The sequence below is a fragment of the Oscillospiraceae bacterium genome (assembly GCA_035380125.1).
In the GTDB taxonomy this organism is placed as follows: domain Bacteria; phylum Bacillota; class Clostridia; order Oscillospirales; family JAKOTC01; genus DAOPZJ01.
Window position 1 is genome coordinate 40,755 of the sequence record DAOSWV010000010.1, and the last position, 57,671, is coordinate 98,425.

The window sequence follows — 57,671 nt, forward strand, 5'->3', positions numbered from 1 at the left end:
GTGTTCCCAGCAGCACCCCGAGCAGCAGTGAGGAAAGCAGTGTTCCCAGCAGCACTCCGAGCAGCAGCGAGGAAAGCAGTGTTCCCAGCAGCACCCCGAGCAGCAGTGAGGAAAGCAGTGTTCCCAGCAGCACCCCGAGCAGTGTTCCGAGTATTGTAATTTCCAGCAGCGTTCCCAATACAATGAGCAGTACTCCGAGCCGTGCCTCGAGCACACCTTCGGTCGTCAGCATCGAAGACAATGATCCCCCGTTGGATATCCCGAACACCGGATTTGATTTTCTGGATATCGCGCCCGTTTTAGCGGTAGCAAGCATGCTTGGTATTCTGGCGATTGTGATCTTCTCCAAGAAGGAAAATGCATAAAATATTTTAAAGCAAAAGGCCTCCGCTTCGGCGGAGGTCTTTTTAAATTACTACAGAAACAGCCGAGATGTAAGCGGAATATGAATGTAACAAAAACTAATAAAATAACATGTGAGACTATCATTTCATTCCGATTTATAAATATGTAACCTTGATGTAACCGGTTGATGTTATAATAAAAGTGTCAATCGTTTAAAGCGCTTTTTAATTATCGCAAAAGGAGATAACCGGAAACATGACGAAAACACTCGGTAAAACAAAATTTTTAGCTTTGACAGCCATTCTTTTTATAGGCGCCGTTATTTTTTTAAACGCACCGTTTTCAAATGAAAAAGCCGAGAATTCCGTTAATATCGGAAATACCGTCAGTACGACCGCGCAAGAGAATACAGTCACGATCAATGATGAAGGTGCAGCGATGGGGATCCCCGGTGAATCAAAAACAGGCGGACTCAACTGGACCGTAATCGGAATAGCGGCCACCGTTTTCAGTCTGATCGGTGCCATCGCAGTGATCTTTCTGACGCACGAAGAACATAATTAAGTTGTTTTGGTGATATTAGAGAATAAATGTTATGATTTTTGTTTTTAAATGAGAAAAAATATGGAAAATGTAACCGAAATGTAACTGACTTGCGTTATAATAAACTAGTAAACCGCAAGCAACGGTTTTAGAAATTTAGAAGGTGATGATGCGGCATGAGAGATCATATGAAATTCAGACTCTTTTTGGTCGTGATATTTGTTTTAATCAGCGCTGTGATTTTTTTGAGCGATCCGCTTGCAAATAAGACCGCTGTGGCTCCCGGTGATGAGACGACTGGCAACACCGTAAGTGCGGTTGCGGACGAAACCGTCGCAATCCAAGACGAGGAGGTTGCCATGGGCGTTCCCGGTACTTCCAACATCAGCAGCCGTTGGGTGTTCCTTGCCGTCGGTATAACCATCGTGAATTTGGCCGGTGCCATCGGGATCGTCTTTATAACCAGCAGGGACACGTCACCGGTTTAAAAGAGAAAAAAACAGACCCCGCCGCGGCGGAGTTTTCTATTTATTTGGAAAAGATGACGCATAATTTATTGCATATAGTATTCAATTAAATACTTCTTTTTGTTTTGGCTTAATCGTTCCAAATCAAAATCATCAGGCATCTTTTTTGCGCATTTTTCCGCGTATTCTTCAGTTGAACAAATTTTTCTCGCAGGGACGCCTGCGACCACAGTGTTGTCGGGGATTGATTTTGTGACGATGCTTCCGGCGCCGATCACACAGTTTTGTCCAATTTCTACGCCCGGCATAATAACAGAACAAGCGCCGATAAAACTATATTCGCCGATGATAATTGTCCCAAATTTTTTGATATTTTGATATTTTTTCATATGTCGAAAAGCCCATGTTCCGCCATCATGATTGATAAAGGTGACGTTTTCTGAAATTCGTACATGATCCTTTAAAGTAATCAGATACGGTTCACTGCCGAATGTCGTCCTGCCCATTACCGTTACATTTTCGCCGCATATGAGGCCATTTTTAATTGCCCAATGAAGTTCTCCTACAAACTTTCTATAAATGAGGGTGATTGTTTGATTTATTTTCCGCATGACTTTATCTCCTTACTGATTTAATCAAGGTTGAAAATTTGTATGAACCGGTGTTTTAAGGACTGCAGAAAGTTTTTCCATCGCGTCAGAAAGGATTTGGCCGGTGGAGAGATTATCGGTGCCGGCGATGAGATTATCGCATTTATTGACCGGCAGTAAAATACGCACGGCATCGGCCTGACCGACGGCGACGGCCATTGCGGGCGTGACCTCGCCGTAAAGCGCATCGGCGATCACAATACCGATCGGTCCGATGATGACATCGGATTTTTTGCAGGCGACGAGTACGGCGTTTTCACCGGTGGCGCCGATTTTTGCGCCGCATTTGAGCATTGCGGCGGTGGCGGCGCTGTTGGTGCCGACTGCTGTCAGAGGCAGGTCGGGATATTTATCGGTAATGGCTTTGACCAGCTGGCTGCCGAGTTTGCCGCCGTGGCCGTCGATGACGGTGATTCGAGTCATGGGGGATATCCTTTCTTTTTTAGGTCTTGGTCAGTCGCTGCGCTCTTCGGCGTTCGATGCGTTTTTGATTCATCGCCTTAAGGCAATCCTGCTGCAATTTTGCCGTACATTCACGTTTTTCTAGGGTGAGATCGGGCTCGACCGGCGGCAGAATATGAAGCCGCAGGCAGCGTCTGCGTTTATACCAGGTAAAGAGCCCGTGCGGCCGTTCGAGCGTGAGAATCATCGGAAGTACGGGAACGCCGTTATCGGCTGCCAATCGAAAAGCGCCGGGGTGGAATTTTCGAAGGGTATGGCAATAAGGGTATAAAACGCCTTCGGGATAAATCTGTACGTAATTCCCTCGCGTAAGCGCTCCGCCCATCACAGTGAAGAGCTGCTTGATCTGGTGGGGGTTTTTCGAGATCGGAACGCCGCCGAATCCGCGGATCAGATGGCGGGCGATCGGGATTTTAAAGTTGGTGTCGAGGGTGACGAAATAACCGCGACGGTTCCACAGCGCAAGGTAGATCATCGTGCAGTCGAGCGGGTGGATATGGTTGCAGATGGTGACCGCTCCGCGTTTTTTGAGGACTTTCAGGTTTTTGCGGCCGTAGACGCGAAATCCCAAGGCCACAAAGTTAAACGGAACCAGTACCAAGATAGCGATGACGCGCAGTAAAAAAGAGACGAAGCGTTTATCCCATCGGTCACGCAAATAATCGTAATCGGATTTGACCGCAAAAGAGAATGGCTCCGGGAGGTGAAGGACGTGTTCGTCCGCTTCTTCTTTGCGTAAATTCGGATCCGTCATTTCCCGCTCGCCTCTTTAATGGGTATGATTTCGTGCGCTGCCTCTCTGACGGCCTGATAGAACATCTCTTCGGCTTTAAAGACGCAGGTCTCAAGATTATATTTTTCACCGAGAAATGCGTATTTTTTGCTCATTTTCTTCCGTTCTTCCGGGTGATTGTACCAATAATCGATTTTATTTGAGAGGTCTTCGGGACTGCCGGCGGCGAACAGGGAGCGTTCATCCAATGCAAACTGGGGTGTGGCGCTCTTTTCGCTGCCGGCGATGACCGGCACGAGACCGCCTGCGAAAGCCTCCATGCACGACATGGCCTCAATTTCTGCGCTGGCCGCGTGCACATATAAATCGCTCATCGCGATGACATCGAGTAATTCGGGCTTGGAATAGAATTTGATGATCGGGGGATTGGGCAACGATGTGCCCAATTTTTCAAGCTGATCGCGTTTGGGACCCTGTCCCGCGAGGATAATTTGAATTTGACCGGCGTGCCGGTTGATTTTGACGGCTTTGATCAAGAGATCCTGCCGCTTTTCACGGGAAAACCTGCCGATTGATAAAATAATGAATTTATCCTGAAGCTCGGGTGGTTTTGCTATTTTGCGCATACCCACGAAATCCGGGTCAATACCGTTTGATATGACATGCAGCTGCGATTGATAACCGGTCTTGCGCAGTTCGTCGGCGATGAATTGACTGGGGCAATGGATATGATCGCAATATTGATAAAAATAATGATTGAACCACAGATAGAGCAGCTTGTTGATGCTTTTAAATTTATCGAGATAAATGGAGGCGGTGACGTTTTCCGGCTGGCAGTGGAATGCCGCGGTGTAGGGCACGCCGAGTTCTTTGGCGATCATGATGCCGTGGCGGGACAACATAAACGGCACAAGAAAATGCACCAGATCGGCCCAGGCGATTGCCTGTTCCAAAATATCGTCGTCGGGCTTGGCAAAGGTCATGCCCTGCTGGGCTACGAGTTTATCGAAAAAGGGTATGTATTGTTTCGGAACGCTGTAGGAATCCGCATAGAGAAGGGGATCGCGGGATCTGCCGGTGCTGACAATCCGAATCTCATGTCCGTGGTCTGCGAGCACTTTGGCAAAACGTCTGGCCGAAATGGTCATGCCGTTGTTTGCATCGTAAAATTGGTCGATCACAAGCAGGATTTTCAACAGCTTCTCCCCCTTTTAAAATTGCATTGACAACATGGTACCACGTCGGGTCAAAAATAGCAAGTTTTCGGTTTTAAGCCGTTTTGCGGACACTATTAATACGGGAAAAGGAGAAATTTTATGCTGATTTAACCGCAAAGCGGTTTGATGGCTCTATTCAAATATCACATATTCTCATAAAGAGGTGCAAACGGATTGGTGGTAAATACAAAATCCCCGTGAATGGCGAAAAGTTCGGCCTGCTCCATTCGAATCATCAGTCGGAAAAGGGGCTGCTGTTTGATTGCATCGCTCAGATCGGGACGGTTTTTCCAGCGGAGTGGCGCGGCAAGATGATCGCCGATGATTTCTTCGCTGTCTTCATAGGTATATCCGTCAAGCGGTTTTAAATTTTCGTCGGCAAGCTGAAATCGGACACCGCCGAACGGTGCGTTAATGTTCACTGTCAAGTTGGGGTTACGCAACTTTAACAATTCGGTGGTAATTTCACCCTGTCCCGAATCGGCCGCCATTCCGACCAGCCCCTCTTTGCGGATCCATCCGGGCAGCAGTCCGGAGTAATGGCGCTTGGCCTTCATCGCCTCAAATACCCGGTGATGCTGTTCCAGTCCGGCCATGGCATACACCAAAACCTTGTCTCCGGTATCCAGCATCGCCGCGCCGTAAATCGAACCGCCGCCGTGGGTTCCGAGTTCCCGCAGGGGCATCACGTCAAAGTGCGTGCGGTTCCAGCAGGAACCATCGTAGGAATAAGTCAGCTCGGTGGTGACGGGCCCGTCCATGTTTTTGTTGTAGGGCATCTTCAGTTTCCACAGAAAGCCCGCAAACATGTCGCCGTACGGAAACTGCGGCATGCCGTAGAAATGCGTTCCGGCGGGGTCCGTCGGCTCGGGGTGTAGGATCACCCGGGGCGGCGTCCATTCTTTCAAATCGCCGCTCTCCACCAAATGCACGCGGCGCTCGCCCCATCTGCGCCGCAGAGTGACCTGATAATTGCCGGTATAGGGGTTTTTAATCATATTCAGCATGGTATCACTGTTGCTTGGCAGAAGATGATGCTCGGGGTCGGGCGTCCAAACCAAGCCGTCAGAAGAATAATAGAGAATGCAGGGCGGACGGTCGGCAAAAGATTTGGAGGGGTCGAAAGGCGAATTGGTCATCTTATACCGCCTTGCGGGATCGGGGTCCTCGGGATCATACATTACAAAGATGCCGCCCGGAATGATTTTCCCGAAGTTGATATGATGTTTTCCCGTGGAAGCCGCTTTATCTTTTAAGTCCACCGGAACCCAGTGAAGACCGTCTGTACTGTGGGCCAGCGCAACCACCGTGGAGGTCTCCTCGTCCTTACTGGTGAGGGTGATTGAATACAGATAATATCCGCCGTTCGGCGCCGGGACAATGCTGGAATAACCGGTGCCGTAATAACTCGTTTGGTCGATATATAAATGCTCCGGCATCCACTGGGGGGTATGAAATACCTGTTTGATCTCTTTGCTGCGTCGGATCAGGAAATCATCGAAAAAATAGATCTGTTTCATGGTGCCTCCTTTAAGAACAGTCTGTCGGTTTTTATGCCTGTTCCGCCGCAAGGCGGTCGAGCCGGGCGTTGCGGAAATACAGGCAAAGATCAACCGCCACCATCAGCAGATTGAGCACATAGAACCAAAAGACGTAGGTGATATTGTTCGAGAGCAGCTTCCAGACGATGCCGCTGAGATAACCGATGATGATAAAAACCAAAAAAATCGGGCTTTTCCCCTTTGCGGTGCGGCATTTCCACGATTTTGCGATCGATACCGGCCAGGAGACCCCGAAACAGAGAACCATGATCAATTCAAAAACTTCAGGCAATTTAAAGACCTACCTTTTTATAAAATCGGGTTTATTCAACAAACAGCGCCAGATCGAACGCCTTTTTGCCTTCTTCGTTCTCACCGCGGAAAAGCAGGCGGTCGGATTCACGGTGTGCAAGGAGCGTAAAAGTGTCGTTGCGCCGCAGTTCGCTGTAAAAGGTGATTTCGAGCCGCCGCAGGGTCTTGGCGCGTTCTTCGTCGGTCATCACGTCGAAAGCAAAGTCGGCATAACGGGCGTTATTCAAATGGCCGAGCGCATCGACTTGGCTGTTGCGCACGGTAAAGGTCTCGACCGGGGTATAGCTTTCGGCTGCTGTCGCGGCGGGTTTGGCGTTGGGCACTAGAAATTCGGTGCATTCGTCAAGCGTACCGGGCAGGGCATAGTGGCGGGCGATGCTGCGGGTGTTCATGTCGAGCATCACCGAGAAGGTCGAGACGCCGATCCGGCGCTTGCCGTTTTCATCATAAAAGGCCGTTTCGCGGCGGTAATAAGGACCTTTTTTGCCGGAATGCCAAGTGCGTGCGGTCAACGGGATACAGGATTTGATGGGTTCGTCAAACACCGCAGTGTAGCCGATCAGCACCCAGCCGAGTCCCGCTTCAAGCAGATCATGAGTGCCCATCTCGAATTTTTGGAGGTGCCGCTCGACGACTTGCTGGGTCAGATTCGGGCAGGTCGAGGGCTTTAGTTGACCGTTTTGGTCGAAATCGTTTCCGGCCAAATAGAGTTCGTAACGGATGTCTTGTTCTCGCATTTTTTGATGTCCTTTGAGTGTATTTAATCGGCAGGGGCGGATATCATCCGCCCGTTCAAACCGCAGGAAGCATTTTGTATAGAGACAGCAACATAATTATATCTTTTATGTCTCCATTTTGGCGATTGTATTTTCGGGCGGATGATATCCGCCCCTACATTTTACACGTAGAAATGTTAAGTGGTGCCGCGGAAGCCCTTGCCGACGATTTCACTGGAGTTCATGATCATCATAAAGGTCTCGGGGTGGTTGGTTTTGAGATATCGCCGCAGCTGTACCGCTTGATAGCGCTTCATTACGGCGATGACGAGATATTTCTTTTGTTGGGTATAGGCGCCTTTGGCCTCGATGATCGTGGCACTGCGGTGTATGGTGGTATTGATAAACTTTCCGATTTCCTCGGGTTCGTCGGTGATGATCTGAAAACATTTGCACTGGTTGATGCTCTCGATCACGCCGTCGACGACCAGCGATTTCATCAGCAGGCCCAGGATGGCGAAAAGTCCGACCTTGATACCGAATAAAAACGAGCCGAGGGTGATGATCGTGTCGCTGACAAGCAGGGCCGCACCGATGTTCATGGAAGAGTATTTGCGCAAAATCATCGCAACGATGTCGGTGCCGCCGGTGCTGCCGTTGCGGTTAAACAGCATAGCGGTGCCGACCGCCGGGACGCCGACTGCGAAAAACAGCTCCATGAACGGTTGGTCGGTCAGCGGGCCTGTGAGCGGAACGAGTTTCTCCAGTACGATCAGCGCACCCGAAAACACCACCGTTCCCAGCACCGTCTTAGCGCCGCAGTCGCGTCCGAGAAAAATAAAGCCGAATATCAGCAGGGCGATATTAATGACTGCCGTGATTACCGACGCTGAGGACAGGTGAAAATAGTTGCTGAGGATGATCGAGAGACCGCTGACACCGCCGATGGAAAAATTGTTTGGGAATTTGAAAAAGTAGATGCCCACAGCCATCACCAACGCACCCACCGTACAGATCAAATAGTCGTTGACGATCTCTTTTGTAATCGGTTTTTTCATGTGCATACCCGCCCTTTGCTTACAGACGTATATTTTGCATGAAATAGTATAACACCGTGTTTGCCAAAACACAACATTTCCGAATTCAACAAATTGTCAGGATTTGCTGTAACAATTTTCAAAATTAACCTGTCTTATTATCAAAGCGCGTCAGACAACAAACGCGCATGAGGAGGTAAACAATTTATGAAGAAATCCATTCCGGGCATGTTACTGTGCCTGCTGATGACCGTACTTTTGGTTTTTAATGCGGCGGGCTGCGGCATTCAAGTGGCGGCCGCCGACCTGATGGAGGGTGTCAACGGGCAGGCTGTTACCGGTAAAGCAGCCGATGAGGCTTTTGTTTCGTCCTCGGCGAATTTTGCCGTGGAACTGTTTAAAAAGACCATAACGCAGGGCGAGAATTCGCTGGTCTCGCCGCTTTCGGTGATGCTGGCGCTGGCGATGACGGCCAACGGCGCGAACGCTCAGACCAAGACTGAGATGGAAGCCGTACTCGGTGCGGGAATGTCGGTCGAAGATTTGAACGAGTATCTGTATACCTATGTCAAAAATTTGCCTACGGATGACAAATATAAACTCGGCATTGCCAACTCTATCTGGATCAAGGACGACGGCTCACTGGAAGTCAATCCCGACTTTTTGCAGGTAAACGCGGATTATTATGATGCCGCAGCTTATAAAGCGCCGTTTGACGATCAGACGCTGGCTGACATCAATGACTGGGTCAAAAACAACACCGACGGCATGATCGATAAGATTTTAGATCAAATCGATCCCGATATGGTGATGTATCTGATCAATGCGGTGCTGTTTGACGCCGAGTGGCAGACCCCGTATGAAGAGGGCGACGTGAACGACGGGACGTTTAACGCTTATGACGATTCCGCACAGAACGTCAAGATGATGGGTTCGGATGAGCATTTGTATCTCGACGACGGCATGGCGACAGGCTTTGTCAAAAACTATGCCGGCGGAAAATACAGTTTTGCCGCGCTGCTGCCGAACGAGGGTGTCTCGATCGATGAGTATGTCGCATCGCTGACCGGCGAAGGCCTTATTGCCACACTTGCCAATGTAGAGCAGTCCAGCGTACGGGCGCAGCTGCCGAAATTCAGCTATGAATATAAAATCAAGATGAACGACGCGCTTGCGGCGCTCGGTATGCCGACCGCGTTTACCGGCGGCGCGGATTTTTCGAAAATGGGTACTTCGCCCGTAGGCAATCTGTTTATCGGTGAGGTTGTGCACAAAACCTATATCGAGGTCACCGAACTGGGCACCAGAGCCGGGGCGGTTACCGAAGTCGGCATGAAACTGACTTCCATCCCGATGTATGATCACACCATCACGCTGGATCGTCCGTTTGTCTATGTGATTGTGGATAACGCCACCAACCTGCCGATCTTTATCGGCACGCTGCTGAGCGTCGGCTAAAGCGGCGAGATGCCTCGGGTTTCACTCGAAGCGAAACCGCTTTTGATATAGCCCCCGCCTCCGGTTTAACCGGAGGCGGGGGCTTTTTGTCCGGGAATTGCTTTTCGGAGGGAAAAGATGTAAAATAACATTATTCTGACAGATCAAAACGTCAAATGTGGAGGAGGATTTTATGAGAAAAGCCGGCATACGCGTTTTCTTGTGCTTCTTTATAGCAGCGGTTTTGCTTTTGAACAGTGCAGGATGTGTGCGAATCGCCGCGAAGGATTTGATGGAAGGTGTCAATCAACAGCCGGTTGTGGGGAAAACGGTTGATGATGCGTTCATTTCATCTTCAGCGAATTTTGCCGTGGAACTCTTTAAAAAGACCGTGACGCAGGGTGAAAATTCTCTGATATCGCCGCTGTCGGTGATGCTGGCGCTGGCGATGACCGCCAACGGAGCCGACACGCAGACCAAAGCGGAGATGGAAACCTTACTCGGCGGAGATATTCCGCTAGAAGAACTAAACGAGTATCTGTATACCTATATACAAAACCTGCCCTCGGATGAAAAATATAAGTTCGAAATCGCCAACTCGATCTGGCTGAAAGACGATGATTCTTTTGAGGTGAATCCTGATTTTTTGCAAACAAACGCCGATTATTACGACACGGCGGTTTATATGGCACCGTTCAATAACCAAACGTTGTCTGATATCAATAACTGGGTCAGAAAAAATACAGATCATATGATTGATAAGGGGATTGATGAATTTAATCCCAATGCGGTATGTTGCCTGATCAACGCAGTGGTATTTGACGCGAAATGGGAGACGAAATACAGTAAAAAAGACGTTAAAGAGGATGAATTCTGCGCTTATGACGGGACCGTGCAGAACGTTGAGATGATGAGCTCAGAAGAAAATTTTTATCTCGACGACGGCATGGCTACGGGTTTTATAAAAAATTACAAAGACGGGAAATACAGTTTCGCAGCGCTGTTGCCAAACGAGGGTGTTTCAATTGATGATTACATCGCATCTCTGACCGGTGAGGGGCTGGTCACAACACTCACAAACAAAAGCGGTCGGGGAGTGAATGTGGAAATGCCGAAATTCACGAATGACTATGCGATAACAATGAACGATGCGCTCAAAGCGCTCGGTATGACGGCTGCGTTTGATGCCGAAACCGCCGACTTTTCAAAACTCGGCACCTCATCATACGGGAGTATATGGCTTGATGAAGTACTGCAAAAGACCCATATTGAGGTGGATGAAAACGGCACAAAAGCTATAGCGGTGACATTTTCATTTTCTTTTACCACCGCCGCAGGGCCAAGCCGTACAGTAAAACTGGACCGGCCGTTTGTGTATATGATTATCGATAACGCGACGAATCTTCCGATCTTTATCGGCACCGTACTTGGTATCAAATAAAAGGGCGTTGACAAACCTGCCTTCGGTTAAAACCGGAGGCGGATTTTTTATATGAAAAGGTGGGATCCATTCTTGCGTTTTCGTGTGCGATTTGATATAATATGCACGTTACACGGATTTTTATACAAAATCATAACGGAGGCAGGACATGAATTACGCGGAATTAGGCGCATTTATTCTCTATTTTTTAATTGTGGTCGGCATTGGGGTTTGGATGTTTTTCAAGACCCGCGGCGGCGACGAAAAGGATTATTTTCTGGGCGGCAGAAAGATGGGCAGCTGGGTGGCGGCATTGTCGGCCTCGGCTTCGGATATGTCGGCTTGGCTGCTGATGGGCTTGCCCGGTTCGATTTTGGCCTACGGCATGGGAAAGGTTTGGATTGCGATCGGGCTTTTGATCGGTACTTTTTTGAACTGGCAGTTTACCGCGCCCCGGCTACGCAGATTTTCTAAGGCGGCCAACGACTCCATTACCATTCCGCAGTATCTGACCAATCGTTTTAAAAGCGAACATCGTCTGCTGCAAATCATTCCGGCAATTGTGTTTTTGGTATGTTATGCGGTGTATGCGGCCTCCAGTTTTAAGGCCTGCGGTATGCTGTTTAACTCTGTTTTGGGTATTGATTATGAAGTTGCAACAGCCGTCGCTGCCGGTATTATTTTGCTGTATACCTTTTTGGGCGGTTTTGCCGCGGTGTGCTGGACGGACTTTATTCAGGGCATGCTGATGCTTGCGGCACTATTGATCACGCCGATTGTCGCACTCGGAGCCATGGATGCAAACGCCGCTTTCGGAACCGTTCAGGTGGCGGAAAATTATTGGAATCTGATCCCCGGGGGAAAACTGGACTGGAACGGAATCAGTACGATCATATCGGGACTCGCTTGGGGCCTCGGCTATTTCGGAATGCCGCACATTCTGGTGCGCTTTATGTCCATCAAGGAACAGAAGATGGTCAAAAAGTCCAAGTGGATTGCAGTGATCTGGACAACACTGGGCCTTTGCGCCGCGGTCGCCGTGGCGTTGGTCGGACGGATTTATCTGTCCGATTTGCCTGCCGATCAATCTAGCTTGGTCTTTATCAACATGGTGCGGTCACTGTTCCCTGCATTCTTGGCCGGTATATTGCTTTCCGCCATTCTCGCCGCTTCCATGAGTACCGCTGACAGCCAGCTGCTGGTCTCGGCTTCGGCGTTTACAAGCGACGTCTATAAACCGATTTTCCGCAAAAAAGCGGGCAATAAAGAAATGCTCTGGGTCGGACGCGGCGTGGTCGCGCTGATCACCGTTGTGGCATTTTTGATTGCGGTAAATCCCAACAGCGGCGACATCATGGACCTCGTCGAGAACGCCTGGGCCGGTTTCGGTTCGGCATTCGGCCCGGTGATCCTGCTCTCGTTAGGCTGGAAGAAGTTCACCGCAAAAGGCGCTGTCGCCGGTATCATCGGCGGTGCGCTGACCGACGTTTTATGGCTGCTTTTCCTCTCCGGCTCGACGGGTATCTATGAACTCGCACCCGGATTTATCGTAGGCTGTATCTGCGCCGTTGCCGGCACAATGCTGAGCAAAAAAGAGACCCGCGACGCGGCTGAAAAGATTTACACCGTACTCGACGCCAGCGAGGAATAATTCCTTACTTCCTGTGGAAGGACGAATATGAAAACGTTTTTCGTAAATGAGTTCCCGGGGATAAACGACGATGAGCGTATCACCGCCTGCTTTGCTGAGGCCAAACGGCAGAAAAACAGCACGGTGGTTTTTCGCGGACGGGATTTTGTGATTTCGCGGGCGATTGAAGTCGGTTCGGATATGACGATTCTGGTCGACGACTGCACAATCAAGCAGGCCGACGGGGCGTTTGACAACGTGTTTCGCGGGGCGAATATCAAGATTGATTCCGAGAAGCCGTTTGGGGATGCGCAGGATGTCGCACCGCTGGAAAATGTGAAGATTATAGGGCGCGGAAAGGCTGTGATTGAGGGCTGCGATAAAAACCGCAGGGGTTTTCACACGGTGTTGGAACAAGAACAGGATATGACCGGCGACTTTTGGGGCTGGCGGACGTATCAGATGATGTTCTGCAATGCCAAAAACCTCGAAATCGCGGGGCTGACCTTTGTCAAAACCCGCTGTTGGTGTATCACCATCGACCTATCGAGTGACGTATATGTGCATGACCTCTCGATCTTTTCGACGATTAAAAACGGGGACGGCGTACATTTTCTGTCCGGCTGCCATGATATTTTGGTCGAGCGGATCAAGGGTGTGACCTCCGACGATACCGTGGCGGTGCAGTCCGGGCTGTTGTGGTTTGAATTTCCGTTCCGTAATTATTTATATCCGTTTACACCTGCGAAATGCTTGTATGATCAGCTTTCACTGCGGGAGTTGGATTGTCACGACATCGTGATTCGGGATATCACAGCGGGCGGTCGGTATCACAACATCATCTGTTTGGCGCTGTCCGACACCTGCATTTACAACATCATGATCGAGAATGTCCGCGATACCTGCCGCGACGACCCTTATCCGGCGACAGTGTTTCTGTATGCGGGTATCTATGATAAGCCGGGGACCCTGCGCGACATTACGGTACGCGGGATTCACTCCATTGCCGACACCTGTGTTTCGACCAACGTCAATATCGATAATTTGCTGTTGTCCGATTTGCATCAATACGGCGAGGGCTGCCGGTTTTTAGGGTCGTTCCCGTATCTGCCGATTAAACGCAATTTGTAGGGGCGCACCTGTGTGTGCGCCCGTGAGATAGTTCCGTAGGGGTCGGCGTCCTTAACGCTATTGAGGGCGTATGGTTTCCTAAAGATTTTTTATCCCTGTAATGCAAGTTAGCATTGATAGGGATGACAATTTTTCCGCGGACTGATGTCCGCCGGGTCGTCATGCCGTCCTTCGGGACGGCTTTGACGCCGACACGTACACGGTTTATGCGGGCGCACACGCAGGTGCGCCCCTACAGTTGCGATGCGGGCGATTGCGAATCGTCCTTACGGAATAAACACCGAGTGTGGCAACGCGGCTATGTGGCGAAGTGAACGCAGATTCTATGACGCGTAATGACAGCGGCGTCTCGCCGCCGCGGCTACGAAGTTATAAAATCAGCAGATTATATATCGCGTATTGACCGCAGGTTCTACCTGCCGCGCGCTATCGGGCTTGCGAACAACATATTCTATGACGCGTTTGACAGCGGGTTCTCACCCGCTTTTATTTGACAAGAAGCGTTCTTTCGTTATAATATTAAATATTGACAGTTTCGGAGGTTTTTATGAGCGGAAACAAAGAGCTTTGGAATAAAACGATCGGTCAGCGCTTGGATGAACTGGCGCGTGATTATCCCGACCGTGAGGCCGTGGTCTATAACGATGTGCCCTACCGCAGAACCTGGAAGGAATTCAACGATGAATGCGACGTGATCGCACGCGGACTGCTTGAACTCGGTGTCGGCAAGGGCGACCATGTTGCCGTCTGGGCAACCAATGTGCCCGAATGGCTGCTGACTTTTTACGCCACTATTAAAATCGGCGCGGTGCTGGTCACGGTAAACACCGCTTATAAGGTTTTTGAGTTGGAATATCTGCTGCGCCAGTCCGATTCCAAGGTGCTGGTGATGATCGACGGCTGGAAATCCAACAGCTACGTCGATATCGTCAATGAGCTCTGCCCCATGCTTGCGAACCAAAATCCCGAGCGGCTGAAGCTGCCGATGCTGCCCTGTTTGAAAAACATCCTTTACGTCGGCGAAAAGACCCCGGCGGGGATGCTGAATTTTAACGTATTATACGAGCGGGCAAAAGAGACCCCGCCCGAGATGCTCTCGGCGCTGGCGGAACAGCTCAATGCCGACGAGGTTATCAATATGCAGTACACCAGCGGCACGACAGGATTCCCGAAAGGGGTCATGCTGACGCATAAGAACATATTAAATAACGGGCGCTTTATCGGCGACAACATGAAATTTACCGAAAACGACCGGTTGTGCATCACGGTGCCGCTGTTTCACTGTTTTGGCATGGTGCTGGCGATGATGGCCTGCATCTCCCACGCTTCGACGATGGTGCCGGTCGATATGTTCAACGCCGAAAAGGTCATGCGAACCCTCGACAACCAAAAATGCACCGCCGTTCACGGCGTTCCGACGATGTTTATTGCGATGCTGGAGCATCCCGATTTTTCTAAATATAATTTCTCCCATCTGCGCACCGGCATTATGGCCGGATCGCCGTGTCCGATCAAGACCATGCAGGATGTGATCGATAAAATGGGTATGCGCGATATTACGATCGTCTTTGGCCAGACAGAAGCCAGCCCCGGCTGCACCATGTCCACGACCGACGATACGATTGAGCGCCGCGTTGCCACGGTCGGCCGCGACCTGCCCGGCTGCGAGAACAAGATTGTCGACACCGAGACCGGCGAGACCCTCGGCCCGGGAAAACCCGGTGAATTTTGCTCGCGCGGCTATCATATCATGAAGGGTTACTACAAGATGCCCGAGGCCACACGCCAAGCCATTGACAAGGACGGCTGGCTGCACACCGGAGACATCGCCATGGTCGACGAGGACGGTTATTATAAAATCACAGGCCGCCTGAAGGACATGATTATCCGCGGCGGCGAGAATATTTACCCCAAAGAGATCGAGGACTTTTTGTACCACTTACCTGAGGTCAGCGACGTGCAAGTCGTCGGCATCCCGAGCAAGAAATACGGCGAAGAGATCATGGCATTTATCGTTTTAAAGGAGGGCAAAACCCTGACCGAAGAAGACGTCAAAAATGCCGTTACGAAGAGCATGGCCCGACACAAGACCCCGGCGCACGTCGCCTTTGTCAAGGAGTTCCCGATGACGGCAAGCGACAAGATTCAGAAGTTTAAACTTCGTGAGATGGCAGTTAAGATCTACCACCTCGAGGATGCGGCGGGCATCGAAACCGCTTGATGATATTCGTAGGGAATGGTCTTGACCATTCCGCGTTTTATATTAAGCAAGGCGCAATAGAAATCAATTTGCTAAAACCCGGGCAAACATCCCGATTTATATGAAAGGATGATTATATTTATGAAACTATCATTCACCACTGCCGGCTGCCCCGGTTGGACATTCGATGAAATTTTCGCGGTCGCGAAGGATTTGGGCATTCAGGGCATTGAGATCCGGGGGATGGGCGATGTGATTTTTGCGCCCGATATCCCGATTTTTGCATCCGAAGAGATCGAGAGCACCAAAAAGCGGATGTCCGACGCCAAGATGGAATTTCCGGTACTCGACTCGACCGCAGCGCTCGGCGTCGCCGACATCGCACAGGCGGCGATGATCGAGGCCAAGGCCTATATCGATCTTGCGGCGAAACTCGGCACCAGCTATATCCGCGTGATGGTCAGCCCGAAAGCCGAGCCGACGCACGCCGATCTCGAACTCTGCGAAAAGCAATACCGCGAATTGTGCGATTACGGCGCCGCGAAAAACGTGTCCCCGTTAATGGAGACCAACGGCGTCTTTGGCGATTCCAAGCTGCTGGCGAAATTTATGCAAAAAGTCAATCACGCCGGCAGCGGGGTTCTATGGGATATTCACCACCCCTACCGCTTTTTCGGCGAGACGCCCGAACAGACGGTGCAGAATATCGGCAAATATATTCGTCACACCCATATCAAGGATTCGGTGATGACCGACGGCGCGATCGTCTACAAGATGATGGGTTATGGAGACGTGCCGATCACCGACGCGGTCGCAGCGCTCAAAAAAATCGGTTACGAGGGTTATATATCGCTGGAGTGGCTCAAGCGCTATAACCCCTATCTGCAGGAACCGGGCATTGTGTTTGCGCACTTTGCCAGCTTTATGAGCTATATTTTCGAGGAAGCATGATCGAAATCAGGCCGCTGGCCGACGTCCCGATTGAGGCGGTTACGGACGCCTTTAATGCCGCATTTTCCGATTATGAACTGCCTTTTACCGCGACACCCGCTTATTTGAGCGAGCGGTTCGCGGCATCCGGCGTGCGTTACGATCTCTCTTACGGCGCGTTTGACGGTGGTCGGTTGGTCGGGTTTATGGTCAACTCTGCGGACGACTACGGCGGTGTGAATGCGGCTTTCGACGCGGCTACAGGAATTATTCCCGAATATCGCGGGCAGGGGCTGATTTATCGGATCGCAAACACAGCGATGACCGAACTGGCTGAAAATGGTATTCAAAAATATACGCTTGAGGTGCTTCAATCTAACGAGCGGGCCATTCATATCTATGAAAAACTCGGGCTTGCCATCACCCGCAATTTCTTTTGCTATACCGGTATGCCGAAACTGCGAGCCGACGCAAAACACGGGGTCATAGTGGTTCCCGTTTCCGATTTCACTGAGGAACTGCGAGAGTTCCCGCGTGACTGGCTGCCTTCATGGGAGAACAGCGACGCGGCCATTCTGCGCAATGCAGCTAACGTCGAGGTCGCCTACATCACCGAAAAGGGCAATATCGCGGCATATGTTGTTTTTCACCGCACCAGGGGGTTGATTCACCAACTCTGGGTGCGGCCCGAATACCGGCGCAGAGGTTTTGCGACGGCATTGGTCAAATATGTTTGGGAGCGCTTCGGCAAGGTCACAGTCAATAACATCGACCAGGACGACGAATCCGCTTCGGCGTTTTGGAGTGCAAGCGGACTGCGGCTTTATGCCCGGCAGTTCATGATGGAAAAGATGATTTGAGATGGAAAAACTGCCGACCGTCATCGTCATTCCTGCCTATGACCCGCCCGCTGTCTTTCACGATCTGGTGAGACGTTTGACGGCCAGAGACGGGTATTTGGTCGTGGTGGTCGACGACGGCAGTCATGAAGATTATCAACAGGAATTTAAACGGCTGCCGAAAACAGCGGTCATTTTAAGGCATGAAAAGAACAAGGGAAAAGGCGCCGCGTTAAAAACGGCGCTGCGTTATATTGTCGACCATGAGATCGCCTGCAGCGGCTGCGTGACCGCCGACGCCGACGAAAAGCACCGGCTCGAGGATATTCTGCGGGTGGCGAAAGCGCTGCGCAAAAATGAGGACAAGATTATTCTCGGGTGCCGGAACTTCAATAAACGGGTGCCGGGACTGATTCGGTTCGGCAACGCCGTGACCAGGTGGGTATTCCGTTCCAAAACCGGTGTGAAGGTATCCGACACTCAGAGCGGGCTGCGGGGCTTTCCGCGAAAATATCTCGAGGCGCTTTCGGAAATCGAGGGCATGCGGTACGAATATGAGACCAACGTGCTGCTGTGGGCCTGCGAGCAGAAAATCCCGTTTGCAGAGGTTCCGACCGAGATCGACTATACGGGCCGCAAGACCTTTATCCACTTCCATGTGATCCGCGACTCGATATTGATCTACGCCAAACTGTTGAAATTCACCTCGATCTCTTTCACGGCGTTTTTGCTGGATTACGGACTGGTATTATGGTTTCGCACACTCACGGGCAGCTGGCCGGAGCGTGTGTCACTGGTATTTACCGTTGTCGCCGCCCGTGCGTGCAGTTCGACTTACAGTTTTACGCTCAACCGTTTTGTGGTGTTCCGAAGCAAGGGCAACGCTTTTATGCATGCAGTGCAGTTTTATTTGCTCGCGGGGATTTTGATGGCTGCAAGCTATTTGCTTCTCGATTTGACGACCATCATTATGCCGGGGCCGCTTTGGATCGCTAAGCCGATTACCGACGGAATTTTATTTTTCGTCAACTATTTTGTGCAGAACAAAGTGATATTCCGAAAAAAACACCGCGTGGAGGAAAAATAGAAAAATGCCGACTAAAAACGAGATTGTACAACTGGAGATCACTGATTTGACAGAGGAAGGGCACGGTATCGGACGGTATAACGGAATGGCGGTTTTCGTGCCGAACGCGATTCCGGGCGACACAGCGGAAGTGAAGTTTATCAAGCTCGCCAAAAATTACGCGGTCGGGCGGCTTGAAAAAATCATTGCGCCGTCGAAAGACCGCATCCAAAGCGACTGTCCGGTGTTCGGGCGGTGCGGCGGGTGTTCGCTGCGCAATATGACCTACGAGGCCGAGTTAAAATATAAACAAAATAAAGTGCTGCAAAACCTGATGCGGCTGGGTGGGTTCGACGCGGACAAGTTTATATTCGAGCCGATCATCTCCAAAGAGCCGAACCGCTATCGCAATAAGGCGCAGTTTCCGGTATGTAAAATCGACGGCAAGGTCGCGGCGGGCTTGTTTTCAAAGCATACCCACAATGTGATTCCGATTGCCGACTGTTTATTACAACCAGAGGTTTTTTCTGAAATCACCGCCGAAATCTGCGTGTTCTGCGACAAAAACGGAATTGAGCCGTATGACGAGACCACCAAAAAGGGCTATCTGCGGCATATTTATCTGCGCGGAACGGCGGACGGCAGCGTCGGGGTGTGTCTGGTGGTCAACGGTAACTTTCTGCAAAACTCCCGCGCGCTGGTTGCCAAACTGACCGAAAAGTTTTCGCAGGTTAAGAGCGTGTGGCTCAACGTCAACAAGGCCGATACCAACGTGATTTTGGGGGATGAGACCAAGCTGCTGTTGGGCGCTCCGGCGCTGACCGACACACTGTGCGGACTGGAATTCGACATCTCGCCGCAGTCGTTTTATCAGGTCAATCGCGAGGCCGCGCAGGCGCTGTATCAAAAGGCGGCAGAGTATGCGGGGCTGACGGGCAAAGAGACGGTGCTGGATTTATACTGCGGCACCGGAACGATCGGGCTTTCGATGGCGAAAAATGCAAAAAAGATCGTCGGGGTTGAAATCGTGCCCGAAGCGGTCGAGAACGCACGTCAAAACGCCGAGAAGAATCACATCATTAATGCGGAATTTATTTGCGGGGATGCGGATTTAGTGATTGCACAAACCGACCTCAAGCCCGACGTGGTCATCACCGACCCACCGCGAAAGGGGTGCGGCAAAGCGACGCTGGAGGCCATCTGCCGGTTTGCGCCCGAGCGCATTGTGATGGTCAGCTGCGACAGCGCGACGCTCGCCCGTGACCTGAAGTTTTTAGCCGAAAACGGGTATGCGCTTCAAAAAGCGGTTCCGGTCGACATGTTTCCGAGGACGATGCACGTTGAAACCGTTGCGGTGATGGGGAGTAATAAAAAAGCATTTGGCATTTGAGAGTATTTACTGCTTGAAGATGTGATTGCAGCAACGCCGAAATAGCTTAATATTAAAATTAAAGGAAGGCTGAAAATGGGGAAATATTGCGCTTTCTGTGGGGAAAGCCCTATTGACAAAACAAAAGAACATATAATACCAAAATGGTTGATTGAGTACACAGGAGATTTAAATAGAAATATCAGAGTTGGTTTAGACTTTGATAAAAAGGAGGAGAGGATTTTTTCATTTAATCAATTAACTCTTCCGGCTTGTAATATTTGCAATAATAAATTTAGTGAACTTGAAGCAAATGCAAAAAAAGTCATTTTGGAGCTGGTAGAAAATAATTCTTTAACCGTAAGTAATATGAGTGTTTTATTGGATTGGCTTGACAAGGTCCGTATTGGTTTGTGGTTACTGTTTTATTCACTTAATAAAAACCCTTTATCTATATCACCACACTTTTTCATACAAGAAAGATTGGGGAAAAGGGATAGGATGGTGATTATTTATAGATTTTTAAAAAGAGATGAAGGAATTAATTTTATAGGAACTGACAGTTTTGTATTTCAATTGACTCCTTGTTGTTTTGCACTAAGGGTTAATAATTATTTTCTTTTTAATATTTCATTTGATTATTTATTCTCAAGACGGATCGGGTTTCCTTTTCCGGATTGTTTTCATATTGATGAATCAGGGAAATTATTTATAGATGTACAACCAGGTATTGAACGAGTGATGCTTCCGCTCATTAGAGGATATAATTTTGAACCGGGAATTCAGATATTTCAACCCATGTTTTATCCTTTTTCTGAAGAGCAATGCCTTTCGAGTTTATATGATAAACCTTATGTACGCGAAAAGTGTTTAGATTATGATAATGGTATTGGATATCCTTTTATCTATGATGTTGCAAATAGGAAATTAAAAGTAGAAAATATTAATATTCCAGTCTGCGGTATTAATTACGAGAGTAGTATTTCAATTTTAGGTAAACAGACATATCAAACACAAATTAATCTATTACAGAATATTAATTATTCGTTTGATAGAGTATCCTCTGATTTTAAAAGATCTCATCAAGAATGTGAAAGAAGAGCGATAGAATTAAATCGAATTATTTTAAAAAAGTTAGATGATCAATAAGGATGGCTGGATTCTTTAACAACTGAGAGTAAATTAAAAGGAGAACTGAGTCGTGGAAGGTAAGAAAACTATATAAAAAGATTATATAGTTAAAGAAATATCTATTTTAAATTTAAACATGTAGTTCCTCACAAAATATGACATTGATGATTATTTTTAGGGGTAAGATTATATAATTTGACGCGGTCGCCGTGGTGAGGTACAATAAAAAAGAACTTCGCCATATTGAATTTTGAGGTGACATATGAGCGCGCGCAAAAAACTGTTTCACCATAAAACCGATAAAATAGATATTACTGATATTCGTTATTATGACTATTTCTTTAATCGATGTTTGTCATTGATTGCCCTTGTAATTCAATATTTACATTAAGTACTTAAGATTTATTTTATAGAGGTATAGTAATGGATTTACCTATAAAAGCTTTTTGTTTGAATGGAGATAATGCCAAAATAGAATTGATTATTACCGAGATATTGGACTTTCCTAATACATCTATAGAAGGTGGATATGATGTTAAGGGAATTCTCAATATAAACATTGGATGCTACTTTGTTAGATATGATAATTTTATTTTTGCCACAGGTGTAATTTATAGGTTTTTAGAGGGTCTGGAGAAATGTTATCAGGATTTAAAAGGGGAAGCGGAATATAGGCATTTATATGAACGCGATTTGGAATTCACACTAGAGATGACCAGTTTAGGACATGCAGTAATTAATGGCACATTTCGTGAAAATCCGGCCGTAAGCACCAAGTTGGACTTTGAGATGTCAACAGATCAAACATTCATAAAGTCAGCTATTAACGATATAAAAAATGTAATTAAAGGTTTTGGCGGATATACAGGATTACAAGGACAATAAGCAAAAGGGGTTGAACTGTATTGTTCAAAGAAAAATTTCAGGTCGTGCGTCTAGAGCACGAATGGTTCTGGTCGATATGTTCCCGAGGACGATGCACGTTGAGACGGTTGCGGTGATGGCAAAGGCATAAAGCTTTAAGGAGTTGATTCCTTTGATATGTTATTTAGTAAGACACGGCAAAGATGATGATACGATTCGCGGTGGCTGGAGTGAGTCGGGGCTGACAAGCGAAGGTAAAAAACAAGCCCTGCGCCTTGCTGCAGATATCTCTCATAATAAACTACAGTATAATATTAAACACATTTATTCAAGTGATTTGCCGCGGGCTGTACAAACAGCCGAACCAATTGCCGCCGTTTTAAATCTGCCAATCACTGCGTTGAAACAATTTCGTGAAGCCAACAATGGTGATCTTGCCGGCATGGATAACGATATAGCAAACCAAAAGTATCCCGGCTTATATTGGAATACTCTTGAATGGGAAGAGTGTTATCCAAACGGCGAAAGCCCAAAAGAATTTTTTGAGAGAGTGTGTGAAGCCTGGCGTTTATTAACTTATGAAATCTGTGATATGAAAGAGAATGTACTAATTGTAACACATTCCGGTGTAATCAATATAATTTTGCACCAGATAAACAATACTGTTTACACGAATAAGGGAAAACAAATACCCATAAGACACACTGCGTTAATTAAACTTAAAAAAGAACAAGGTATATGGGAAATCTGCGAAGTGTAAACTTACTTTTAGGAACAATGTTGGCCCGCGACCTGAAGTTTTTGGCAAGTGGAAACCGTCGCGGTGATGGAGAAGGTATAGACATGTTATACAAAGAAAAGGTAAATAACATATCGACAAACGCTCTCATAATTTCTTTTTATTCCGATAGATTGTTGACATAATGTTGTCAACAATTACAAGGTACAATAAAAAAGTAAAAAATCTATTTATAGATCAGGAGGAGACATTATGCAGAAAAAGGCCTTAGTAATCATCGATATTCAAAATGACATCACTAAGAATTATAAAGATGTGATCGGCAATATCAATCAGGCGATCGATTGGGCGGTCAGTCATGATATTCATGTTGTTTATATCAGACATGAAAATTTATCAGACGGCACGAGGACTTTTAAACCCAATACAGTTGGATCCGAATTCGTGCCGGACCTGAAAATGGTGTCGAAAAATGTTTTTACAAAATATAAAGGAAACGCATTAACCAGCAAAGAATTTGCAGACTTTATTCGCAAAAATGAAATAGGAGATTTTTACATAGCGGGAGCGGATGCTGTCGCTTGTGTGAAATCAACCTGTTACAACTTATGCACAGCGAATTACGGCGTTAGCGTCCTGTCGGATTGCATTACCAGTTATGATAAAAGGAAAATTGACGAAATGCTGCGTTATTATGAAAGCAAAGGCAGTAAAATTATTTCTTTGAATGACCTTTTAGTTTAAGTCCTTTCCATATGAACCGCATTGCGCGGCGGGCAAAAAACGCCCGCCGCTTTTGTTCGTTTATCGATCAATGTTGTGCGTCCTGCGTGGTTACTGTTCGCGTTGTTCCCGCCATGTGATTTTTTGCTTCGTGGGAACATATCGAAACAAACCTTAACCCTTGTAACAGAGCGATTTAGATGTCGGCGGTTCGCGAGTGTACAGGAAAGATGTTTTAGCTTTTTGGGGCTTGGCGGGAGTACAGGCTCATGTATTTTTTTGGCGGCGCTCCATATCGCTCTCGGAATTTGACGATGAAATAGGCAGGCGTGTTAAAGCCGCACTCGAACGCGATTTCACTGACTGACAGGGAGGAACTCATGAGAAGCTGAACGGATAGAATCAAGCGCAGCTCAAGAATATACTCCGAAATGCTTCGTCCTGCCTCACGAATAAACAGGCTGCCCATGTAATGCGGATTAAGATGAAAAATCCCAGCCAGCTCGCTTACGCTGAGTTTCTTGCGATAATTGCTGTTTATATAATTTATTATGCCTTGTACATGGCGGCTGTAGTTTACATTTCTGCCGGCAGTCAAATGATATTTCCGGATAAAAGCGACTAATATTTCACAGAAAACAGCGGAAAGAACGGAGGGAGAATAAAAATCCGAGTTTTTAATTTCGGAAGCGAGACACTTGATTTTTTCAATCAGCGCCCCAAGCTCATTTTCGTCAAATTTCACGTAGAGAGCGTTGTCTTCCGCCATGAGGTTCGCGGCCAAATCCTTTGGTATAAAATCCACCGAGAAGCGTATATTATACGATTTTAATTTGTTGTTTTCATCCTGATGCGTGGTGTGGAGGTTGTTCGGCGTTCTGAGGTACGCGCAGCCGCGAGACATACTGAATGAGGTTTTCTTCAGAATTTGCACGCCCATTCCTCCGTACACAAGTTCAAATTCGTAGTAGCTGTGCGCGTGAAGGGAGTTCTGCAGATGCTTCTCGCTTATTCCGTCGTACCTGTGCGTGACGGTAAGCATGGAATCCGCGTTTTTATATTCCGCATAATCGAATTTATCGGTTATATCGTCAAATTCTATGGAATTGATGTAAATGACATTTTTGATATTACTCTCCATGACATCTCAGTCTCCCGATTTTTAGTATTATTGCGGTAAAATTATTGATTACCGCAATAATATTAAACTATTTTATTGTCATGGTGTCAACGGCGTTCGATCGTGTAAATGTGCAATTTATTATATTATTACTGCCGATTATTAATTATCATCAGGCGATTGTGATGCTATAATAAAATCACGCAGACCGGTTCTGCGAAAAAAAGAGGCAAAATATGAAAGGGACATAATTTATGTTGAGTATTGATTATAAGGATTATGTGATCAGACTCTCCGATCCGGAAGTCTATGTGGATAACTTGGCACGTCGGAGAAGCGGACACATGACGCACGCGATGACCGAATTCGCTGAGGGAAAATTCATCGATTTCAATTCGAGCTGCTCCGCAGTACGCGCAGCCGGACACTCGGCCTACGGATTTGTCGAATACCGTATATCGGAAGACCGCGGAAAAACCTATTCCGAGGCCCGCGTGCTTCCGTTTTCGCGTGAGGCTTTCCTTGACGGTGTTTTCACCGTTTCGGTCGAGAAAACGGTAACCTGCGGGGACGGCAGTATTCTGGCTTTTTGTCTGCGAAACACGATGCTTGAACCTGTCTGCTGCGAGCCGTGGCTTACACCGATGGCGGTTCGCAGCCGCGACGGCGGTGAAACCTGGGGAAAGCCGTTTGAGATATCGCCTTATCCCGGCAGAATTTATGACGCTCTGACTGTCCAAGACAAAGTTATTTTCCTTGAATTCAAGAATGAGCATTTCATCGGAAGCGGACCAAAGCACAAGTATTCCGTATTTATCAGTGAAAACAACGGCGTGGATTTCTGCGAAACCGAGCTTCCCATCGACGGAATCGGCAGGGGCTACGGTTCGATTCTGTACGACGGCAACGGTATTCTTCACGCTTATGCCTACAATGTGAACGACGAACGGCATATGGACCACGCCGTAAGCTCCGACTTGGGAAAAACATGGGAAAATGTCGAACCATGCTATTTAAACCGAGGGATCCGCAATCCTCAGACCGCGCTGATTGACGGCGTTTATGTCCTGCACGGACGCGGAGAGAACGCAAATGGCTTTGTTTTCTATTTTTCAGCCGACGGCTGCACCTGGAGCGAAGCTTCGCTCGCAGGTGATAAGAGCGGAGGCTGCTACTATTCAAACAATCTGCCGCTGAATGACGCCGGAAGGAATTTTCTGCTGATACAGTATTCTGAGCTGTGCAGAAACGCGGACTCTAAGCCGGGGGAAAATTCTCAAGTGGACGTGATTCACAGAACGCTTGAGATTGTTAGGAGATAATGAAAATGGACGGACTCTTTCGGATAAATGAAAAGTTGGCAAACGGGGGAATTCTTTATGGTACACACGTATTCTGCGGCGCTCCGCCGCTCACCGAATGTCTCGCGCAGATCGGATTTGATTTACTTTGGATTGATATGGAGCATACCGCAATCGGAATCGAGAGCCTGCAAAACAATCTGATTGCAGCTCGCGCGGGCGGAACGCCTGCGATAGTCAGGATACCGTGGAACGAAAAGGTATTGGCAAAGCCTGTGCTTGATATGGGACCGGACGGAATTATATTCCCGGATATCAGAACCGCCGGTGAGGCCCGCGCCGCCGTTTCCGCCTGCGAATATCCACCGAATGGAGAACGCGGCTACGGCCCGCTGCGCGCACTCAACTACGGCGGCATTGACAAGACCGATTATGTTGATCGTTTATACCGCAGAACACAGCGTTTTTTGCAGATCGAACATATCGACGCGGTCGATAATCTCGAGGAAATAGCCGCGGTTGAAGGGGTCGACGGATACATTGTCGGACCGAACGATCTCTCCGGCTCCGCCGGGCACATCGGACGATACGATCACCCGGATATGACGCAGATTTACGACCGCATCGGAGAAGTTATGCGCAATCACGGCAAATTATTCGGCGTATCACTTGGCTACGACCCGGATATCATGTCCGAATGGCTTGAACGCGGCGCAAAAATGATTTTCTCGGGCAATGATGTCGGTTATGTTTTTGACGGCGCATCGAATCTGCTGCGTGAGCTTAAGCGGTTAAGTAAATAATTTTGATTTGAGAAGGAATTGCCTCATTACCCGAGATCTCCAGCTTTCCGCGCTAACGGAAAAGCGTAATAAATATATTAACATATCGGATAAAAAAACTGTTTATCCGAATAATGAACAAGGTATAAGAGGAATTTGCAAAGGCTAAAGTAATGCATCTATGTACGGGCGATCTGTGTTCGCCCGTAAAAAATCGATAAAATTACACTCAAGGTTCATCTGTGATTTGACGCAGTCGCCGGGGTGAGGTACAATAAAAAAGAACTTCGCCATATTGAATTTTGAGGTGACATATGAACGCGCGTAAAAAACTGTTTCACCATAAAACGGTATATGATATGCCCGGCACCGATGCGCTTTTTATTCAAGCGGTCAGGGAGAACGTCGAGTGGCATTACCGGAACTGTGGGGAATACCGTGAAATTCTTGACAGCCAACAGTTTCATCCGGATATGTTGATCACATATAAAGACCTGAGCCACCTACCGCCGATCCCCACGCTCTATTTAAAAGGCAATCCGTTGCTGTCTGTCCCCGAGGACAAACTGCGTTTGAAATCCACCACTTCCGGAACGTCCGGAAAACCGGTTGAAATCGGGTTTGACGCGGGCGCGTTGGGTTTGGGGCTGCATATGCTCCGAAAAATGCTGATTCAACATCAATTTCTCTCGCTGCGTTCCACGAATTATCTCATACTGGGCTATCAACCCGCTAAGCACAATCGGATGGGCGCCGTGCGCACGGCCTACGGCGCAACTTTCCTCGCACCGGCTTTGCATAAAGAATATGCGCTTGTTGATACGGGTGAAAAATATGATTTAAACCTTGACGGGGTCATGAAGGCATTAATGCGTTACAGCCGCTCCAAAGCGCTGGTTCGGATTCTGGGCTTTCCCGCGTACTTTTACTTTTTACTCAAAAAGCTCGAGCAGGAAAATATCTCTTTAAAACTGCCCGAAAAATCGATGGTCCTTTTGGGCGGCGGATGGAAGCAGTTTTCATCGCAGAAAGTAAAAAAAGACGAATTGTATCGCTTGGCCGAAGAGCGATTGGGGATCAAAGAGGAACGGTTTCATGAGTTTTTCGGTGTGGTGGAACACAATATTCCCTATTTTGACTGCAAAAATCATCATTTCCATGTGCCGGTCTACAGCCGGGTGATCATACGGGATTTTAAAACGATGGAGCCGGTGGAAAACGGCACGCCCGGGCTGCTCAATCTGATCACGCCGTTTCTTGATTCCATGCCGCTGGTCAGCATTATGACCGACGACATTGCCGTGTTGCGGGATGGGAAACAATGCGGCTGCGGAAACGAGTCGCCGTATTTTGAAATTCTCGGGCGCGCCGGACTGACGGGCATTACGACCTGTGCGGCAGGTGCGGGCAGCATGCTGGAGGGGATCACAATATGAATCTGATCAAAGGGAAAATGGTGTTGTCCCCAAAAGAACGCGATGCCGCTTTAAATGCGCTTGAAGGGGAGATTTACGATACCCTAAAAAGCGATGTATTGAACACGGAAATGGTTTTGAACGCGTGCGACTTGCTTTCGAAATCCATCGGGCAGGAGCATGTGAATTTACTCGTAAGCGCCGGTATTTCCCCCATAAAAGCCGAGGGTTATCTGCGGGAGGCAAAGGCGCAGCTGAACAGGGAAGCTCTGACGAAGCGGCTGAAAACCGAGCTTGGAGACGCGTTTTTTGCAAAAGAACCGTTTGTGGGCGAGAACGGCTCCGTCCGTGTCAAGGAGAGAATTTTGCCTTTGGGCACGCTTTTTCACATTGCGGCGGGCAATCAGTTCGGGCTGGCGTTCTACAGTGCCGTGGAGGGCTTGCTGACGGGCAACATCAATCTGATTAAACTGCCGAGTAATGACGACGGGCTGTCGGCAGTGATTTTTTCGGAACTGTTCAAAATCGAGCCCCTGTTAAAGGATTATGTCTATCTTTTTGATTATACTTCCACGGACACGGAAGCGATTCGGAAACTGATGAAGATCGCCGATGCGGCGGTGATTTGGGGCGGGGATTCGTCCGTTCGGGCAATCCGTGATCTGGCCGACCCCACGACCAAAATCATCGAATGGGGACACAAACTCAGCGTTGCCTATGTGACCCGCGACGGATATGACGAGCGCGCGCTTTACGGGTTGGCGGAGAATATTGTGCAGACCAATCAGCTGCTGTGCAGTTCGTGTCAGGGAATTTATCTGGATACGGATTCGATGGAGGACGTCTACCGGTTTTGCGAGGCGTTTCTGCCGGTTTTGGAGCAGTGCCGCCGTGCGCGCTGCGAGGAAATTCCGTTGGAGATACAGGCGCAGACCGGGTTGATGGTTTATACGGAGCGTTTGCGGGCGGATGATCGCCCCTGCCGGGTGTTTCAGGGCAAATACGGGGCGCTGCTTGCCTATGAGGATTCCTCGTTGAAAACAGCCATTCCCTACGGGAACTGTTGGGTAAAGAGATTGCCGAGACGGGAACTGGTCAACACCCTCCGGCCGCATAAAAGCCATCTGCAAACCGCGGGGCTGCTGTGCGCAGAAGAAGATCGGGAGGCGTTGACCGAGTTGTTATGGAAAGCCGGGGTCATCCGGGTCACGCAGGGGAAGAACATGTCCGAAACCTACACCGGCGCCGCGCATGACGGCGAGTATGCGCTCAGGCGGTATACCCGCATTGTTTCGCAGGAGTTTATGGATTAAATATGCGGTGATAGCGAGAAAGGTAAACACGGTTTCGGCATTTATTGACATTTCGCGCCAAATATTTATAATAGAGCAATGACGCTCGTTGCGGAAATGCATCAATGTAGGGGCGAACTGTGTTCGCCCGTTTTTTATGATACCAAAAGTTCCGTTACTGTATGGCACCTGAGAAACGTTTCAGGTTTGAAAAAGAGGAAGTGATATTTCTTATGGATGATTTGCCGAAGCGGAAAAAGAACAGATTGGATGGGTATGATTATTCATCCTGCGGTGCTTATTTCGTCACGTTGTGCGTTTCCGGACGGCAGAATCAATTATGGGAAAATGAAGAATCGAACTGTATTCACCCGCAGGAAGCAGCGGCTTTATCTGAAACGGGTAAAATTGTTGAAAAAGAAATTCGGAGATTAAACATCACATATGAAAGTGTGGCGGTGGATAAATATTGTATCATGTCCGATCATATCCATTTGATTATTTTTTTTCTGCCTGATTTAAACGAGCGAGCACAGCGGGTCGAACCCGTAACGCCTCCTACATTATCTAGGGTGATCAAACAATTCAAAGGAGCGATCACGAAACAAATTGGGTATTCGATTTGGCAGAAATCATTTTATGATAAAATCATCCGCAGTGAAAAAGGATATCGGGATGTCTGGGAATATGTTGACACAAATCCATACCGATGGATCGATGTATTGTGATTGCAGGAGAGAACCATGTCGCATGATAAATTTAAAAGCGGGCGAACGCAGTTCGCCCCTACACGATGATATTTATTAAAGGAGAAACTCCATGCCTCGAAAATTGTTTTATCAGCTGACCGCGAAAGTCGTAAGCGGGAAGGTGCTGCTCTCGTTTTGGCAGTCGACGCCGGTCTATCATGAAAAATCCATGCCGCCGGAGACGGTTTTTGAAATCTATCGAAAGCCGGAGTCGGAGTTTGCCTTCGGGCAGGATTATACGGAGTATTTCGATTCTTCGCAAGTCGGACAGGCCGAAATCATCTATCGGGGCACGCTGGAACTCTGTTATGACCGGCGTTATTTTTATACCGACGACAACGTTCAGGTCGGCATGACTTACAGCTACTGGGTGTCTGTGTCCGGGGACGCCGAACACGCGCCGTTCGGGCCTTGTTACGTCAAAGTGCGGGACGAGGCCGTCTGGTGGCCGTATGAGAAAATTAACAACACCATTGAACAACTGTCGGCGGAGTTCGGCGGGCTTGTCACGGTGAAACAATACGGGTTTACCACGATGAAAAAGCCGCTCAAGGGCCTGATCGCGGGGAACAGTAAAAACCCGGTCGCTTTGGTCGGAACCATTCACGCCGGGGAATCGGGGCCGGAACTCATTCTGCCCGCGCTCCGCAAATTGCTCGAAAACGACGCCGAGTTACTGCGCAAAGTCGGCATTGCAGCGCTGCCCACGGTCAACGCCGACAGCAGAGAGCGTTTGGTTTGGGGCGAGCCGCAGTATATCCGCACCAACCCCTGCGGCGTGGATATCAACCGCAACTTCGACGCGGACTGGGACACGGTGGACTACACCTACGGCTACGACACCTCCGAATACGGCGGGCAGACCTACCGTGGGCCGTTCCCGAATTCCGAAGAGGAGACCAAAGCGGTCATTCGGTTTATCGAGGAGGTCAAACCCCGCGCAGTGCTGTCGTTTCACTGTCTTGCCGGCATCTGCGACGATTCGTTTTTGACCGCTTCCTCGGCAAAAGAAGACGATACATACCGGCAATTGTGCCAAAAGGTGATCGATTTATTTAAAACGGGATTTCGCAACAAGCCATGCGCCGCTGATTTGAGATATCTCTGCACCGACGGGAGTTTTCCGGCTTATGTCTACCGCAAATACGGCATCCCCTGCTTCGATTTGGAGTTTTCGGGGGACGAAGAGGGCAGATGCTGCCTGACCGACCGTACCACCAAAGAGGTCATCGAACTCTATCAGCAGCGCCACTATCAGGGGTTGCGGAATCTGCTCAAAGGGTTGGCGGAGTAATTAATTAACAAGGAGCGACAATATGAACTGGGACTATGAAGACGGACGTATTTACAGCGTGGGCGAAAACGACGAACTGATGGCGGAGGCGACCTTTGTTTTCAAGAAAAACGGGGAAGTCGATATCGACCACACCTATGTGAATCCGGTTTTGCGCGGTCAGGGCGTGGCCGGAAAGATGATGGAGGTTGTTGCGGAATATCTGAAAGGTGAAGGGCTGAGGGCTTCGGCTTCCTGCTCTTTCGCCAACGCGTGGCTGCAAAAAAATCGAGAGCGGTATACCGATATCATCTCAAAAGACCTTGACTGTGACGCCGCCGCCTGCAAAATCGACGGGAAGCGCTGAGGAAATCCGGTTATAAAGAGGAGGGCAGGAAGCAGTTTCTTGCCATTTTTTGCATATTGTGCTATCATTACGACAAAGGGCAAGGGATTATCATTTAAATAAAGAATGCGGAGGCGAAAAAGCGAAAGGGGATTTTTTCGATGAAAAGAATCATCCGGTCAATATGTGCCTTTCTGTCGGTCGTTTTATTGATTCTTTCGGGCTGCGGCGGCGTAGTGCAGGAAAGCGCGATCAGCAGTATGAACGCATCGGTTTCCGAACCGGAAAGTAATATCATAGCGTCAACGGCCGATTTGAACCAGCCGATGATTTTAATTACATCCGGCGATGAGACGATAAGCACCTATGCCAGCATTTTGTGGGCGTCTTTATGGAATGGAGAACAGTTGGAATGCGCCGATTGCGAATCGTCAACATTTATAGGAGCTGTTAATCAACTTTCGGTCGTCACTTATGCCGACGATTTTTCGATTCAATACCGCGAGGACATTACTTTTTCGTATATCCGGATCTTCGATGAGGGCTTCATAAGGATATATAATGCGGTGGATTTATCATATTTGGATGGACTGCCGGAGGGTATTTATTATATTGTGGTTGTTATTTGCAAACAGGGGGATTACATTATATCCAAAGATGAATATGAATACATCGGTTATGAATGCGCATTTAAGCTGGTGGTTGAATAGTAATTGAAGAAAGTATTTAAATAAGGTTTTTAAGATAATAAAAAAACACGGTGGGAATTTTAATTTCTGCCGTGTTTTACTGTTTTCATGGCGGATGTTTTCTGGTATAATATAGAATATATAACAGCTGCGGAAAGGATAACAAGTAATGACAGGGCGAGAGAGAGTATATGGGGCGCTGCGGCATGAGCCGATCGACCGTGTGCCGCGGTACGATTCATTTTGGGATGAGACACTGATGAACTGGGGCATTTCCGCGAAGGAACTTGCCCAACGGTTTGATTTTGATATTCGGGTGTTCGGTCTGGACAACTCCATGCGGTTTTCGACTTCCCGCGAGGACTTGGGTGAGCAGGAGATTGTGAACGACCGCTGCGGCTACCGGGTGCGTCGTTTTAAAAAAGGCGGCCCGATGGACTTTTTATGGCACGCGACCGCCGAATATGAGGGCTGGAGCCAAAATAAACATCGGTTTCGGCTGGATCCCGCGGACGAGAGCCGGGTGGATGTCGCAGCATTTTTCCTGCGGACAACCCCCGTGCCGGACTGGGACACAGCGATTGCCGCGATCAACGCCGACAGCCCCGACAAATTCCGGCTGATGAATTTTTACGGTCCCTGCGAAGCGACTTGGCGGCACCACGGATTCGAAAACTGGCTGATGGACATGGCGGCGGAACCGGAATGGACGATGGAGATGTTCGGGGCGGTCACCAACCTCACCATCGAGACGCTGGACTACGCCCTGCAAAAAGGATTGAAATTCGACGGCATCTGGATGACCGAGGACCTCGGCTCCACCCGAGCGACCCTGATGTCGCCGAAAACCTATCGGGAGTTGATTTTCCCCTGGCATAAAAAACTGGGCGACTATGTGAAGTCGAAAAATCTGAAGTTTTTTATGCACAGCTGCGGCGACGTGTCCGACCTAATACCGGATTTTATCGAGGCGGGCGTCGACGTGCTGCAACCCCTGCAGGCCAACACCACCATGCATGTGGTCCGTCTGAAAGAGCAATACGGCGACCGGATTTCTTTTTGGGGCAATATCAGCGTCGCGGTCATGGAACAGGGGAAAGAGGCCATCCTCGAGGAGGCCAAAAGCAAGCTGATTCCCGCGAAACGGGGCGGCGGCTACCTTTACCACAGCGACCACAGCATCCCGGCCGACGTGACTTATGAAAATTATGCTTATCTTATGGGATTGTTGGACGAATACGGGACTTATTGAGCGGTCTTATGGTGAATGGTGTGGATATATTCCCAAGACGTAAAAATCACAGATTAAAAAATTTCGATTATGGCGGTTACGGTTATTATTTTGTGACCGTATGTACGCGAAACAGGATGAGGATACTGTGTAATATCACTACCTCAAATGACACGTTGCGGAGCGACGAGGGCGTCTTTCGGAGCGACGGGGGCATCTTTCGGAGCGACGAGGGCGTCGCTCCCTACGGGAATGTGGTGATATTTCCCTCTGAAATGGGTAAGAAAGTAATTGAATGTTGGAAAAATATCGCGTTATTGAATGAGAACATTGAAGTTGATAAGTTCGTATTAATGCCCAATCATATTCATGGAATTATTGTTGTTAAGAATGCGGAGCCGATTGAACAAAAAGAAAATGATTTCACTTTTAAAATCACGGAGCGACGAGGGCGCCGCTCCCTACAGGGATTGATCAAAGATTTCAAATCCGTCACAACAAGGTATTATAAGAAGAGGTTTAATAATGATTTTTCTTTGTGGCAGGATTCATTTTACGATGAGGTTATCAGAGATCAGGAACATTATGATAACATATGGGAATATATCGAAATGAATCCGATAAAGTGGGAGGAAGATGAATATTACAAATCGTAGGGAGCGACGCCCTCGTCGCTCCGAAAGACCCCCTCGTCGTTCTGTTTTTTAACATGCGAAAGGAAACAAATAATGCTTACCATTTATGACTGGTTTGGGTACGAATTGCCGATCAAAGAGCGGTATCGGCTGATTAAGGAGGTGGGATTTGATGGGGTTTTGATGTGGTGGAGCGATTTATTAAATCGCGGCGATTACAAAAGCGGGCCGGGGATGGCGCGGGAAGCGGGGCTTTTTATCGAGAATATCCATACGCCGTTTCAGGTGCAGGATGACCTTTGGTCTGACAACCTCGACGGGGAGGCCGCTTTTAATTGTTATCTGCAATGCGTCGCGGACTGCGCCGAATTTGAAATTTCGACGATGGTGGTGCATCTGCCAGACGAAGACCATCCGCATAACGTGTTGGGGATGGACAGGATCAAGAAAATTGCCGACAAAGCGGAGCGGATCGGCGTGAATGTGGCGATGGAGAATTTGCGCAATTTCTCCAATCTGTCGTATGTGTTAGGACAAGTCGATTCGCCGAGAATCGGGTTTTGTTATGACTGCGCACACCATTATCGCAACAATCCCGACAAAGACCTGTTAGCGATGTACGGTTCCCGATTAATGGCGCTGCATCTGCATGACAACTGCGGAAAGGCCATGCACCGACTGCCGTTCGACGGCACGCTGAACTGGCCCGAAGCGATGAAAAACATCGCAAAAACGGGTTATGCCGGTTCGACCGCGATTGAAGCCATGAACTGGGGGTATCAGGAGTTATCTGCGCAGGAATTTTTGCAGAGCGCATTTGAAAAAGCCGAGAAATTGGAGGCATTGAGGCACTGAAGCGACAGGGGGTGTTGTATTCATGCGGTTCAAATCGAAGATGGACGGTTGGTACAAGGCAGTCGTCTGGCTGACAATTTTAATTATCATTGCAACTCTTATCTTTCTCCCAAAGGAAGAATATCCGATCGGCTTCGGCGTGGGGATACCGATGGTCGGTTTACTGCTGTGGACTTATTTCGGGAGTTATTTCGAGCTGAGAGAGGATTATCTGCTGTGCAGAATGGGGCCGTTTACGCAGAAAATCTATTATGAGAAAGTCACATCGGCGAAAATCGGAGAGGGCATCCCGATGTCGATGGCATTATCAAAGGAGAACGTGGAGATCATCCAGAGCGGGAAAGGGAGCATCTGGGGAACGACTTACATATCGCCTATGCGCAGGGAAGCGTTTATGGCGGAGTTTCTGAAAAGGTGTCCCAAATTGAGGTGACTTACGGCTGTGCGCATCATTATCACAATAATCCCGATATTGACCTGTTGTCGATATACGGCTTTCGGCTGATGGCGTTTCTGAATTTTAATCTATATATGATTACGGGGTTTTCTTGATCGCAGCAACCATTTTCAAATAGGGCAGCGGCCCGGCGGGAACGGTCATTGTGATCTTTTCGCTTTCCCGGTCGTTTTCTTCCCCCAACTTTCCGGTCACCGTTACAAGTCCGTCACCGCATTGGACCGAGAAAGCACCGGGAATCGGCTCTGCGTGCGTTTCTTTTCCTCCGGCTTCGATAATCTTTTTGCGGCCGATATTCAGCGTGAATATCGCATAGGCCTTTTCAATGGCGTCCAATCGGAAGATTCGTTTTACGCCGGCGTATAAGATGAAATCCACCCAGCGTTTCTCTTCGTCTTTCCCCTGTTCGAGCCGGATGATGTTATTGTCAAAAGCCGCTTCGATGCAGTTAATAGAAATAACCAAATCGTTTGTATGGATTTCAAAAGCGGCGTCGCCGGTTTGCATAACGCTTTTTACGGATTCAACCGCGCCGCCGAATTCCAGGCGAAGCCGTAAGTCGGCGGCTGTAATAGTACTGTTTTGAATCCTATCCAGATGCAGGTGGGTGTCGCCGCCGTCGGTGAAGAAATTGACCATTCCCAAAACGGCGCCTTTTTTCTGAACACACGTCAAATGCCCCGAAGCGTAGTCGTACCCGTCGTGAAGCAATCTTAACTGCATATAAACCGGTGCTTCTGGGGTGCTCATGTAAGCCAGCAATGGGCGTCTCTGATTCCAGAAAACCGACCGGTTGAAGCTGCTGAGAACATAGTCGTTATTATAATATCCGTATTCCTTTTCATCGGGCGCCGTTCCGGTTCCCTTGTGAAAGGTTTTGCTGACAATCCGTTCGTCCGACGGATGTAAAAAGTAATCATAAAATTCTTCCGGACATTCCAATTTCATTCTGACCCAGGACGGGGAAACGTCCAGATCATCTTCCGTCAAAAAGCGAACCTTTCCGCCCGTGCCGATCTGTATGAAGGAAAGGGTGTTTTTGGGCAGCAGGTTGGTATAGCATCTGTAGTGAGGACCCGCCCATTGCCGGGTAGGCATATGAAAATGCTGCGCCAGGCATCCCCAGGCCATTTTGTTCAGATCCCGGATTTTATCCAGAGCATCCTGGTCCCGAATATGCAGCAGCATCGAAGCGATTTCTTCGATTGCCACCACCGTGTAGGTCGGGCTGTTGTATTCATTGAACGCGCCGTTTTCCATATTATACGCATACAGGATTTTCAGTCGGTTTTTTGCGTATGCCAAAATTTCCGGTTCATTGAAATGTTTTCCCGCCACATAAGTCACGTAAGTTCCCTTTAAAGAGATGTTCGTATAATCCGGTCCCACATCCCGTTTCATAATGGACTTGCAGGCATGGATGATCGCCGCTTTCAGGAGCTCTTGCAGATCCGGCTCCAAGACATCCGTGTAGTCAATGGCCGCCTGCAGCAGTTGTTTTCCGCAAAAATCCGCCCAGTTCCAGTCCGGAGGGGACATTTGGGACAGCGGTTCTTCTAAAAACCAGGGCCAAATGCCATAGGTGTTATGCGACGGGTCGGTGTCCTGCAGCGAAATCACTTTTCTTAAAATCCGAGAAGCCCTTTGCGTGTTCTTCTTATCTTTGCTGTCCAGCAGCGCCACGGCGTAATTCAGGGCGTGTATGGTGGGATGAACCACTCCGCCCTTTAAAGTGGTGTGATATCCCGGTGTGCGGAAGGGAAGCAGCAGCATATGTTCTTTTTCATCATAGCTTTCGTGCAGTTGATTGAGTTTTTCGGCAAAGGCGCTTTCAGATATTTCAGACATGATAATTCCTCCGATGAGCAGTATTAGTTTTTCGGAATGGTTTTGTGGGTTCTTCTTTTTGGCAGGATATCACATTTTGCGGGTTCAGTCAATGCGCTTTCCTGTGGAAAGCAGTGTTTTTGCCGCCGGTTTGCATGGGTTTGGGGAAAGGGTTGACTGAAACGGTTGAAACCTCTATTATATAATAAACGGATATTAAGGGAGAAAGGAACCGATAAAGCGACGAATTGTAAAAAACCGGAACGAATCATAACACAGGAGGAAACGACATTGAACATTTTGTGGATTTGTACCGATCAGCAGCGGTTTGACACACTCGGCTGTTACGGAAACAAGTATGTGAAAACACCGAATATCGACCGGCTTGCCGCGATGGGTACGCGGTTTAACCGTGCCTATTCGCAGTCACCGGTCTGCGCACCGAGCAGGGCGTGCTTTTTGACGGGCAGATACCCCAGAACCTGCCGCGTGCGCCAAAACGGACAGGACATACCGGCTGACGAGCGGTTGGTCACCAAAGTCCTTGCGGAAAACGGGTATACCTGCGGGCTGTCGGGAAAACTGCATATTTCGGCATGCCATCCGGATATCGGCCGCAACACGGAACCCCGCATTGATGACGGCTATGATTATTTCAGATGGTCGCATCACCCGTCCGGTGTCAGTCCGGCTCACGGTTGGACGATGAACGAATATACGATGTGGCTGGAATCGCGGAATATTCAATATCGCAGCGAGAATCTGGCGGAATGCCGCTATGTGCAGTCGGGCATGGAAGAGGAAAACCATCAGGTGACCTGGTGCATGAACTGTGCGCAGGAGTATATCGAGAGCGCCCGCGCACACGGCAAGCCGTGGCTGTTCTCGGTCAACGTCTTTGCGCCGCATCATCCCTTTAATCCGCCTGCGGAATATCTGGAGCGATATCTGAAAATGTTTGATGAAATTCCGCTGCCGAACTATGTGCCGGGGGAATTAGACGAAAAACCGCTGTTCCAGCAAAAAGACCATATGGGCGCTTATGACACCCCGGGCAGTATGGCTTATGACGCGATGACGGAAAAAGACCACCGGTATGTACGCGCCGCATATTGGGCGATGATCGATCTGATCGACCATCAGGTCGGGCGGCTGTTGGATTATCTTGAGGAGAGCAATCAGCTGGACGACACCATGATTATTTTCATGTCCGATCACGGCGAGAACCTCGGTGACCACGGGATGTACCTGAAAGGGCCGTATTTTTATGAAAACAATATCCGTGTGCCGCTGATCATCGCATATCCGTCCGTCATACCGGCAGGTCGGGTTAGCGACGCGCTGGTGGAGTTGATCGATTTGGCGCCCACGCTCTGCGACGCCGCGGGTGTCGACATAGAACCCGGCATGCAGGGGAAATCGCTTTGGCCGCTGCTCACGGGAAATGCGCCGCTTGACGTCCACCGCGAAAGCGTCTATTGCGAATATTACAATGCGAACGTCAATCACTGCAATCCGCAGGCGTTTGACACGATGGTTTGCAACGGGAATTATAAACTGGTTCGGGTGCATGACGAGACCGGCGTTGTGAAAAACCTCGGCGAGCTGTATGATCTGCAAAACGACCCGAACGAAACGGTCAATTTGTATCATCAGCCCGAATATGCGCAGGTGAAATCCGAGATGCTTGAATTGATGTGCGACAGAATGGCGCAGACCTGCGACCCGCTTCCGGTGCGAAAGGCCTTTTGGTGAAAACAGGGGCAGCGCAGAATTTAATTAATAACGCATAAAGAGGGTTTGTTTTGAAATTTGAATTTGACAGCGAAATCAAACTGCTCGGGCAAGATTAAATGGAACGTGTTCTATTTCCCGTATTCGGTGTCGGAACAGTTCGGCTCTAAGGGCAACATTCCGGTTTGCATTACGGTGGACGGGCATCCGTTCGACCACATGCTGCTGCCGTCGAAAAACGGGCACTATCTGGTCTATAACGAATTTATCAAGCGGGCGGTCGGTAAAAACCTCGGCGACAGCGTGCATGTGACGTTGGAAAGAGACGCGAAAAAGCGAGCGGTCGTGATTCCCGCCGATATCGAAAAGGCGCTGAAGGACTTCGGTGTTTTGGAACGGTTTCGAAACCAACCGGATTATTACAAACGCGAACAACTCAACCATATCGAAATTTCAAAAAAGGAAGAGACCCGGGCAAACAGAATCGTGGCATTGATGAAACTGCTTACAGAGCGGAAATAATACTTTTTAGGGGTTATAATCATGAAAAAATCTATACCGGTTTCCAACGGCTTCTGCCCGCAGACGCTGTTTGTCTACGGTACATACAACGAGGACGGCAAGCCGGACTTCGGGCTGTTCTGCTGGGTGAGTTATTATTGGGGCGAAGGTCTCGGGGTAATGGCTGCGATCTGCGAAGATAAACGCACCCGTGACAACATCCGCAGGAACGGGGTCTTTTCGATGGGGATGGTGACCGAAGAACTGCTTCCGCTGGCTGACTATTTCGGCTGCAAGTCGGGGTATGATGCGGATAAGATGAAGATTGAGGTCGGCGTTGAAAAAGGGCAGGTGCTCTCGGTTCCGGTGCTTGAAAAATGTCCCTGGACGTTCGAGCTGGAAGTCGATAAAACTTTTCGGGACGGAGGTGTGGACATTTATTTATGTAAAATCCGCAATGTGCTGGCCGACGAGGCGTTGAGTGATGATTCGGTTTCCTTTGAGGATAAGCTTCATATGATCCGCCCGGCAAGAACGGTGGGCGGCACCTATTTCTCGTGGGAAGGGCGTGCCATGGGAAAATGGGGCGAGCCGATGAAAAAGGTTACGGGAGAACAGTGATGACAAAAGAAGAAATGATTAACGCGATCGGCCCTTGCTCCCTGATGTGCTATACCTGCTTCGGCTATATCCACGGCGGGATCCGTGAACATGCCGCCTGTCTGCATGAACTTTATAAGGGCTGGTATGAGGGGCATGTAAATGTTTATAAGAATGACCTGACAGAAGGACGCATTGAAAAACTGAACCGGATCAATATCTTTAACGAGATGCTCGAAGAGCTTTACAAAAATCCGGGCTGCGAGGGCTGCCAGACCAACTGCGGTGCGCACGGGGGCTGCATTAAGGGTTGTAATATTCCGAAGTGCACTAAGGAACGCGGGATTCATTTTTGCGCTGAGTGTGCGGAATTCCCCTGTCAAAAAGACGTGGTGCCCGAAGGGATCCGGAAGCGTTGGCTGGACGGGAACACCTACATCAAAGAACACGGCTTTGAGGCGTGGTTCGAAAAGAACAAAGCCATCGCACATTATATCGAGCAATACGACGCGGCAAAGAAATAATTACATTAGGTAATATTTTAAATCAATTTGAACCCCACGCTATTCTACGTGGGGTTCAAATTTTTATTGTGATAGTACGATTATAATATGATCACTTTTGTTTAGTTTGATTTCGGCTCATATAAAAAAAGCACAAGGTAATTTTTAAAAACAAGCGGAATATTTTTAAATTATACAGGAAATATGGGAAAATGTAACCATTTTTGTTACTAAACAGTGGTATTATATGAATACATCTTTTTGTACAAAGGGATTAAAAGAGCAGGAAATAAAAAACACCTATTTTCCGAAAATCTTTTCATCGAATGGTTTCATCCGCAAAAGATAAAAAAGACGTTGCGGAGTTTGTTTTTTATGCCATTTTACAGGAAAAAAGATTATTCGGCAAAAGCTCCCATAAAATACCAAAATTAGCGATTGACAGGTGTCATTTAATTTGTATGATTAAACATAGGATTATTTTATGCTCCGATTTTTATATTCTATATTTGTTTTCTTTTGCGGATTAAACAACAGCAATGCAAAATATTTGCCGGCTTTTTAATCGGAACGGAGGTCAACTTATTATGAAAAATCATCAGACAAACTTCACCCGCCGGAAGCCGATTTCGCCGATGGCTCCTCTGCAGGACTTGAGAGAATTGCTGTATAGAGCTTTGGCGCTATACGGCAGTCAAACGGTTCTGCGTGAGACGCGTGGCGGTGAAATCGTACAATATTCCTGTGAGGACATTGTCGACGACATCAATGCACTGGGCACGGCGCTGATGGATTACGGCTTTGCGGATGCGCATATCGCACTGGTGGGGGAGAACTCCTATCTATGGTTTATTACTTACATGGCGGTGGTATGCGGCGTGGGTGTGATTGTTCCGCTGGATAAAGAGCTGCCCGACGAGGACCTTAAAAATCTGGCGCTCAAAGGCGATGCAAGTGCGTTGTTTTATACCGGATCCTATCACGGCGCAGCTCGAATGTTGGAAAACGCCGGAGTGAGGGGATTTTCACTTGAGCCGCTTCCCGGCGTGGACGAGGCCGATACGCTGAACGGGTTGATCCAGTACGGCAAAGAATTGCTCAGCCGCGGAGACCGCCGTTATCTGGACAGGCAGATCGATCGGGAGAAAGTCACGGTGATCTTGTTTACCTCCGGAACTACCGGTCCGAACAAGGGAGTCATGCTCAGCCATAAAAATATCTGCACCAATATTGAGAACATCGTCAGGATCGCGCCGTGCGAACCGGAGTCGCTGTCAATGCTGCCGTTTCATCATACCATTGAACTCAACTGCCACATTCTGCCCGGGATACTAAAGGGTATTAATATTTACATCTGTGCGACACTCAAGGGGCTTTTGGATACCTTTAAAGCGGTGAAACCCGGTATGTCGATCGTGGTGCCGCTGTTCTTGGAGACGGTGTATAAAACCATCTGGGCGGAGACGAAGCGGCAGGGACGCGACCGGGATTTGCGGGCTGCGATTAAAATTTCCAATCTGCTGCTTGCGGTTGGCATCGACATCCGTGACATCCTGTTCAAGCAGCTGAAAGAGAGTTTGGGCGGAAACTTCAAACGGGTCATGTGCGGCGGCGCGGCAATTGATCCGGAGATTTTGCGGGGTCTTTACAGCCTAGGCATCGACGTGGTGACCGCATACGGGCTGACTGAATGTTCTCCTGCGGTTTCGGTCAACCTGAAAGCGCACCGGCATCCGGAAGCCGTAGGGAAACCGTTAAAGAGCATTCAGGTTAAAATCGACCAACCCGATCAAAACGGCGTCGGCGAAATCTGTGTTAAAGGCGAAAATGTGATGCTGGGGTATTACAAAGACGCGGCGGCCACCGCTGCGACCTTTGACGGCGAATGGCTGAGAACGGGGGATTACGGAAAACTGAGAGGCCGGGAGATCACGGTGGTCGGCAGAAAAAAGAATTTAATTGTCCTCAATAACGGCAAGAATGTGCATCCGGAGGAGATCGAGGCCAAAATTATTCAGCAAATGCCCTATGTCAGGGATGCGGTGGTCTATTCCTATCAATATCAGGTAAAAGGGATGCTGATGCAAACCATCGCTGCCGCGCTGAAGATTGAAGCGGAAAATTACTTTGAATCGATGGATCACAAGACCATCGAAAAATTGGTGGCCGAGGATCTGCGGCGGGTCAATAAACTGCTGCCCGGATATAAGCAGATGCACCAATTGTTTATCACACAGGAGGATTTTTTACGCACGACCACCAAAAAAGTCATCCGCCACAAAGTCGTCGAGGAACAGAACAAATTCTCTTACGGTGAGGGAATTCCGATATAATATTATTTTTTAAAGAACATTGATACCTGCTTAAATGCGCGGTGAGAACGCAAAGCGTTAATTGATGGGACGACTTGTTCTATCCGCGGTATGCGCGCAGATTTGTAAAGCTAATATAAATAAATGTATAAAAAGGAGCGTTTTTATTATGTATGAGAGATTACTTACCATTCTGTCCGAATACGTTATACTGGACCCGGCGGAAATCACTCCGGAATCCGAATTGAGAAAGGATCTTGGATTAAATTCGCTGGAGTTCATCCATCTTATAACGGTGTTGGAGCGGGAATTCAAGGTGGCTATTCCTGAACGGGAAGCGATTAATTTTCAGTATATCAGCGACGTTATCGCCTATCTTGAAAAAGAGACCGTCCTGCACTGATCCGTCTTGAGGAGGCAGGATAGGCAATGACACCGTATATTGTTTTTAAGGATGTTTATAAGCGATATCAGATGGGCGAAGTGACAATTGTGGCCGCAAATGCGGTCAATTTCACCATTGAAAAAGGCGAATTCGCGGTGATTTTGGGCGCCAGCGGCGCCGGGAAAACCACCGTGCTCAATATGCTCGGCGGCATTGATAACTGCGACGAAGGGGACATCATTGTCGACGGGAAAGCCGTCAGCGCTCTCTCCGAGTCGAAAATGATTCAATACCGGCGGATGGACATCGGATTCGTCTTTCAGTTTTATAATCTCATCCCGAATCTGACGGCGGGTGAAAACGTAGAGCTTGCCTCGCAGATCTGCGGAAGCGGCCTCGATTCCGTGGAGGTGCTTTCAAGTGTGGGGCTGCGTGAACGTGTACAAAATTTCCCCTCTCAACTTTCCGGCGGCGAACAGCAGCGGGTGGCGATTGCCCGCGCGCTGGCCAAAAATCCGAAACTGCTGCTCTGCGACGAGCCGACCGGGGCGCTGGACGATACCACGGGCAAAAAGATTCTCACCCTGCTGCAGGAGACCTGCAGGCGGCAGAAGATGACGATTGTATTAATTACTCACAATACGGTGATCGCCCCCATGGCCGACCGCGTGATCCGCATGCGCAGCGGTTCGGTGGCCTCGATTGACCTCAATCCCTCGCCCGTTTCCGTGGAGGAACTGGAATGGTAATCCGCAGGGTGATTTGTTCCGGGCGGGAAAAGGAGCGGATATGAAGACGGGAATGTTGGGCAAGGATACACGCCGGGAGATTCTGCGCTCGCGCGAACGGTTTATTTCGATCGCGCTGATTACCTTTTTGAGCGTCGGATTTTTTGTCGGCGTCAAGGCGACGGCTCCCAGCATGCGCGCAACGGCGGAGAATTATTTTAACGCCTCTTCGCTGATGGATCTGGAGGTTATATCTACCGTCGGTTTCGACGACAGCGACGTGGAGGCGGTTCGCGTGCTCGACGGTGTGGCGGGCGTGATGCCGTCCTATTCGGCCGATCTGATCGTTACGGAGGACGCAGGCAACAGTGTGGCCCGCGTATCTTCGCTGCCGATTTCAGGTGAACAAGACACGCTGAATATCGTTCAGCTGATCGCAGGCCGCATGCCCGAAAATCCGGGTGAGTGCCTTGCCGCGCCGTACCGTATGCAGGATACGGACATCGCCGTCGGAGATGTCATCCGCTTCTCCGACACTGCGGGCTCAACAGCAACAGATGCCATTATTTCCGGCACAAGCTATACCGTGGTGGGTCTGATTAAATCGCCACAACAGATCTCCTATTCTTACGGGACATCCTCCGTCGGAAACGGCATTATCTCTTATTACATCATGCTTCCTGCTTCCGAATTCAAATATTCCCGCTATACGGAGCTCTATGTTCTTTTAAACCGAGCCGCCGGCGTCACCGCGTTCGACGCGCAATATGCAGCTGACATCAGCCGGGCGTCGATTCAAATCGATGAGGCCGGCCGGGTCAGCTATGATCTTTTTTTGCAGAATATCAAAACACAGATCGAAGATGCGGAAAGCGAACTCAACTTGCAGACGTCCGACGCCTACGCTCAGTTGAACGACGCCAAGCGGCAGCTGGATGAGGCGAAACTGGAACTGGAGAAGTCGAGGGCCGAAATCGACGCCGGTTGGGATGATTACAATAAAGCCAAAGCGGAAGCTGAGGCTGAATTTAAAAAAGCCGAAGATGAATTATTTGACGCTGCTGTTAAAATCTCCGAAGGGAAAACACAGCTGATCATCGCTCAGGCCCAATATGACAAGGGCGCAGCAAAACTCGCAAATGCACGCGAACAACTGGACGACGGCTGGGCACAGTATGATCTCGGTGCGGCTGAGTATCAGGAAAATGAGGCGTTGTACAACGATGGGCTGACGCGCTATACGGCGGCAAAACAGGAGTTTGACGAGGCCAAAGAAATTTACGATACCGCACAGGCGGCTGTCGCTATGGCCGAAGCCGTGTTGAACGGGGAAGAGATCAATATGGAGGAAGCGGAGGCGCTTTACGAAAAGGCGCAGGCGGAACTTCAGGATTATATCGATAACGGCGGTGCCGACCCGGAGGTGACCGCTCAGTTGGAGGAGCAGGTTCGGGCCGCTGCCGAACGTGTGGCGAATGCAGAGGATCAGGGCGCACAGGCGCTGGAAGAACTCCAAAAGGTTGTGGCACAGATCGAGGGTTATGAAACTCAACTGCTGGAAGCCGAAGCGGAACTGAATGCCGCGAATCAACAGTTGGAGCAAGCTCGAGAGGAGCTGGACAAAGCCAAAGCGCAGCTCGATCTGGCCTACGGAGAATTGAACAGCGGAGAAGTTGAATATGCGGCCGGAAAGAAAGAGCTGGATGAGGCGAACGCGCAGTTGCGGGCCAATAGGTTGAAGTTGGAGGCTGCCGAAACCAAGCTCAGAGCGGGTGAGGCGGAATTCAATCAAAAAAAGGCATTGGTTTTGACTCAATTGGCGGATGCAAAAGCACAACTTGAGGCCGCAGAAGAGCAGCTGGCTGCGGGACAAAAAAAATACGATGAGGGATACGCTGAGTATCTGGATGCACTCGCCAACGCGCAGAGCTCAATCGCCGACGGGAACAATCGCATACAGAATATAAAAAATATGTTCGGCGAGGTCGAATCGGGGAAATGGTATGCTTTCACGCGTGATGACGTTATCCAGAGTTATGCGGGTTTCAATCAGGATTCGGAACGCATCGACGCGATCGCGGCGATTTTCCCGGTGTTTTTCCTGTTGGTCGCGTCGCTGGTCTGTCTGACCACCATGTCCCGCATGGTTGACGAGCAGCGTGTTCAGATCGGCACCTACAAAGCGTTAGGATATTCGTCGGCGCAGATTGCGGGCAAATACATGATCTACTCCGCAGTCGCCTGCATTCTCGGCAGCGTGCTGGGGCAGCTGGTCTGTATTCAGATTTTGCCGCGGGTGATCATCGGCGCTTATTCCGCACTGTACCGCCTGCCCGATATTGATATTCAAATTCCGTGGGATATGTCGCTGATTTCAATGTTCGTTGCCTTGCTTTGCACGGTGATGGTGGCCTGGTACTGCTGTTATAAGGAGCTGAGAACGCCGACTGCCGCACTGATGCGCCCAAAGACGCCGAAAGGCGGCCGAAAAATATTCCTCGAGCACTTTAAGAGATTTTGGTCCGCGATGAGTTTTTCCCAAAAGATCACCGCGCGCAACCTGTTTCGGTATAAACTGCGGCTGATGATGACGGTATTGGGCATTTCGGGCTGCATGGCACTGATTGTGGCGGGCTTCGGCATGCGCGACGGGGTTAATCCGATCGTGGATAAGCAGTACGGAGAGATCAACCGCTATAAGATTATGTTTACGCTGTCAAGAGAACTGACGCGTGACGAAGCCAATGCGTTGGGGCAGCAGTTTGCGGAAGATAACCGGCTGAGCGGCGAGTTGTTTTCGAAGATTTTGCCGGTCGAGGCTGAAAAAGGCGGGGAGGTGATCCGCAATGTATTTGTGTTTGCGCCGGAGGACATCGCGCAGATGGAACGGATGATCACCCTGCGCAATCCCAAGAACGAAGGTGCGCTTACACTCGGCGACGAGGGCGTGATTGTCACCGATAAACTGGCGGAGGCGCTCGGTATCAGCGTCGGAGATACCGTCACCTTTATCGCGAACGAGGTGCTTTATACGCTTCCGGTTACGGCGGTCACCGAAAATTATATCTACCACTATATTTACATCTCGCCCGCGCTTTATGAGCAGACTTTCGGTACGGATATAAAGTTTAATTCTATTGCATGCGCAGCCAGCGAAAACATGACCGATTTTGAGGGCTTTGTGTCCGACTGGCTGGCGAAGGACAGCTCGATTCTGTCCATCGTCAGCATCGATGCGGCAAGGAAATCTTTTGCCGAGACCATTAACAGCATCAACATCATCATATTGGTCATGTTGATTGCGGCAGGCGCGCTGGCTTTTGTGGTAGTCTATAACCTGACCAATATCAACATCTCCGAACGCACTCGTGAGATTGCCACCATCAAGGTACTCGGGTTTAAGCACAGTGAGACCAATATGTACATTTTCCGCGAAAACTTCGTGATGGGCGCCGTCGGGATTGTGCTCGGCGGTGTGATCGGCTATTTTTTGGCGCAGTTTATGCTTCAGACGGTCGAGGCGGATATGGTCAAATTCGCCAGAGACATCGCAACCGCGAGTTATCTGTATGCCGCGCTGCTCACCGCGTTCTACATCGTATCGGTTAACCTGTTGATGACCAAACGCATGCGGGACATCAGCATGGTCGAATCACTGAAGGCCGTTGAATAGCGGTAAAACAAGGACGGAGGAAAAATTATGTCAAAAAGAGAAACCGGCAGAACGTATTATGACATTTTCGGCTCACAGCAGCTGCCCCTGGTACAGCTGCAGTACAGCCTGCACAAGGAGTGCAACCAGATTGTCTTCTACATGATTGTCAACCAGCAGTTTGACTTTGAACTGCTGAAACAGGCGGTGAACACGGAGATTGCGCGCAACGACTGTTTGCGTATACGCTTCGAAAAACATGAGGGAAGCCTCAAACAGTATTTTATGCCGGAATATCGGTTAGACAAAATCCCGATTCTGGATTTCACGGGAAAAACAAAGCAGGAGCAGGAAGCCGTGCTGATGAAAGACGCGCACACTCCACTGAAAACCAAGAAAGGGGAAGTGTACCGTTTCATTTTTTATCGGACTTATGACGGACACACCGGCATCTATTTGAACATCTCTCATGTCCTCGCAGATCTGTATGCCGTGGTTTTATTGTTCGCCGATCTGCTTGAGGTCATTGCCGCGCTGCAAAACAAGACCCCTATGCCCCGGCCGCTCGCCGCATTCGAGGAATGTTTGAAAAAAGATCTGCAGTTATTCAATGACAAAGAGGAGCTGGAGAAACACCGTCAATTTTATAAACATTATTATGCCAAAGACGGCCCCTCGTTTTATGCCGGTGCCGACAATATGCGCTGTCTGAACAAAATGCGCCGCAAAAAGAGGGACCCGAATCTTCGCTATATGTCCCTGAATACGTTTATATATGATAAAAGCGAAAACTACGGGATACATCTGTCCGCGGAAAGAGCCGCGCCGATTCTGGCTTACTGTGAAAAGAACGGAGTCCCACTGCAGACGATGGTCTATGTCGGTATGCGCACTTATCTTTCAAGAATCAGCGAGGAGACCGACGACGTCACTTTTATGATCGCAGTCAACCGGAGAATTACACTTGCCGACAAGCGCTCCGGCGGCTGCCGCGTCAATGCGCTGCCCCTTCGCACCGTGATTCAAAAAGACCAGACGTTTCAGCAGGCGATCGAGCATACCCAGCAGGTGCAATATCAGGTTCTGCGCCATGCGGATTATTTATATTGTCTTCATCAAGGTGAGATCAAAGCCATGGAACACATGTCGATGTTTTCTTGGACCTATTCGATGCTGCTGACCTGCGTTCCGCTTTCGCTTTCACTGCCCGAGGGTTGGCACTGCGAATTCGGTAATTACAGCAATGGCCGGTTCACGCTGCCGCTTTATACTGTGGTGGTTCCCAATATGAACGACGGCGGGCTCGATTTTCGCTTTGAGTATATGGTGAAAATTTTGTATCCCCATGAGCTGGAGGCGCTGTTTGAGCAGAGCGTTGAAGTGATGGAAAGGGGCGTTGCGAATCCCGATATCACGATTGGTGAATTACTGCACGGGGCGCCCGAAACCGATACGAAAAAGGATCTTTCGGCAGCAGTGCTTTAAGGCGGTAATTTATCGTGATTCAAAAAAGTAGCCGTCTGTAAAATGACGGTTTCTTTTTTTGAGCATGAATATGCAGGTTGAATTATCCGTTCGAACCTGTTATATTTAATTCATCACAGACAGCAAGGAAGACAGAGGGAAAACGGTTATGGAAATCAGAAAAGCTGAAGTTGGCGAAATCGACAGCATTATGAAAATTTACGGATATGCGAGAAAATTTATGCGGGAGAACGGCAACCCGGAGCAGTGGGGAGATTGTCATCCCCCGCGGGAATTGATCGAAAACGATATCCGTCAGGGGAAACTCTATGTCTGCACGGATGATGGCAAAATTGCCGCCGTGTTTTATTATGCGCGTGAGGACGACCCGACCTATCGCATAGTCGAAGGCGGTGCATGGCGCAACGACGAACCGTATGCAGTGGTTCACCGAATCGCCTCCGCCGAAGGGACAAAGGGTGCTGCGACTTATTGTCTGAACTGGGCGTTTGAGCAATCCGGCAATATCCGGATCGATACGCACGAAGACAACAAACCCATGCGGAGCCTGCTGGAAAAACTGGGTTTTGTTTATTGCGGGGAAATTTATCTTGCGAATGGGTCACCCAGAATCGCTTTTCAAAAGATCAGGTGAAAGAAGCCGTAGAAATAGGAGGGGATTATGAGCTTTGATCCGGCCGTGTTCGGCGAGGGATTCCATCGGTTTGTCGAGATGGAGTTCGATTTATTCGGCACGACCCTTGCGCCGTTTTTTCATATTGCCTCACTGATCGTCCTGTTGTTGGTTTTTTGCATGGGCAATCGGGTCAGAACGGTATTCACGGCTTATTTTGCGTTGAATTGGTTGTTTTTGTTCGGGTACTGGGGCGTTTTCGGCGTCATTTACTGGGCGGGAATCGGTGTTGTTTATCTACTGGTGTTTCTTGCCGCACCGGTACTGTTGGCATTCATCGCGTTCTTTTGGGTGCGGGAACTGTTTCGAAAGAGCATTGATCTTGATTACAGGCAGACAGCGGGATATCGGTGGGCTGTGCTGCCGGTGCTGGTTTGGGGATTCTGGTATCCGTTTTATCAGTACGGGCAGGGGTTCACCCTGAACGTCAGCGACCTGCTTTTTTCCTATTACGGACTCATGCCCTGTCCGACAACGATGGTCGTATTGAGCCTGTTCACATTAAATTATCCCCGCGGAAACCGGGTGTTGTTCCGGTTGATGGCGATCTATGCGGTGCTGATTGGAACCGCCACCGTGTTGACCGGATGGCTGCCTGATATTCCTTTTATCGTGATCGGACTTTATGCTTTTGGACTGATGCTGTTCGAAAGGAAATCCCGCCCCCAAAACATCGGCGGGAAATCATTTTCGGATATAAACGGAGGAGAGGGAAATTGAAAAATAAAACCGGCAGGGGCTTTTTGATGATTTTTATCTGCTATCTCATTGCCGCTTTGGCGGGTGCAATGATCTATTTGCATATAGACGGCGCGGTTTGGCTGAAGCTGCTGGCTGCGGATACCGCCGCGACCGTGCTGATTTGGGCAGCGAGCGTTATTTTTCGCAATGCGTCGGTTTATGATCCTTATTGGAGCGTGCAGCCCATTGTCATTTTAACGCTGTTGTTGATTCAAAAGGGCAGTATTGATTTGGGATCTGCTCTGCTGTTTGCCGTTATTTTATTCTGGGGCATCCGGTTGACCGCTAACTGGGCCTATACCTTCAAGGGGCTGGGTCATCAGGATTGGCGGTATGACCGGATTAAGGAACAGACCGGGAAATTTTACGAGGTTGTCAACCTTGTGGGGATTCAACTGATGCCGACGTTTATCGTGTATCTGTGTATTTTGCCGGCGGTCTATTATGTAACGGGGCAAAGTACATTCAGCGCGTTTTCTTTGATTGGGCTGCTTATCAGTTTATCCGGAGCGGTTTTGCAGATGACAGCAGATATTCAAATGCACGGATTCCAAAAGAGCACCGGGGATCGGACGAAAATCATCCGCACCGGGGTCTGGAAACACGCGCGCCACCCGAATTATCTCGGTGAGATCATGATGTGGTGGGGCGTCTATCTGGCGGTGCTTCCGAGCCATATCGAACGCTGGTATTTATTGATTGGGGCGCTTATGAATACACTGTTATTTTTGTTTATCAGCATTCCGCTTGCGGAGAAGCATCTGGCAGGGTATAAAGAGGGGTATGAGCAGTATCAAAAAGAGACCCGAATGCTGCTTCCGATCCCGAAATAAACCGAAAAAACAGAAAGGGATTTGCATAATCATGGAGATCAAAATCCGGGCGTATCGGGATGCCGATGCCGCCGAGATGATCCGTATCTGGAACGAGGTCGTGGAGGAGGGGATCGCCTTCCCGCAGGAGGAGTGCCTGACTGAGGAGACGGGCAGGGCGTTTTTTGCCGAACAGACTTTTTGCGGTGTCGCAGAATGTAGAAAAAGCTCGAAAATATACGGAATGTATATTCTCCATCCCAACAATGTGGGGCGGTGCGGACATATCTGCAACGCAAGTTTCGCCGTCGGTTCCGAGAGCAGGGGTCTGCATATCGGGGAAATGCTGGTGAAAGACTGCCTTTTACAAGCCAAACAGCACGGATTCAAGGTCATACAGTTCAACGCCGTGGTCGCCTCCAACACGCACGCGCGGCATCTGTATGAGCGGCTCGGGTTTGTGCAGCTCGGGACGATTCCGGGCGGATTCCGGATGAAAGACGGGCATTACGAGGACATCTGCCCGTATTATCATCTGCTGTAGCTTTCGGAGAGTAAACGGTTTAATCACTGAACGGAAAAGAGATTGTTATGAACGATTGGTTTACAATAGACCGCATTGACGCGGATACATACATCATCAGCGAATACAGGCACTGGGAAGAGACGCACTGCTATCTTCTGAACGGGACGGAACGCAGTTTGCTGATTGATACCGGACTCGGCATCTGCGACATCTCCGAAGAGGTGAAAAAACGGACGGATCAACCCGTAACCGCTGTGGCGACGCACATTCACTGGGACCATATCGGCGGGCATCGATATTACCCGGATATTTACGCCCACGAGGCGGAATTGAATTGGCTTTCCGGCGAATTTCCCCTGACGATGGAGACGATTCGGGACATGGTGATTGACCGCTGTGATTTACCGGACGGATATGATGTAAACGGTTATGAATTTTTTCAGGGAACGCCCACACGCGTGCTGCATGACGGAGATGTGATTGACCTCGGAGGACGCGTCATAAGAGTGCTGCATACACCCGGTCACTCTCCGGGGCATATGTGCTTCTGGGAAGAGGCGCGGGGATATTTATTCACAGGTGATCTGGTTTATAAGGATACGTTATTTGCGTATTATCCGTCCACCGACCCGGCGGCCTATTTGGATTCGCTGGAAAAAGTCGCTTCTTTATCCGTAAAAAAGGTCTTTCCGGCACATCACAGCTTGGAGATCAAACCGGAGATTTTGAATCGGATGCGCGGCGCTTTTCGACAGCTGAAAGCGGACGGCAAACTCCGTCACGGAAGCGGAACATTCGATTACGGCGATTGGGCGGTATGGCTGTGATAGGATGGTTTGTTATATGAAAACGAGGGATGTGAAATGAAGACCGGGCATTTAAAAACCGTCGGGGGAATTTTACTTTTGATGGTCACATTGCAGGCGCTGCTGTTCGGAATCCAGCAGCTCATCTTTGTGTTTGTGGAGCGGACGGATTTTTCCGACCACATGGCGATGATGGCCGCAATGGCGTTGCTGACGGTCGCTTATACGCTCATTTTCAGAGCGCAAAAAGTCGAATTGTCGGTATTTCCGAAAAAATTCGGAACTGGCTATATCATTGCCACCACGGCAGCCATTCTTTTGCTCATCGTCAATCCGGTGAATTATTTCGGCGGGGCAGAGGCGATCTGGATGAATATTTTTGCCTGCATCGTGACGCCGATTTTTGAGGAGTTGATTTTTCGCGGGTATATCTGGAAAAAACTGAACACGGTTTTCACAAAGGAATGGAAGACCTATCTCGTCTCGACCGTTCTGTTCGGGCTCTGGCACCTTGGGTATATCAGTTCCATTGCCTTCCGTGTTGAGACGGGGCTTGCGAACGCCATGATGTGGAAAGTGATTGTGGGCTTGTGTTTCGGAGTCGTCCTGGGATTTGTGCGGCTGAAGACAAAAAATTGCTACTCGACGATTTTGCTTCACGGGGTGATGAACCTGTTCGGTAGATAGTCGCTTAATATGTATTGTTTTCCTTTGATTTATTTGGCATATTATGTTATTATTGCGAAAGGAGGGGATTTTAAATATGGATAAATTCGAATATTATACCTATTGTTATGATACCGAGGGTTGGTCAGGCGGAAAGGTGGACGTCGTCCGGCTGCAGGCTGAACTGAACCGGCTGGGCGAAGACGGCTGGGAACTGGTGAGCGGGACCTCATCCAATCAAGCGTATGGGCAATCACGGAGTTTGATCTTTATCTTTAAACGGAAATTGAATTATTAGGAAAAGCGCTCTGATTCATTCAGGGCGCTTTTTATGTGGTTGCAAAGCAGCAGATGACAAACGAAGAAAAAATTGCTATAATACCGTTGTCGGTTTGGTCGTTTTTTAGAGGAAAATGGGGTAAATCAGGGGAAGAGCCATGAATAAAGGGATTATTGTTATACACGGCGCGCCGGGCAACGGCAATACCACGGTAGGCGGGCTGCTTCATGAAAAATTGAAGTGCCCGTGGTTTGAGTTCGGGTGGATCCCGGAGTTTCGCAATTTGAATCCGCACACCGAAATTCCGTATTCCGAAGAGGAGGAACTCTCGTTTTCCTCGCTTGCGCTGGTGGCGAAGAATTATCTTGCACACGGCTTTGAATATGTGATTTTGACCGATTTGCCGGATCGGCTGGTTGCGACTCTGCCGGAGGTATACGGCGAAGACGGATATATGCTGTTTATGCTGTATTCCGATGACAATGAAATCATTAAGAACCGAATTATGACCCGTACCAACGGGAATTTATATAAGGACTGGGAAACCGCCATCAAACTCAACCGCACAATCAAAGAACGTCCGCCGATTGCCCATGAGACACGCATTCGCTCCGACCAAATGAGCGCCGAAGAGATCGCGGAGAGTATTTACGGGATTATAATGTAGGGGCGAACTGTGTTCGCCCGCTATACCAATCATCGGGCGAACGCAGTTCGTCCCTACGCGATAGAATTTTACGAAAGCGGTAACAACAAATCATGAATCAAACGCAATGGAAAACCGAACTTGAAACACGCATTCAAAAACTGATCGGGGCGATGGCCAAAGCCAATCCCGAATTCGAGACCGCGCTGATTGCGGGGCGGATCAATCAATATTACCTGACCGGAACGATGCAGGACGCCGTTTTGATTTTAAAACGGGACGGCAGCGCCTATCTGTTTGTGCGCAAGAGTTTTGAGCGGGCCAAGGACGAGTGCCCGCTGGATATCGTCTATCCGATGGGGTCTTACCGGGATATGCTTTCGGTGCTTTCGCCCGAATTCGGCACGACTTATCTCGAGGTCGAAATCGTGCCGGTCGCGATGATGGAGCGGTTCCGGAAGTATTTTAAAATGGATAAAATTCTGCCGTTCGAACCGATCATCGCAGCGCAGCGGGCGGTCAAAAGCCCGTATGAACTCGACCTGATCCGCCGTTCGGGAAAGCAGCACAAAATCCTGCTCGAAGAAGTTGTCCCGACGCTGCTGCGGGAGGGCATCAGCGAGGCGGAATTTCACGGGGAACTGTTCGCGGCGATGATGAAACAGGGTCACCACGGCGTTTCGCGGTTCACGATGTTCCAGTTCGAGGCAGTCGTCGGACAGCTCGGATTCGGCGACAACTCGGTCTACCCGACCAATTTCGACGGCCCGGGCGGCATGAAGGGCATGAACGCGGCCTCTCCGGGACTCGGCAGCCGCGAGCGGAAACTGCAAAAAGGCGATCTGGTATTTGTCGATATCGGGTTCGGTATCGACGGCTACAACAGCGACAAGACGCAGGTGTATTCGTTCGGCAAAACGCCCGATGAAAGCGTGTTGAAAATTCACCGTGCCTGCATGGACATCGAGAGACGGTGTGCCGAAATGTTGATTGCGGGAGCGATTCCGTCCGAAATTTACGCCAAACTCACCGACAAACTGCCGTCGGAACTCTCGACGGGCTTTATGGGATACGGACAGAGCGTCAAGTTCTTGGGGCATGGAATCGGGCTGCACGTCAACGAGCTGCCCGTGATCGCAAAGGGCTTTGACGAGCCGTTACAGGAAAACATGGTGTTCGCAGTCGAGCCGAAATGCGGGCTGCCGGGTATCGGCACCGTGGGCGTTGAGGACACTTACATCGCCAAGGCCGGACACAGCGAATGCGTCACCGGCGGCGGGATTGATATTATGACGGTATGATTTTGATTGAAAGGTGATGTGAAAGTTAAGTGGAGATTCGGACGGTTGAGAAAAACAACATAAAAATCGCGGTAGTGACTGCGGATGAAAAGCTGTTATACGACGTGCAGTCGGCGTTGGATTTGATGGCGACGGTGCAATACGAGGCCGACAGCAGCCGTATCGCCATGTATAAAGAATCCGTCGCCGAGGACTTTTTCATCCTCAGCACCCGGCTGGCAGGTGAGATTTTGCAGAAATTCACCAACTAGGGCTTACTGAAAAACTAAAAACCTTATTTTTATGAAGGTTTTTAGTCGCCAAAAACTGCGGTTTTCGGGCGCAAACGCTTTCAAAACGTTTGTTTTCAGATGCCGCGATTCAGGGCGGCGCTCAAAAATAAAATTTTGAGTTTTACCAGCTTCGCTGATTAATGAAAAATCCTTGACGAATTTTTCAATGCGCCCTGATTGCCACTGCAAGCTGGCGATGATCGGGGATTACTCCGGAGCGTCAACCGCAGTTGACACTCTATACACAAGCAAATCGCTAAAGGATTTTATTTACGAGAGCAACAACGGGCGGGACATTTTCTTTGTCGCCACCGAGGGAGAAGCGATCGAGCGGTTGAGCGGATCAGTTATTTGATGAAGGGGCGAACACAGTTCGCCCCTTGATATTTTTTAGGAGCTATAGTAAAATTGATCTATACGATACATGCACTCAAAATCAAGTGTAACATGAACCGAGTTCTCAACACCAAACCATAGATTCGCAAACCGAAACGGAGGTAAAATTATGATCAGTGTAACATTGGCAAAGGCGCTCAGCGAGCAGGTAAACGCGGAATTTTATTCGGCGTATTTGTATCAGGCGATGTCGGCTTATGCGGAGGATGCCGCTTTAAAAGGCGCGGCAAACTGGCTGTGGGTGCAGGCAAGAGAGGAAATGGCCCACGGCATCCACATGTACCAATATATCTTGGATCGCGGCGCGGTTCCGACTTTTGCCGCGATTGAGGCACCTCCGGCAGCGACCTCTTTCGCAAACCTGCTGGACGTCTACAAAGCCGTGCTTGTCCACGAGCAAAAAGTGACGGCGCGCATCAACAACATCGCCACCCTCGCGATGAAAGAAAACGACCACGCCTGTTATCAGTTCATTATGTGGTATGTCAACGAGCAGGTCGAGGAAGAGGCGAACGCCCAGGACATCATCAACCGGTTAAAATTGATCGGCGAAAACTCGGGACAGCTGCTGACGCTCGATCAGGAGCTTGCGGCGCGGGCCTATGTCAATCCGTTCCCGACCGACGCCAAACTCGGCGGCACGGCCATGGCCTGACGGTAAAAAACAACCGCAGACGAAAACAGAATAAAGGAGGGTCTTGCCATGAAGGTCTTTATGGTCGGCGGAACGGGTTTGCTCGGCAGCGAAGCCGCTGCCGAACTGATCCGGCGCGGGCATGAGGTCGTCTCGGTGGCGCTTCCGCCTTTGCCGCCCGGTGCGGTGCTGCCGCCCGAGATGAAAATCGAGTTCGGAAACATCCTCGAGATGTCGGACGAGGCCATCAAAACCCTCATGTCCGGCTGCGAGGGCTTTATCTTTGCCGCAGGCGTCGACGAACGGGTCGAAGGCCCGCCGCCGATCTACGACATGTATAAAAAGTTCAATATCGACCCGGTCAAGCGTTTGTTGGCCATCGGCAAATCCGCCGGCGTGAAGCATGCGGTGATTTTGGGCTCCTATTTTTCGTATTTGGATAAGAAAAAGCCCGAAATGCAGCTGACCAAATGGCACCCCTATATCCGCAGCCGCCGCGATCAGGAAGCCGCCGCGCTAGCGTTCGCCGACGGTGATTTCAACG

The 57,671-nt window shown here is 49.2% G+C and carries 59 protein-coding genes and 1 pseudogene (1 of these 60 only partly in view); 49 read left to right on the forward strand and 11 right to left on the reverse strand.

Annotated features, from left to right (window positions below; translation table 11 throughout):
- Positions 1 to 232: hypothetical protein (locus PK629_05210; protein HOP10871.1), on the reverse strand; the 232-nt coding region annotated here is incomplete at its 3' end.
- Between the two features lie 368 nt (positions 233 to 600).
- On the opposite strand from PK629_05210, the gene PK629_05215 reads away from it, so the two are divergent.
- Positions 601 to 909: a hypothetical protein gene (locus tag PK629_05215; protein ID HOP10872.1), complete on the forward strand. Its 309-nt coding sequence runs from the start codon at positions 601 to 603 to the stop codon at positions 907 to 909.
- 167 nt (positions 910 to 1,076) lie between these two features.
- Positions 1,077 to 1,376 carry a hypothetical protein gene (locus tag PK629_05220; GenBank protein HOP10873.1) on the forward strand — a complete coding sequence of 100 codons (300 nt, stop codon included), beginning with the start codon at positions 1,077 to 1,079 and terminating at the stop codon, positions 1,374 to 1,376.
- Positions 1,377 to 1,441: 65 nt separating this feature from the next.
- On the opposite strand, the gene PK629_05225 is transcribed toward PK629_05220, so the two are convergent.
- From PK629_05225 to PK629_05260, 8 genes are all read right to left on the reverse strand, one after another.
- Positions 1,442 to 1,966, reverse strand: a complete 525-nt coding sequence (locus tag PK629_05225; GenBank protein HOP10874.1) for an acyltransferase — start codon at positions 1,964 to 1,966, stop codon at positions 1,442 to 1,444.
- Positions 1,967 to 1,990: 24 nt separating this feature from the next.
- The gene (locus PK629_05230; GenBank protein ID HOP10875.1) at positions 1,991 to 2,428 is read right to left on the reverse strand and encodes a DUF3842 family protein; all 438 of its coding nucleotides are present in this window, start codon (positions 2,426 to 2,428) and stop codon (positions 1,991 to 1,993) included.
- 19 nt (positions 2,429 to 2,447) lie between these two features.
- Positions 2,448 to 3,221: a lysophospholipid acyltransferase family protein gene (locus PK629_05235; protein HOP10876.1), complete on the reverse strand. Its 774-nt coding sequence runs from the start codon at positions 3,219 to 3,221 to the stop codon at positions 2,448 to 2,450.
- On the reverse strand, positions 3,218 to 4,396 hold the full coding sequence (locus PK629_05240; GenBank protein ID HOP10877.1) for a glycosyltransferase: 1,179 nt from the start codon (positions 4,394 to 4,396) through the stop codon (positions 3,218 to 3,220). The genes PK629_05235 and PK629_05240 overlap by 4 nt, the downstream gene beginning before the upstream one ends.
- A 164-nt stretch (positions 4,397 to 4,560) precedes the next feature.
- Entirely contained in the window at positions 4,561 to 5,937 is a 1,377-nt protein-coding gene (locus tag PK629_05245; protein ID HOP10878.1) for a hypothetical protein, read from the reverse strand.
- Between the two features lie 31 nt (positions 5,938 to 5,968).
- The gene (locus tag PK629_05250; GenBank protein ID HOP10879.1) at positions 5,969 to 6,250 is read right to left on the reverse strand and encodes a hypothetical protein; all 282 of its coding nucleotides are present in this window, start codon (positions 6,248 to 6,250) and stop codon (positions 5,969 to 5,971) included.
- A 31-nt stretch (positions 6,251 to 6,281) separates the two neighbouring features.
- On the reverse strand, positions 6,282 to 7,007 hold the full coding sequence (locus PK629_05255; GenBank protein HOP10880.1) for a thioesterase: 726 nt from the start codon (positions 7,005 to 7,007) through the stop codon (positions 6,282 to 6,284).
- 176 nt (positions 7,008 to 7,183) lie between these two features.
- The gene (locus PK629_05260) at positions 7,184 to 8,044 is read right to left on the reverse strand and encodes a YitT family protein (protein HOP10881.1); all 861 of its coding nucleotides are present in this window, start codon (positions 8,042 to 8,044) and stop codon (positions 7,184 to 7,186) included.
- A 186-nt stretch (positions 8,045 to 8,230) separates the two neighbouring features.
- Between PK629_05260 and PK629_05265 the strand changes: the two genes are divergently transcribed.
- The 13 genes from PK629_05265 (at position 8,231) to PK629_05325 (ending at position 23,523) form a co-directional block, all read left to right on the forward strand.
- Positions 8,231 to 9,481, forward strand: a complete 1,251-nt coding sequence (locus PK629_05265) for a serpin family protein (protein ID HOP10882.1) — start codon at positions 8,231 to 8,233, stop codon at positions 9,479 to 9,481.
- Between the two features lie 172 nt (positions 9,482 to 9,653).
- The gene (locus PK629_05270; GenBank protein HOP10883.1) at positions 9,654 to 10,901 is read left to right on the forward strand and encodes a serpin family protein; all 1,248 of its coding nucleotides are present in this window, start codon (positions 9,654 to 9,656) and stop codon (positions 10,899 to 10,901) included.
- A gap of 148 nt (positions 10,902 to 11,049) precedes the next feature.
- On the forward strand, positions 11,050 to 12,531 hold the full coding sequence (putP, locus tag PK629_05275) for a sodium/proline symporter PutP (GenBank protein HOP10884.1): 1,482 nt from the start codon (positions 11,050 to 11,052) through the stop codon (positions 12,529 to 12,531).
- A gap of 27 nt (positions 12,532 to 12,558) precedes the next feature.
- A complete protein-coding gene (locus tag PK629_05280; protein HOP10885.1) occupies positions 12,559 to 13,641 on the forward strand; it encodes a glycosyl hydrolase family 28 protein in 1,083 nt (360 codons plus the stop codon).
- Positions 13,642 to 14,188: 547 nt separating this feature from the next.
- Complete coding sequence (locus PK629_05285) at positions 14,189 to 15,862, forward strand: AMP-binding protein (protein HOP10886.1); 1,674 nt, start codon at positions 14,189 to 14,191, stop codon at positions 15,860 to 15,862.
- 120 nt (positions 15,863 to 15,982) lie between these two features.
- Positions 15,983 to 16,792 (forward strand): sugar phosphate isomerase/epimerase, encoded by an 810-nt coding sequence (locus PK629_05290; protein HOP10887.1) that lies wholly within the window; start codon positions 15,983 to 15,985, stop codon positions 16,790 to 16,792.
- Positions 16,789 to 17,631: a GNAT family N-acetyltransferase gene (locus PK629_05295; protein ID HOP10888.1), complete on the forward strand. Its 843-nt coding sequence runs from the start codon at positions 16,789 to 16,791 to the stop codon at positions 17,629 to 17,631. The genes PK629_05290 and PK629_05295 overlap by 4 nt, the downstream gene beginning before the upstream one ends.
- Position 17,632: 1 nt before the next feature.
- On the forward strand, positions 17,633 to 18,697 hold the full coding sequence (locus tag PK629_05300) for a bifunctional glycosyltransferase family 2/GtrA family protein (GenBank protein ID HOP10889.1): 1,065 nt from the start codon (positions 17,633 to 17,635) through the stop codon (positions 18,695 to 18,697).
- A 4-nt stretch (positions 18,698 to 18,701) separates the two neighbouring features.
- Entirely contained in the window at positions 18,702 to 20,066 is a 1,365-nt protein-coding gene (gene rlmD / locus PK629_05305; GenBank protein HOP10890.1) for a 23S rRNA (uracil(1939)-C(5))-methyltransferase RlmD, read from the forward strand.
- A gap of 75 nt (positions 20,067 to 20,141) precedes the next feature.
- Positions 20,142 to 21,194 (forward strand): hypothetical protein, encoded by a 1,053-nt coding sequence (locus PK629_05310; protein HOP10891.1) that lies wholly within the window; start codon positions 20,142 to 20,144, stop codon positions 21,192 to 21,194.
- Between the two features lie 405 nt (positions 21,195 to 21,599).
- Complete coding sequence (locus tag PK629_05315; GenBank protein HOP10892.1) at positions 21,600 to 22,061, forward strand: hypothetical protein; 462 nt, start codon at positions 21,600 to 21,602, stop codon at positions 22,059 to 22,061.
- Between the two features lie 151 nt (positions 22,062 to 22,212).
- A complete protein-coding gene (locus tag PK629_05320) occupies positions 22,213 to 22,800 on the forward strand; it encodes a histidine phosphatase family protein (GenBank protein HOP10893.1) in 588 nt (195 codons plus the stop codon).
- A 231-nt stretch (positions 22,801 to 23,031) separates the two neighbouring features.
- Positions 23,032 to 23,523, forward strand: coding sequence for an isochorismatase family cysteine hydrolase (locus tag PK629_05325; protein ID HOP10894.1), 492 nt, complete (start codon positions 23,032 to 23,034; stop codon positions 23,521 to 23,523).
- Positions 23,524 to 23,737: 214 nt separating this feature from the next.
- On the opposite strand, the gene PK629_05330 is transcribed toward PK629_05325, so the two are convergent.
- Positions 23,738 to 24,436, reverse strand: a complete 699-nt coding sequence (locus tag PK629_05330; GenBank protein HOP10895.1) for an AraC family transcriptional regulator — start codon at positions 24,434 to 24,436, stop codon at positions 23,738 to 23,740.
- Positions 24,437 to 24,876: 440 nt separating this feature from the next.
- Between PK629_05330 and PK629_05335 the strand changes: the two genes are divergently transcribed.
- The 12 genes from PK629_05335 (at position 24,877) to PK629_05390 (ending at position 35,623) form a co-directional block, all read left to right on the forward strand.
- Positions 24,877 to 25,944 carry a sialidase family protein gene (locus PK629_05335; GenBank protein HOP10896.1) on the forward strand — a complete coding sequence of 356 codons (1,068 nt, stop codon included), beginning with the start codon at positions 24,877 to 24,879 and terminating at the stop codon, positions 25,942 to 25,944.
- A 5-nt stretch (positions 25,945 to 25,949) separates the two neighbouring features.
- Positions 25,950 to 26,726, forward strand: a complete 777-nt coding sequence (locus PK629_05340; GenBank protein HOP10897.1) for an aldolase/citrate lyase family protein — start codon at positions 25,950 to 25,952, stop codon at positions 26,724 to 26,726.
- A 293-nt stretch (positions 26,727 to 27,019) separates the two neighbouring features.
- Positions 27,020 to 28,141, forward strand: coding sequence for an acyl-protein synthetase (locus PK629_05345; GenBank protein HOP10898.1), 1,122 nt, complete (start codon positions 27,020 to 27,022; stop codon positions 28,139 to 28,141).
- Positions 28,138 to 29,433 (forward strand): acyl-CoA reductase, encoded by a 1,296-nt coding sequence (locus PK629_05350; GenBank protein ID HOP10899.1) that lies wholly within the window; start codon positions 28,138 to 28,140, stop codon positions 29,431 to 29,433. Before PK629_05345 ends, PK629_05350 begins: the two co-directional genes overlap by 4 nt.
- A 161-nt stretch (positions 29,434 to 29,594) precedes the next feature.
- Positions 29,595 to 30,140: a transposase gene (locus PK629_05355; protein ID HOP10900.1), complete on the forward strand. Its 546-nt coding sequence runs from the start codon at positions 29,595 to 29,597 to the stop codon at positions 30,138 to 30,140.
- A 91-nt stretch (positions 30,141 to 30,231) separates the two neighbouring features.
- Positions 30,232 to 31,455, forward strand: coding sequence for a M14 family metallopeptidase (locus PK629_05360; GenBank protein ID HOP10901.1), 1,224 nt, complete (start codon positions 30,232 to 30,234; stop codon positions 31,453 to 31,455).
- 22 nt (positions 31,456 to 31,477) lie between these two features.
- Complete coding sequence (locus PK629_05365) at positions 31,478 to 31,801, forward strand: GNAT family N-acetyltransferase (GenBank protein ID HOP10902.1); 324 nt, start codon at positions 31,478 to 31,480, stop codon at positions 31,799 to 31,801.
- A gap of 140 nt (positions 31,802 to 31,941) precedes the next feature.
- Positions 31,942 to 32,490, forward strand: a complete 549-nt coding sequence (locus PK629_05370) for a hypothetical protein (protein ID HOP10903.1) — start codon at positions 31,942 to 31,944, stop codon at positions 32,488 to 32,490.
- 148 nt (positions 32,491 to 32,638) lie between these two features.
- Positions 32,639 to 33,721, forward strand: a complete 1,083-nt coding sequence (locus PK629_05375; protein ID HOP10904.1) for a uroporphyrinogen decarboxylase family protein — start codon at positions 32,639 to 32,641, stop codon at positions 33,719 to 33,721.
- An 8-nt stretch (positions 33,722 to 33,729) separates the two neighbouring features.
- Entirely contained in the window at positions 33,730 to 34,356 is a 627-nt protein-coding gene (locus PK629_05380) for a hypothetical protein (GenBank protein ID HOP10905.1), read from the forward strand.
- 72 nt (positions 34,357 to 34,428) lie between these two features.
- Positions 34,429 to 35,190 carry a sugar phosphate isomerase/epimerase family protein gene (locus tag PK629_05385; GenBank protein ID HOP10906.1) on the forward strand — a complete coding sequence of 254 codons (762 nt, stop codon included), beginning with the start codon at positions 34,429 to 34,431 and terminating at the stop codon, positions 35,188 to 35,190.
- A 22-nt stretch (positions 35,191 to 35,212) separates the two neighbouring features.
- On the forward strand, positions 35,213 to 35,623 hold the full coding sequence (locus tag PK629_05390; GenBank protein HOP10907.1) for a PH domain-containing protein: 411 nt from the start codon (positions 35,213 to 35,215) through the stop codon (positions 35,621 to 35,623).
- 102 nt (positions 35,624 to 35,725) lie between these two features.
- On the opposite strand, the gene PK629_05395 is transcribed toward PK629_05390, so the two are convergent.
- Entirely contained in the window at positions 35,726 to 37,495 is a 1,770-nt protein-coding gene (locus PK629_05395) for a hypothetical protein (protein ID HOP10908.1), read from the reverse strand.
- Between the two features lie 270 nt (positions 37,496 to 37,765).
- Here PK629_05395 and PK629_05400 point away from each other — a divergent pair, with 270 nt between their 5' ends.
- The 22 genes and pseudogenes from PK629_05400 to PK629_05505 form a co-directional block, all read left to right on the forward strand.
- A complete protein-coding gene (locus tag PK629_05400) occupies positions 37,766 to 39,229 on the forward strand; it encodes a sulfatase-like hydrolase/transferase (GenBank protein ID HOP10909.1) in 1,464 nt (487 codons plus the stop codon).
- A 57-nt stretch (positions 39,230 to 39,286) separates the two neighbouring features.
- Complete coding sequence (locus PK629_05405; protein ID HOP10910.1) at positions 39,287 to 39,730, forward strand: YdeI/OmpD-associated family protein; 444 nt, start codon at positions 39,287 to 39,289, stop codon at positions 39,728 to 39,730.
- Between the two features lie 21 nt (positions 39,731 to 39,751).
- On the forward strand, positions 39,752 to 40,330 hold the full coding sequence (locus tag PK629_05410; protein ID HOP10911.1) for a flavin reductase: 579 nt from the start codon (positions 39,752 to 39,754) through the stop codon (positions 40,328 to 40,330).
- Positions 40,330 to 40,833 (forward strand): DUF3795 domain-containing protein, encoded by a 504-nt coding sequence (locus PK629_05415; protein HOP10912.1) that lies wholly within the window; start codon positions 40,330 to 40,332, stop codon positions 40,831 to 40,833. The genes PK629_05410 and PK629_05415 overlap by 1 nt, the downstream gene beginning before the upstream one ends.
- 566 nt (positions 40,834 to 41,399) lie before the next feature.
- A complete protein-coding gene (locus tag PK629_05420; protein ID HOP10913.1) occupies positions 41,400 to 43,145 on the forward strand; it encodes an AMP-binding protein in 1,746 nt (581 codons plus the stop codon).
- Positions 43,146 to 43,293: 148 nt separating this feature from the next.
- Positions 43,294 to 43,527 carry a phosphopantetheine-binding protein gene (locus tag PK629_05425; protein ID HOP10914.1) on the forward strand — a complete coding sequence of 78 codons (234 nt, stop codon included), beginning with the start codon at positions 43,294 to 43,296 and terminating at the stop codon, positions 43,525 to 43,527.
- A 26-nt stretch (positions 43,528 to 43,553) separates the two neighbouring features.
- Positions 43,554 to 44,258, forward strand: coding sequence for an ABC transporter ATP-binding protein (locus PK629_05430; GenBank protein HOP10915.1), 705 nt, complete (start codon positions 43,554 to 43,556; stop codon positions 44,256 to 44,258).
- Positions 44,259 to 44,298: 40 nt separating this feature from the next.
- The gene (locus PK629_05435) at positions 44,299 to 47,910 is read left to right on the forward strand and encodes an FtsX-like permease family protein (GenBank protein HOP10916.1); all 3,612 of its coding nucleotides are present in this window, start codon (positions 44,299 to 44,301) and stop codon (positions 47,908 to 47,910) included.
- Positions 47,911 to 47,937: 27 nt separating this feature from the next.
- The gene (locus PK629_05440) at positions 47,938 to 49,374 is read left to right on the forward strand and encodes a condensation domain-containing protein (GenBank protein HOP10917.1); all 1,437 of its coding nucleotides are present in this window, start codon (positions 47,938 to 47,940) and stop codon (positions 49,372 to 49,374) included.
- 148 nt (positions 49,375 to 49,522) lie between these two features.
- Complete coding sequence (locus PK629_05445; protein HOP10918.1) at positions 49,523 to 50,008, forward strand: GNAT family N-acetyltransferase; 486 nt, start codon at positions 49,523 to 49,525, stop codon at positions 50,006 to 50,008.
- 27 nt (positions 50,009 to 50,035) lie between these two features.
- The gene (locus PK629_05450; GenBank protein HOP10919.1) at positions 50,036 to 50,767 is read left to right on the forward strand and encodes a hypothetical protein; all 732 of its coding nucleotides are present in this window, start codon (positions 50,036 to 50,038) and stop codon (positions 50,765 to 50,767) included.
- On the forward strand, positions 50,764 to 51,621 hold the full coding sequence (locus tag PK629_05455; protein ID HOP10920.1) for a DUF1295 domain-containing protein: 858 nt from the start codon (positions 50,764 to 50,766) through the stop codon (positions 51,619 to 51,621). The genes PK629_05450 and PK629_05455 overlap by 4 nt, the downstream gene beginning before the upstream one ends.
- A gap of 31 nt (positions 51,622 to 51,652) precedes the next feature.
- Complete coding sequence (locus PK629_05460) at positions 51,653 to 52,144, forward strand: GNAT family N-acetyltransferase (GenBank protein HOP10921.1); 492 nt, start codon at positions 51,653 to 51,655, stop codon at positions 52,142 to 52,144.
- A gap of 47 nt (positions 52,145 to 52,191) precedes the next feature.
- On the forward strand, positions 52,192 to 52,953 hold the full coding sequence (locus PK629_05465) for an MBL fold metallo-hydrolase (GenBank protein ID HOP10922.1): 762 nt from the start codon (positions 52,192 to 52,194) through the stop codon (positions 52,951 to 52,953).
- 36 nt (positions 52,954 to 52,989) lie between these two features.
- Complete coding sequence (locus PK629_05470) at positions 52,990 to 53,619, forward strand: CPBP family intramembrane metalloprotease (protein HOP10923.1); 630 nt, start codon at positions 52,990 to 52,992, stop codon at positions 53,617 to 53,619.
- A 76-nt stretch (positions 53,620 to 53,695) separates the two neighbouring features.
- The gene (locus PK629_05475) at positions 53,696 to 53,896 is read left to right on the forward strand and encodes a DUF4177 domain-containing protein (GenBank protein ID HOP10924.1); all 201 of its coding nucleotides are present in this window, start codon (positions 53,696 to 53,698) and stop codon (positions 53,894 to 53,896) included.
- Positions 53,897 to 54,035: 139 nt separating this feature from the next.
- On the forward strand, positions 54,036 to 54,545 hold the full coding sequence (locus PK629_05480) for a hypothetical protein (GenBank protein HOP10925.1): 510 nt from the start codon (positions 54,036 to 54,038) through the stop codon (positions 54,543 to 54,545).
- Positions 54,546 to 54,637: 92 nt separating this feature from the next.
- Entirely contained in the window at positions 54,638 to 55,825 is a 1,188-nt protein-coding gene (locus tag PK629_05485; protein ID HOP10926.1) for a Xaa-Pro peptidase family protein, read from the forward strand.
- Positions 55,826 to 55,854: 29 nt separating this feature from the next.
- A complete protein-coding gene (locus tag PK629_05490) occupies positions 55,855 to 56,076 on the forward strand; it encodes a DUF4180 domain-containing protein (protein HOP10927.1) in 222 nt (73 codons plus the stop codon).
- Between the two features lie 208 nt (positions 56,077 to 56,284).
- Positions 56,285 to 56,452, forward strand: a pseudogene (locus PK629_05495) (DUF4180 domain-containing protein).
- 150 nt (positions 56,453 to 56,602) lie between these two features.
- A complete protein-coding gene (locus tag PK629_05500) occupies positions 56,603 to 57,148 on the forward strand; it encodes a ferritin (protein ID HOP10928.1) in 546 nt (181 codons plus the stop codon).
- Between the two features lie 48 nt (positions 57,149 to 57,196).
- Positions 57,197 to 57,671 carry the 5' portion of an NAD(P)-dependent oxidoreductase gene (locus PK629_05505; GenBank protein HOP10929.1) on the forward strand. The gene runs 539 nt beyond the window's last position, so the window shows 475 of its 1,014 coding nt (coding positions 1-475); it begins with the start codon at positions 57,197 to 57,199; its stop codon lies beyond the right edge, outside the window.

Coding starts and splice junctions, on each gene's coding strand:
- PK629_05215 (HOP10872.1), top strand. CDS start 601: ATGACGAAAACACTCGGTAAAACAAAATTTTTAGCTTTGACAGCCATT.
- PK629_05220 (HOP10873.1), top strand. CDS start 1,077: ATGAAATTCAGACTCTTTTTGGTCGTGATATTTGTTTTAATCAGCGCT.
- PK629_05225 (HOP10874.1), bottom strand. CDS start 1,966: ATGCGGAAAATAAATCAAACAATCACCCTCATTTATAGAAAGTTTGTA.
- PK629_05230 (HOP10875.1), bottom strand. CDS start 2,428: ATGACTCGAATCACCGTCATCGACGGCCACGGCGGCAAACTCGGCAGC.
- PK629_05235 (HOP10876.1), bottom strand. CDS start 3,221: ATGACGGATCCGAATTTACGCAAAGAAGAAGCGGACGAACACGTCCTT.
- PK629_05245 (HOP10878.1), bottom strand. CDS start 5,937: ATGAAACAGATCTATTTTTTCGATGATTTCCTGATCCGACGCAGCAAA.
- PK629_05255 (HOP10880.1), bottom strand. CDS start 7,007: ATGCGAGAACAAGACATCCGTTACGAACTCTATTTGGCCGGAAACGAT.
- PK629_05260 (HOP10881.1), bottom strand. CDS start 8,044: ATGAAAAAACCGATTACAAAAGAGATCGTCAACGACTATTTGATCTGT.
- PK629_05265 (HOP10882.1), top strand. CDS start 8,231: ATGAAGAAATCCATTCCGGGCATGTTACTGTGCCTGCTGATGACCGTA.
- PK629_05270 (HOP10883.1), top strand. CDS start 9,654: ATGAGAAAAGCCGGCATACGCGTTTTCTTGTGCTTCTTTATAGCAGCG.
- putP (HOP10884.1), top strand. CDS start 11,050: ATGAATTACGCGGAATTAGGCGCATTTATTCTCTATTTTTTAATTGTG.
- PK629_05280 (HOP10885.1), top strand. CDS start 12,559: ATGAAAACGTTTTTCGTAAATGAGTTCCCGGGGATAAACGACGATGAG.
- PK629_05285 (HOP10886.1), top strand. CDS start 14,189: ATGAGCGGAAACAAAGAGCTTTGGAATAAAACGATCGGTCAGCGCTTG.
- PK629_05290 (HOP10887.1), top strand. CDS start 15,983: ATGAAACTATCATTCACCACTGCCGGCTGCCCCGGTTGGACATTCGAT.
- PK629_05295 (HOP10888.1), top strand. CDS start 16,789: ATGATCGAAATCAGGCCGCTGGCCGACGTCCCGATTGAGGCGGTTACG.
- PK629_05300 (HOP10889.1), top strand. CDS start 17,633: ATGGAAAAACTGCCGACCGTCATCGTCATTCCTGCCTATGACCCGCCC.
- rlmD (HOP10890.1), top strand. CDS start 18,702: ATGCCGACTAAAAACGAGATTGTACAACTGGAGATCACTGATTTGACA.
- PK629_05310 (HOP10891.1), top strand. CDS start 20,142: ATGGGGAAATATTGCGCTTTCTGTGGGGAAAGCCCTATTGACAAAACA.
- PK629_05315 (HOP10892.1), top strand. CDS start 21,600: ATGGATTTACCTATAAAAGCTTTTTGTTTGAATGGAGATAATGCCAAA.
- PK629_05325 (HOP10894.1), top strand. CDS start 23,032: ATGCAGAAAAAGGCCTTAGTAATCATCGATATTCAAAATGACATCACT.
- PK629_05335 (HOP10896.1), top strand. CDS start 24,877: ATGTTGAGTATTGATTATAAGGATTATGTGATCAGACTCTCCGATCCG.
- PK629_05340 (HOP10897.1), top strand. CDS start 25,950: ATGGACGGACTCTTTCGGATAAATGAAAAGTTGGCAAACGGGGGAATT.
- PK629_05345 (HOP10898.1), top strand. CDS start 27,020: ATGAACGCGCGTAAAAAACTGTTTCACCATAAAACGGTATATGATATG.
- PK629_05350 (HOP10899.1), top strand. CDS start 28,138: ATGAATCTGATCAAAGGGAAAATGGTGTTGTCCCCAAAAGAACGCGAT.
- PK629_05355 (HOP10900.1), top strand. CDS start 29,595: ATGGCACCTGAGAAACGTTTCAGGTTTGAAAAAGAGGAAGTGATATTT.
- PK629_05360 (HOP10901.1), top strand. CDS start 30,232: ATGCCTCGAAAATTGTTTTATCAGCTGACCGCGAAAGTCGTAAGCGGG.
- PK629_05365 (HOP10902.1), top strand. CDS start 31,478: ATGAACTGGGACTATGAAGACGGACGTATTTACAGCGTGGGCGAAAAC.
- PK629_05370 (HOP10903.1), top strand. CDS start 31,942: ATGAAAAGAATCATCCGGTCAATATGTGCCTTTCTGTCGGTCGTTTTA.
- PK629_05375 (HOP10904.1), top strand. CDS start 32,639: ATGACAGGGCGAGAGAGAGTATATGGGGCGCTGCGGCATGAGCCGATC.
- PK629_05380 (HOP10905.1), top strand. CDS start 33,730: ATGGTGAATGGTGTGGATATATTCCCAAGACGTAAAAATCACAGATTA.
- PK629_05385 (HOP10906.1), top strand. CDS start 34,429: ATGCTTACCATTTATGACTGGTTTGGGTACGAATTGCCGATCAAAGAG.
- PK629_05390 (HOP10907.1), top strand. CDS start 35,213: ATGCGGTTCAAATCGAAGATGGACGGTTGGTACAAGGCAGTCGTCTGG.
- PK629_05395 (HOP10908.1), bottom strand. CDS start 37,495: ATGTCTGAAATATCTGAAAGCGCCTTTGCCGAAAAACTCAATCAACTG.
- PK629_05410 (HOP10911.1), top strand. CDS start 39,752: ATGAAAAAATCTATACCGGTTTCCAACGGCTTCTGCCCGCAGACGCTG.
- PK629_05415 (HOP10912.1), top strand. CDS start 40,330: ATGACAAAAGAAGAAATGATTAACGCGATCGGCCCTTGCTCCCTGATG.
- PK629_05420 (HOP10913.1), top strand. CDS start 41,400: ATGAAAAATCATCAGACAAACTTCACCCGCCGGAAGCCGATTTCGCCG.
- PK629_05425 (HOP10914.1), top strand. CDS start 43,294: ATGTATGAGAGATTACTTACCATTCTGTCCGAATACGTTATACTGGAC.
- PK629_05430 (HOP10915.1), top strand. CDS start 43,554: ATGACACCGTATATTGTTTTTAAGGATGTTTATAAGCGATATCAGATG.
- PK629_05435 (HOP10916.1), top strand. CDS start 44,299: ATGAAGACGGGAATGTTGGGCAAGGATACACGCCGGGAGATTCTGCGC.
- PK629_05440 (HOP10917.1), top strand. CDS start 47,938: ATGTCAAAAAGAGAAACCGGCAGAACGTATTATGACATTTTCGGCTCA.
- PK629_05445 (HOP10918.1), top strand. CDS start 49,523: ATGGAAATCAGAAAAGCTGAAGTTGGCGAAATCGACAGCATTATGAAA.
- PK629_05450 (HOP10919.1), top strand. CDS start 50,036: ATGAGCTTTGATCCGGCCGTGTTCGGCGAGGGATTCCATCGGTTTGTC.
- PK629_05460 (HOP10921.1), top strand. CDS start 51,653: ATGGAGATCAAAATCCGGGCGTATCGGGATGCCGATGCCGCCGAGATG.
- PK629_05465 (HOP10922.1), top strand. CDS start 52,192: ATGAACGATTGGTTTACAATAGACCGCATTGACGCGGATACATACATC.
- PK629_05470 (HOP10923.1), top strand. CDS start 52,990: ATGAAGACCGGGCATTTAAAAACCGTCGGGGGAATTTTACTTTTGATG.
- PK629_05475 (HOP10924.1), top strand. CDS start 53,696: ATGGATAAATTCGAATATTATACCTATTGTTATGATACCGAGGGTTGG.
- PK629_05480 (HOP10925.1), top strand. CDS start 54,036: ATGAATAAAGGGATTATTGTTATACACGGCGCGCCGGGCAACGGCAAT.
- PK629_05485 (HOP10926.1), top strand. CDS start 54,638: ATGAATCAAACGCAATGGAAAACCGAACTTGAAACACGCATTCAAAAA.
- PK629_05500 (HOP10928.1), top strand. CDS start 56,603: ATGATCAGTGTAACATTGGCAAAGGCGCTCAGCGAGCAGGTAAACGCG.